52 protein-coding genes, 1 tRNA gene and 2 pseudogenes (2 of these 55 running past the window's edge) are annotated in these 55,636 nt (G+C 68.3%); 23 read left to right on the plus strand and 32 right to left on the minus strand.

The window, feature by feature from the left end; genetic code table 11:
- A protein-coding gene (trhO, locus tag ASV56_RS18110; protein ID WP_062563417.1) for an oxygen-dependent tRNA uridine(34) hydroxylase TrhO crosses the window boundary here: on the minus strand, nt 1-645 show its 5' portion. The gene continues 246 nt to the left of window position 1, outside the view; only the first 645 of its 891 coding nucleotides appear in the window; the start codon lies at nt 643-645; its stop codon lies beyond the left edge, outside the window.
- 97 nt (nt 646-742) lie between these two features.
- On the opposite strand from trhO, the gene pncA reads away from it, so the two are divergent.
- Together pncA and pncB are read left to right on the plus strand one after the other, a co-directional pair.
- The gene (gene pncA / locus ASV56_RS18115) at nt 743-1,339 is read left to right on the plus strand and encodes a bifunctional nicotinamidase/pyrazinamidase (protein ID WP_062563418.1); all 597 of its coding nucleotides are present in this window, start codon (nt 743-745) and stop codon (nt 1,337-1,339) included.
- Nucleotides 1,336-2,646: a nicotinate phosphoribosyltransferase gene (gene pncB, locus ASV56_RS18120; protein ID WP_082724924.1), complete on the plus strand. Its 1,311-nt coding sequence runs from the start codon at nt 1,336-1,338 to the stop codon at nt 2,644-2,646. Before pncA ends, pncB begins: the two co-directional genes overlap by 4 nt.
- Before the next feature lie 58 nt (nt 2,647-2,704).
- On the opposite strand, the gene ASV56_RS24605 is transcribed toward pncB, so the two are convergent.
- Both ASV56_RS24605 and ASV56_RS18130 read right to left on the minus strand, forming a co-directional pair.
- Nucleotides 2,705-3,838: a Hint domain-containing protein gene (locus tag ASV56_RS24605; RefSeq protein WP_253880160.1), complete on the minus strand. Its 1,134-nt coding sequence runs from the start codon at nt 3,836-3,838 to the stop codon at nt 2,705-2,707.
- Between the two features lie 285 nt (nt 3,839-4,123).
- Complete coding sequence (locus ASV56_RS18130) at nt 4,124-5,794, minus strand: NAD+ synthase (protein WP_062563419.1); 1,671 nt, start codon at nt 5,792-5,794, stop codon at nt 4,124-4,126.
- Between the two features lie 126 nt (nt 5,795-5,920).
- Here ASV56_RS18130 and ASV56_RS18135 point away from each other — a divergent pair, with 126 nt between their 5' ends.
- Nucleotides 5,921-7,375 (plus strand): 2-isopropylmalate synthase, encoded by a 1,455-nt coding sequence (locus ASV56_RS18135; protein WP_082724925.1) that lies wholly within the window; start codon nt 5,921-5,923, stop codon nt 7,373-7,375.
- 78 nt (nt 7,376-7,453) lie between these two features.
- Here ASV56_RS18135 and ASV56_RS23760 read toward each other — a convergent pair whose 3' ends face one another.
- From ASV56_RS23760 to ASV56_RS18150, 5 genes are all read right to left on the minus strand, one after another.
- Nucleotides 7,454-7,948, minus strand: a complete 495-nt coding sequence (locus ASV56_RS23760) for a hypothetical protein (protein ID WP_156429240.1) — start codon at nt 7,946-7,948, stop codon at nt 7,454-7,456.
- A gap of 85 nt (nt 7,949-8,033) precedes the next feature.
- Nucleotides 8,034-8,453, minus strand: coding sequence for a hypothetical protein (locus tag ASV56_RS23765; protein WP_156429241.1), 420 nt, complete (start codon nt 8,451-8,453; stop codon nt 8,034-8,036).
- Nucleotides 8,450-9,313 carry a carbon-nitrogen hydrolase family protein gene (locus ASV56_RS18140; RefSeq protein WP_062563771.1) on the minus strand — a complete coding sequence of 288 codons (864 nt, stop codon included), beginning with the start codon at nt 9,311-9,313 and terminating at the stop codon, nt 8,450-8,452. Before ASV56_RS18140 ends, ASV56_RS23765 begins: the two co-directional genes overlap by 4 nt.
- An 8-nt stretch (nt 9,314-9,321) precedes the next feature.
- Nucleotides 9,322-9,903 carry a GNAT family N-acetyltransferase gene (locus tag ASV56_RS18145; protein ID WP_062563421.1) on the minus strand — a complete coding sequence of 194 codons (582 nt, stop codon included), beginning with the start codon at nt 9,901-9,903 and terminating at the stop codon, nt 9,322-9,324.
- Complete coding sequence (locus ASV56_RS18150) at nt 9,900-10,304, minus strand: ketosteroid isomerase-related protein (protein ID WP_062563422.1); 405 nt, start codon at nt 10,302-10,304, stop codon at nt 9,900-9,902. The genes ASV56_RS18145 and ASV56_RS18150 overlap by 4 nt, the downstream gene beginning before the upstream one ends.
- 152 nt (nt 10,305-10,456) lie before the next feature.
- Here ASV56_RS18150 and ASV56_RS18155 point away from each other — a divergent pair, with 152 nt between their 5' ends.
- The gene (locus ASV56_RS18155; protein WP_062563423.1) at nt 10,457-11,833 is read left to right on the plus strand and encodes a phosphohexomutase domain-containing protein; all 1,377 of its coding nucleotides are present in this window, start codon (nt 10,457-10,459) and stop codon (nt 11,831-11,833) included.
- On the opposite strand, the gene ASV56_RS18160 is transcribed toward ASV56_RS18155, so the two are convergent.
- Nucleotides 11,830-12,507, minus strand: coding sequence for an ABC transporter ATP-binding protein (locus ASV56_RS18160; RefSeq protein WP_062563424.1), 678 nt, complete (start codon nt 12,505-12,507; stop codon nt 11,830-11,832). The genes ASV56_RS18155 and ASV56_RS18160 overlap by 4 nt on opposite strands.
- Before the next feature lie 3 nt (nt 12,508-12,510).
- Nucleotides 12,511-13,959 carry a KpsE/RkpR family capsule polysaccharide export protein gene (locus ASV56_RS18165; protein WP_062563425.1) on the minus strand — a complete coding sequence of 483 codons (1,449 nt, stop codon included), beginning with the start codon at nt 13,957-13,959 and terminating at the stop codon, nt 12,511-12,513.
- 81 nt (nt 13,960-14,040) lie between these two features.
- Between ASV56_RS18165 and ASV56_RS18170 the strand changes: the two genes are divergently transcribed.
- Complete coding sequence (locus ASV56_RS18170) at nt 14,041-14,859, plus strand: ABC transporter permease (RefSeq protein ID WP_437435927.1); 819 nt, start codon at nt 14,041-14,043, stop codon at nt 14,857-14,859.
- Here the strand turns inward: ASV56_RS18170 and ASV56_RS24840 are convergent.
- Nucleotides 14,856-17,951, minus strand: coding sequence for a calcium-binding protein (locus ASV56_RS24840; RefSeq protein ID WP_301336103.1), 3,096 nt, complete (start codon nt 17,949-17,951; stop codon nt 14,856-14,858). The two genes, ASV56_RS18170 and ASV56_RS24840, sit on opposite strands and share 4 nt — an antisense overlap.
- 252 nt (nt 17,952-18,203) lie before the next feature.
- Here ASV56_RS24840 and rfbC point away from each other — a divergent pair, with 252 nt between their 5' ends.
- The 4 genes from rfbC to rfbA are packed head-to-tail and all read left to right on the plus strand — an operon-like array spanning nt 18,204 to nt 21,560.
- Entirely contained in the window at nt 18,204-18,785 is a 582-nt protein-coding gene (gene rfbC, locus ASV56_RS18180; protein WP_062563427.1) for a dTDP-4-dehydrorhamnose 3,5-epimerase, read from the plus strand.
- The gene (gene rfbB / locus ASV56_RS18185; protein WP_062563428.1) at nt 18,782-19,819 is read left to right on the plus strand and encodes a dTDP-glucose 4,6-dehydratase; all 1,038 of its coding nucleotides are present in this window, start codon (nt 18,782-18,784) and stop codon (nt 19,817-19,819) included. Before rfbC ends, rfbB begins: the two co-directional genes overlap by 4 nt.
- Complete coding sequence (rfbD, locus tag ASV56_RS18190; protein ID WP_062563429.1) at nt 19,819-20,667, plus strand: dTDP-4-dehydrorhamnose reductase; 849 nt, start codon at nt 19,819-19,821, stop codon at nt 20,665-20,667. The genes rfbB and rfbD overlap by 1 nt, the downstream gene beginning before the upstream one ends.
- The gene (rfbA, locus tag ASV56_RS18195; RefSeq protein ID WP_062563430.1) at nt 20,664-21,560 is read left to right on the plus strand and encodes a glucose-1-phosphate thymidylyltransferase RfbA; all 897 of its coding nucleotides are present in this window, start codon (nt 20,664-20,666) and stop codon (nt 21,558-21,560) included. Before rfbD ends, rfbA begins: the two co-directional genes overlap by 4 nt.
- 168 nt (nt 21,561-21,728) lie before the next feature.
- Here rfbA and ASV56_RS18200 read toward each other — a convergent pair whose 3' ends face one another.
- Genes ASV56_RS18200 through ASV56_RS18210 form a run of 3 tightly spaced genes read right to left on the minus strand, consistent with a single transcriptional unit; the run spans nt 21,729 to nt 24,084 of the window.
- Nucleotides 21,729-22,715 (minus strand): glycosyltransferase, encoded by a 987-nt coding sequence (locus tag ASV56_RS18200; RefSeq protein ID WP_062563431.1) that lies wholly within the window; start codon nt 22,713-22,715, stop codon nt 21,729-21,731.
- 2 nt (nt 22,716-22,717) lie between these two features.
- Nucleotides 22,718-23,677, minus strand: a complete 960-nt coding sequence (locus ASV56_RS18205; protein ID WP_062563773.1) for a 1-phosphofructokinase family hexose kinase — start codon at nt 23,675-23,677, stop codon at nt 22,718-22,720.
- A complete protein-coding gene (locus ASV56_RS18210) occupies nt 23,677-24,084 on the minus strand; it encodes a metallopeptidase family protein (RefSeq protein WP_062563432.1) in 408 nt (135 codons plus the stop codon). The genes ASV56_RS18205 and ASV56_RS18210 overlap by 1 nt, the downstream gene beginning before the upstream one ends.
- 77 nt (nt 24,085-24,161) lie before the next feature.
- Here ASV56_RS18210 and gltX point away from each other — a divergent pair, with 77 nt between their 5' ends.
- Both gltX and tig read left to right on the plus strand, forming a co-directional pair.
- Complete coding sequence (gene gltX / locus ASV56_RS18215; RefSeq protein WP_062563433.1) at nt 24,162-25,487, plus strand: glutamate--tRNA ligase; 1,326 nt, start codon at nt 24,162-24,164, stop codon at nt 25,485-25,487.
- Between the two features lie 1,086 nt (nt 25,488-26,573).
- Nucleotides 26,574-27,908 carry a trigger factor gene (tig, locus tag ASV56_RS18220; protein WP_062563434.1) on the plus strand — a complete coding sequence of 445 codons (1,335 nt, stop codon included), beginning with the start codon at nt 26,574-26,576 and terminating at the stop codon, nt 27,906-27,908.
- Between the two features lie 114 nt (nt 27,909-28,022).
- Here the strand turns inward: tig and ASV56_RS18225 are convergent, their stop codons facing one another.
- The 4 genes from ASV56_RS18225 to rpsF form a co-directional block, all read right to left on the minus strand.
- The gene (locus tag ASV56_RS18225) at nt 28,023-28,841 is read right to left on the minus strand and encodes a hypothetical protein (RefSeq protein WP_062563435.1); all 819 of its coding nucleotides are present in this window, start codon (nt 28,839-28,841) and stop codon (nt 28,023-28,025) included.
- A 150-nt stretch (nt 28,842-28,991) separates the two neighbouring features.
- A complete protein-coding gene (gene rplI, locus ASV56_RS18230) occupies nt 28,992-29,576 on the minus strand; it encodes a 50S ribosomal protein L9 (RefSeq protein WP_062563436.1) in 585 nt (194 codons plus the stop codon).
- 12 nt (nt 29,577-29,588) lie between these two features.
- Nucleotides 29,589-29,816 carry a 30S ribosomal protein S18 gene (gene rpsR / locus ASV56_RS18235; RefSeq protein WP_011747229.1) on the minus strand — a complete coding sequence of 76 codons (228 nt, stop codon included), beginning with the start codon at nt 29,814-29,816 and terminating at the stop codon, nt 29,589-29,591.
- A gap of 17 nt (nt 29,817-29,833) precedes the next feature.
- Complete coding sequence (gene rpsF, locus ASV56_RS18240) at nt 29,834-30,277, minus strand: 30S ribosomal protein S6 (protein ID WP_062563437.1); 444 nt, start codon at nt 30,275-30,277, stop codon at nt 29,834-29,836.
- Nucleotides 30,278-30,554: 277 nt separating this feature from the next.
- Between rpsF and ASV56_RS18245 the strand changes: the two genes are divergently transcribed.
- A complete protein-coding gene (locus ASV56_RS18245) occupies nt 30,555-31,136 on the plus strand; it encodes a YceI family protein (protein ID WP_062563438.1) in 582 nt (193 codons plus the stop codon).
- Between the two features lie 73 nt (nt 31,137-31,209).
- On the opposite strand, the gene ASV56_RS18250 is transcribed toward ASV56_RS18245, so the two are convergent.
- Nucleotides 31,210-32,289 carry a cytochrome-c peroxidase gene (locus ASV56_RS18250; RefSeq protein WP_062563439.1) on the minus strand — a complete coding sequence of 360 codons (1,080 nt, stop codon included), beginning with the start codon at nt 32,287-32,289 and terminating at the stop codon, nt 31,210-31,212.
- A 131-nt stretch (nt 32,290-32,420) separates the two neighbouring features.
- Between ASV56_RS18250 and prfA the strand changes: the two genes are divergently transcribed.
- The 4 genes and pseudogenes from prfA to ASV56_RS23075 all read left to right on the plus strand — a co-directional run.
- The gene (prfA, locus tag ASV56_RS18255; protein ID WP_062563440.1) at nt 32,421-33,479 is read left to right on the plus strand and encodes a peptide chain release factor 1; all 1,059 of its coding nucleotides are present in this window, start codon (nt 32,421-32,423) and stop codon (nt 33,477-33,479) included.
- The gene (prmC, locus tag ASV56_RS18260) at nt 33,476-34,303 is read left to right on the plus strand and encodes a peptide chain release factor N(5)-glutamine methyltransferase (protein WP_062563441.1); all 828 of its coding nucleotides are present in this window, start codon (nt 33,476-33,478) and stop codon (nt 34,301-34,303) included. The genes prfA and prmC overlap by 4 nt, the downstream gene beginning before the upstream one ends.
- Before the next feature lie 243 nt (nt 34,304-34,546).
- Nucleotides 34,547-35,383 (plus strand): DUF4167 domain-containing protein, encoded by an 837-nt coding sequence (locus ASV56_RS18265; protein WP_062563442.1) that lies wholly within the window; start codon nt 34,547-34,549, stop codon nt 35,381-35,383.
- A 78-nt stretch (nt 35,384-35,461) separates the two neighbouring features.
- Nucleotides 35,462-36,197 (plus strand): annotated as a pseudogene (locus tag ASV56_RS23075) (IS5 family transposase); the annotation flags it as partial.
- 16 nt (nt 36,198-36,213) lie between these two features.
- Here ASV56_RS23075 and rsmA read toward each other — a convergent pair.
- The 6 genes from rsmA to lptF form a co-directional block, all read right to left on the minus strand.
- Nucleotides 36,214-37,062 (minus strand): 16S rRNA (adenine(1518)-N(6)/adenine(1519)-N(6))-dimethyltransferase RsmA, encoded by an 849-nt coding sequence (gene rsmA / locus ASV56_RS18280; protein ID WP_062563444.1) that lies wholly within the window; start codon nt 37,060-37,062, stop codon nt 36,214-36,216.
- Complete coding sequence (pdxA, locus tag ASV56_RS18285; protein ID WP_062563445.1) at nt 37,059-38,042, minus strand: 4-hydroxythreonine-4-phosphate dehydrogenase PdxA; 984 nt, start codon at nt 38,040-38,042, stop codon at nt 37,059-37,061. The genes rsmA and pdxA overlap by 4 nt, the downstream gene beginning before the upstream one ends.
- Nucleotides 38,043-38,135: 93 nt before the next feature.
- Entirely contained in the window at nt 38,136-39,407 is a 1,272-nt protein-coding gene (locus tag ASV56_RS18290; RefSeq protein WP_062563774.1) for a peptidylprolyl isomerase, read from the minus strand.
- A gap of 32 nt (nt 39,408-39,439) precedes the next feature.
- Nucleotides 39,440-41,857, minus strand: coding sequence for an LPS-assembly protein LptD (locus tag ASV56_RS18295; protein WP_062563446.1), 2,418 nt, complete (start codon nt 41,855-41,857; stop codon nt 39,440-39,442).
- Nucleotides 41,857-42,978: an LPS export ABC transporter permease LptG gene (gene lptG, locus ASV56_RS18300; protein ID WP_062563447.1), complete on the minus strand. Its 1,122-nt coding sequence runs from the start codon at nt 42,976-42,978 to the stop codon at nt 41,857-41,859. Before lptG ends, ASV56_RS18295 begins: the two co-directional genes overlap by 1 nt.
- A complete protein-coding gene (gene lptF, locus ASV56_RS18305; protein ID WP_062563448.1) occupies nt 42,975-44,108 on the minus strand; it encodes an LPS export ABC transporter permease LptF in 1,134 nt (377 codons plus the stop codon). Before lptF ends, lptG begins: the two co-directional genes overlap by 4 nt.
- A gap of 141 nt (nt 44,109-44,249) precedes the next feature.
- On the opposite strand from lptF, the gene ASV56_RS18310 reads away from it, so the two are divergent.
- The gene (locus ASV56_RS18310) at nt 44,250-45,863 is read left to right on the plus strand and encodes a leucyl aminopeptidase (RefSeq protein WP_062563449.1); all 1,614 of its coding nucleotides are present in this window, start codon (nt 44,250-44,252) and stop codon (nt 45,861-45,863) included.
- Nucleotides 45,863-46,312 carry a DNA polymerase III subunit chi gene (locus ASV56_RS18315; RefSeq protein WP_062563450.1) on the plus strand — a complete coding sequence of 150 codons (450 nt, stop codon included), beginning with the start codon at nt 45,863-45,865 and terminating at the stop codon, nt 46,310-46,312. The genes ASV56_RS18310 and ASV56_RS18315 overlap by 1 nt, the downstream gene beginning before the upstream one ends.
- A 145-nt stretch (nt 46,313-46,457) precedes the next feature.
- Here the strand turns inward: ASV56_RS18315 and ASV56_RS18320 are convergent, their stop codons facing one another.
- Together ASV56_RS18320 and ASV56_RS18325 are read right to left on the minus strand one after the other, a co-directional pair.
- Nucleotides 46,458-47,033 (minus strand): retropepsin-like aspartic protease family protein, encoded by a 576-nt coding sequence (locus ASV56_RS18320; RefSeq protein ID WP_082724926.1) that lies wholly within the window; start codon nt 47,031-47,033, stop codon nt 46,458-46,460.
- The gene (locus tag ASV56_RS18325) at nt 47,033-47,644 is read right to left on the minus strand and encodes a MarC family protein (RefSeq protein ID WP_062563451.1); all 612 of its coding nucleotides are present in this window, start codon (nt 47,642-47,644) and stop codon (nt 47,033-47,035) included. The genes ASV56_RS18320 and ASV56_RS18325 overlap by 1 nt, the downstream gene beginning before the upstream one ends.
- A gap of 161 nt (nt 47,645-47,805) precedes the next feature.
- Between ASV56_RS18325 and ASV56_RS18330 the strand changes: the two genes are divergently transcribed.
- The 5 genes from ASV56_RS18330 (at nt 47,806) to ASV56_RS18350 (ending at nt 50,640) form a co-directional block, all read left to right on the plus strand.
- Nucleotides 47,806-48,129 (plus strand): twin-arginine translocase TatA/TatE family subunit, encoded by a 324-nt coding sequence (locus ASV56_RS18330; RefSeq protein ID WP_062563452.1) that lies wholly within the window; start codon nt 47,806-47,808, stop codon nt 48,127-48,129.
- A 13-nt stretch (nt 48,130-48,142) separates the two neighbouring features.
- On the plus strand, nt 48,143-48,613 hold the full coding sequence (gene tatB, locus ASV56_RS18335) for a Sec-independent protein translocase protein TatB (RefSeq protein ID WP_062563453.1): 471 nt from the start codon (nt 48,143-48,145) through the stop codon (nt 48,611-48,613).
- Between the two features lie 18 nt (nt 48,614-48,631).
- Nucleotides 48,632-49,495 carry a twin-arginine translocase subunit TatC gene (gene tatC, locus ASV56_RS18340; protein ID WP_062563454.1) on the plus strand — a complete coding sequence of 288 codons (864 nt, stop codon included), beginning with the start codon at nt 48,632-48,634 and terminating at the stop codon, nt 49,493-49,495.
- The gene (locus tag ASV56_RS18345; protein WP_062563455.1) at nt 49,488-50,330 is read left to right on the plus strand and encodes an ATP-binding protein; all 843 of its coding nucleotides are present in this window, start codon (nt 49,488-49,490) and stop codon (nt 50,328-50,330) included. The genes tatC and ASV56_RS18345 overlap by 8 nt, the downstream gene beginning before the upstream one ends.
- Nucleotides 50,331-50,563: 233 nt before the next feature.
- Nucleotides 50,564-50,640, plus strand: a tRNA-Met gene (locus tag ASV56_RS18350).
- Nucleotides 50,641-50,712: 72 nt separating this feature from the next.
- On the opposite strand, the gene ASV56_RS18355 is transcribed toward ASV56_RS18350, so the two are convergent.
- The 5 genes and pseudogenes from ASV56_RS18355 to ASV56_RS18370 all read right to left on the minus strand — a co-directional run.
- Nucleotides 50,713-51,540, minus strand: coding sequence for a hypothetical protein (locus ASV56_RS18355; RefSeq protein WP_062563456.1), 828 nt, complete (start codon nt 51,538-51,540; stop codon nt 50,713-50,715).
- Nucleotides 51,541-51,719: 179 nt separating this feature from the next.
- A pseudogene (locus tag ASV56_RS23080) lies at nt 51,720-51,818 on the minus strand (transposase); the annotation flags it as partial.
- A 582-nt stretch (nt 51,819-52,400) separates the two neighbouring features.
- Nucleotides 52,401-54,710 carry an adenosylcobalamin-dependent ribonucleoside-diphosphate reductase gene (locus ASV56_RS18360; RefSeq protein ID WP_062563457.1) on the minus strand — a complete coding sequence of 770 codons (2,310 nt, stop codon included), beginning with the start codon at nt 54,708-54,710 and terminating at the stop codon, nt 52,401-52,403.
- A 223-nt stretch (nt 54,711-54,933) separates the two neighbouring features.
- Complete coding sequence (locus ASV56_RS18365) at nt 54,934-55,587, minus strand: DsbA family oxidoreductase (protein ID WP_062563458.1); 654 nt, start codon at nt 55,585-55,587, stop codon at nt 54,934-54,936.
- Nucleotides 55,584-55,636, minus strand: the 3' end of a protein-coding gene (locus tag ASV56_RS18370) for a class I adenylate-forming enzyme family protein (RefSeq protein WP_062563459.1). Its footprint extends 1,408 nt past the window's final position; the window shows 53 of its 1,461 coding nt (coding positions 1,409-1,461); its start codon lies off the right edge, out of view; it ends in the stop codon at nt 55,584-55,586. Before ASV56_RS18370 ends, ASV56_RS18365 begins: the two co-directional genes overlap by 4 nt.

Here is a 55,636-nt window from a genome sequence, read left to right on the forward strand (position 1 = left end):
GCTTTCGGCCTGGGGCACATCCTCGAGGTATTTCAGGATGCCGCCTTTCAGGTGAAAGACCTCGGGCACGCCTTCGCCCAGCAGGAAATTGGTCGATTTCTCGCAGCGGATGCCGCCGGTGCAGAACATGGCGATGCGCTTGCCGGCAAAGCGGTCGCGGTTCTGGCGCCACCATTCCGGGAAGTCGCGAAAGCTGCGGGTGCCGGGATCGACGGCGCCGGCAAAGCTGCCGATCTCGACCTCGTAATCGTTGCGGGTGTCGATCACCGCCACGTCCGGGGCCTGGATCAGCGCGTTCCAGTCCGATGGTGCGACATAACGCCCGACGGCGGCGGTCGGGTCCACGTCGGGCTGGCCCATGGTGACGATCTCGCGCTTCAGCCGCACCTTCATGCGGCCAAAGGGCAGGGCCTCGGCCGGGCTTTCCTTCCATTCCAGGGCGGCGCAGCCGGGCAGGGCGCGGATATGCGCCAGCACGGCGTCGATCCCTGCGCGCGTGCCGGCGATGGTGCCGTTGATGCCCTCGGGCGCCAGCAGCAGCGTGCCCTTGACGCCATGCGCGCAGGCGCATTTCGCCAGCGGCGCCTTCAGCGCGGCTGGGTCGGGGAAGCGGGTGAAATGGTAAAGCGCGGCGACGGTCAGCATGGCCTGGCCTTAGCGCCGTGCGCGGCATGGATCAAGTTGCGGCATTGACGCCCCCGGCCCACCCGCCTACGACTTTTGTCAAAGCAGGAGCAAAGCCATGCCCAAGGCCTTGATCGTCATCGACATGCAGCTGGATTTCTGCCCGGGCGGCCGGCTGGCCGTGGCGGGCGGGGATGAGATCGTGGCCGGGATCAACGACCTGATGGCGGATTACGACGCCGTGGTGCTGACCCAGGACTGGCACCCGCATGACCACGCCAGCTTTGCCGACAACCACCCCGGCGCGACCGCCTTTTCCGAGGTCGCGATGCCCTATGGCCCGCAGGTGCTGTGGCCGGCGCATTGCGTCATCGGCAGCCCGGGGGCGGGGTTCCATCCGGCGCTGGCCGTCGATTGCGCCGATCTGGTGATCCGCAAGGGATTCCGGCCGCAGATCGACAGCTATTCCGCCTTTTACGAGAACGATCACCGCACCGCGACCGGTCTGGCCGGCTATCTGCGCGAGCGCGACCTGACCGAGCTGGCCTTCGTCGGCCTGGCGCATGATTTCTGCGTCGCCTGGTCGGCCATGGACGCGGCGCGGCTGGGCTTTCGCGCCACGGTGATCGAGGAAGCCACCCGCGCCATCGACCTGGACGGCTCGCGCGAGGCAGCCCGTGAGAGGATGCGCCAGGCGGGAGTGACTTTGGCATGATGATACCGACGGTCGATATCGCGACCCGCGTCTATAACCACAAGTGGAAGATCGACCCGATCGTGCGGTCGCTGATCGACACCGACTTCTACAAGCTGTTGATGTGCCAGTCGGTTTTCCGCAATAGGCCCGACACGCATGTCGCCTTCAGCCTGATCAACCGCACCAGGTCCATCCGCCTGGCCGAATTGATCGACGAGGGCGAGCTGCGCGAACAGCTGGACCATGTCCGCGGGCTGTCGCTGACGCGCGGCGAAAGCACCTGGCTGCGCGGCAATACCTTCTATGGCAAGCGCCAGATGTTCCGCCCGGACTTCATGGAGTTCCTGGAAAACCTGCGCCTGCCCGCCTATCAGCTGGAAAAGCGCGACGGCCAGTATGAGCTGACCTTCGAAGGCCGCTGGCCCGAGGTCATGCTGTGGGAGATCCCGGCGCTGGCCATCATCATGGAGCTGCGTTCGCGCGCGGTGCTGAAGGACATGGGGCGTTTCGAATTGCAGGTGCTCTATGCCCGGGCCATGGCGCGGCTGTGGGAAAAGATCGAGCAATTGCGCGAGCTTGGCCCCGAGCTGCGCATCGCCGATTTCGGCACCCGGCGCCGGCACAGCTTCCTGTGGCAGGACTGGTGCGTGCAGGCGATGTATGAGGGGCTGGGAGATCAGCGCTTCATCGGCACCTCGAACTGCCTGATCGCCATGCGCCGCGACATCGAGGCCATCGGCACCAACGCCCACGAACTGCCGATGGTCTATGCCGCGCTGGCCGATACGGACGAGGAATTGCGCCAGGCCCCCTATCGCGTGCTGGCCGATTGGCACGAGGAGCATGATGGCATGCTGCGCATCATCCTGCCCGACACCTATGGCACCAAGGGTTTCCTGGAGCATGCGCCGGACTGGCTGGCGGGCTGGACCGGCATCCGCGTCGACAGCGGCGACCCGGCCGAGGGGGCCGAAACCGCGATCCGCTGGTGGCAGGACCGGGGCGAGGATCCGCGCGACAAGCTGATCATCTTCTCGGACGGGCTGGACGTGGACAAGATCCGCGAATTGTTCCGGCGCTTCCGCGGCCGGGTGAAGGTCAGCTTCGGCTGGGGCACCTTGCTGACCAACGATTTCCGCGGGCTGGTGCCGGGCGACGGGCTGGCGCCGTTTTCGCTGGTCTGCAAGGCAGTGGCGGCGGATGGCCGGCCGACGGTGAAACTGTCCGACAACCCCGAGAAGGCCACCGGCCCGGCCGAGGAAATCGCCCGCTACAAGCGCGTGTTCGGCGTCGGCCAGCAGCAGCGCCAGGACGTGCTGGTCTGAACGCGGCGGGCGCGGAAGGGAAAAGGCCCCGGCATGTGGTGGTCCGGGGCCTGGAGTTTCAGCGCGACCGCGCCGTTTGCAGCTCGCGTCCGTTTGCGGCATGGCGCTTCGCGAGCTGCCGCCCCTCGCGGCCAGAGCCGAGGCGGCGCGCAGGTTCATGCGCCCGGCCCTCGGCCAGCAGTTCGGGGAACAGCGCCAGAATTTCGGCCCGCGCCTCGGGCGGCACGGCCTTCAGCGCCTCGGGGCCGGTGAACAGCGACTCGGTCTGCGCGCCTTCCGAGCAGACGATCTCGTGCCGGTCGAACAGCAGGTGGAAATAGCTTAGCGCCTCGGCGCTGTCGTCGATCTCGATGCCGTCGATCCCGGTCAGGTGCTTGGCGGCGACCAGAACCTCGGCCTCGCCCAGCACACGCTCGGCGATCTTCGAGCTGACCAGGATCCGGTGCTGCTGCGAGACGTAAAGGTCGCGCGCCGGCAGGTCGGCCCCCAGCGCGCCTGCGCGGATCCGCACCGGGCGCATGTTCGGGAACAGCTGCAGCAGTTCCGGCGTCACCTGTTTCGAGCCGATCCAGCGCAGCGGCTGCGGCCCGTGGTCGCGGGTCATCACCATGTCGCCGACGCGCAGATCCTCGACCGCGACATTGCCGCGCGCGGTCAGGATCAGCGTGCCGTTGCGGAAGCAGACGAATGTCGGGTCGGTCAGCCCATAGCGCGAGGTGTCGAGCCCGTTGAAATTGCTGTTGATGACCCGGGTCAGGGTGATCGACTGGATCGCCTTGCTGGTCACGCCCTGGATTTCGGCCTGCGAGGCGTTGCTGGGCGGCGGCACCAAGGCCAGCGTGCCGTCGGTCGCCTGCAGGATACGCAGCGGCACGTTGCTGGCGGTCGTGCCGTCCATATAGGTGACGGTGCCGGAATAGATGATGCCCGAGTCGAGGTTGTAGCGCACGCCGTCATGCAGCACGTATTCGCCGCGCGGGCTGCCGTGCGGGCCGTCGAAGCCGATGGACCGGTTGCCGTTGCCGTCGTTCAGCGTCACCGGGGTAATGCTGCGGGCCAGCGGGTCATCCGCGCTGCCGAAGGTGGTGCCGACCAGCTCGCCGGCCCGTTCCGCGCCCAGGTAGCGCTCGTTGCTGTCCAAGTCGCGATGCGTGCCCAGGGAAATGACGCGAATCGTCGTCGTTGTCGGCATAAGCAGACCCTCATCATTAACAGACCCTCCGACGGGGAGGGTCGATACCAGTGAACCATTCAGTCATGCGCGTCCCGGAACATCCGGTCCTGCATCACGTCCTGCCCCAAGGATAGGCAACGCGGGGCACGGCTGGATAGCTAGGGAATGCCTGCAAGTTTAGATACCTGTCCAAATCGACAGGATTTTAATGATCGGTCAAATTTTCCATCGCGATATCAGGGTGATGTCGGAAATGACGCCATGCCGGCGCCGGCATGACGTGGCGTCACCCGGGATGCGACCCTAGAGCCGGTCGCGCCAGCGGTTGACCAGCGGATAGCGCCGGTCCAGCCAGAAGGCCTTGGTCGAGATTCGCGGGCCGGGCGCCGCCTGGTAGCGTTTCCATTCGCTGCCATAAAGCAGCGTCTCGACCTTCTTCACCGTCTCGGCGTCGAAGCCCTGGGCGACCAGGTCCTTCAGCGCCAGGTCCTTCTCGACCAGCCCCTCCAGGATCGCGTCCAGCACCTCATAGGGCGGCAGGCTGTCCTGGTCTTTCTGGTCCGGGCGCAGCTCGGCCGAGGGCGGTTTCGTGATGATCTGCGGCGGGATCACCTCGCCCGCCGGGCCCTGCATCCAGGGACGGTGGTTGCGGTTACGCCAGCGGCAGGTCTCGAACACCCGGGTCTTGTACAGATCCTTGATCGGGTTGTAGCCGCCGGCCATGTCGCCATAGATCGTGGCATAGCCTACCGCGACCTCGGACTTGTTGCCGGTGGTCAAGAGCAGCTCGCCGAACTTGTTCGAGATCGCCATCAGCATCACGCCGCGCAACCGGGACTGGATGTTCTCCTCGGTCGTGTCGGGTTTCGTCCCCTCCATCAGCTGTGCCAGCGCCGCGCCGACCGCGTCGCGGGCGCCCTCGATCTGCACCGTGTCCAGCCGCGCGCCCAGCCGGGTCGCGGCATCGGCGGCATCGTCAAGGCTGGCCCGCGAGGTGTATTCGCTGGGCAGCATCACGCAGCGCACGTTCTGCGGCCCGATGGCGTCGCAGGCGATGGTCGCGACCAGCGCCGAGTCGATGCCGCCCGACATGCCCAGCACCACCTTGCGGAAGCCGGACTTGCGCATGTAGTCGCGCAGCCCTTCGGTCATGGCGCGGTAATCCTGTTCCCATTCGTCGGGCTGGTGGTCCATCGGCCCCGGCACCGCGCGCCAGCCATCGGGCGTGCGGGTGAAGTCGACATGCACGATCTGTTCGTCAAAGGGCGCCAGCTGCACGACCTTGTCGGCGCCGCCGGTCCTGCCCGGGTTCAGCACGAAGCTGGCGCCGTCATAGAGCTGGTCGTCCTGGCCGCCGACCGAGTTCAGATAGACCAGCGGCAGGTCGGTCTCGACCACGCGCCCGACCATGTGGCCCATGCGCAGGTCCAGCTTGCCCCGGTGATAGGGGCTGCCGTTCGGCACGATAAGGATCTCGGCCCCGGTCTCGGCCAGGGTCTCGGCGACCTCGGGCCACCAGGCGTCCTCGCAGATCGGGCTGCCGATGCGGACGCCGCCCACGCTGTAGGGGCCCGAGATCGGCCCGACGTTGAACAGCCGCCATTCGTCGAACAGCTGCTTGTGCGGCAGTTCGTGCTTCAGCACGCGGGCGGCGACCCGGCCGTCCTGCAAGACCCAATAGGCATTGTAGAGCCGGTCCCCCTCGGCAAAGGGGCCGCCGATGCCGATGGTGGGGCCCTCGGCGCAGTCGCGGGCCAGCGTCTCGATCTCGGCCATGGCCTGCTGGGTGAAGGCGGCTTTCAGCACCAGGTCCTGCGTCTGGTAGCCGGTGATGAACATCTCGGGCAGCACCAGCATGTCGGACCCTGCCGCGCGCGCCTGCTGCCAGGCATCGCGGGCCTTGTCGGCATTGCCCGGCAGGTCGCCGACGGTGGGGTTCAGCTGTGCCAGCGTGATGCGGAACGTATCGGTCATGGTGCGTCCTTCGGCTTTGATCCCTGTGATAGGCGAGGGCGCGGCAAAGGAAAAGTCGGCTTTGCGCCGGCCGGCCCATGCGGTAAACCCTTGCCGAAAGAACGAACAAGAGGCGGAGGCAGGTCCATGAAGGCAGCCATTTTCGCATGCGCGATGATCCTGGCCGGCAGCGGCGTGGCCGCCGCCCAATCCGTCATCACCAAGCAATATGACGACGGCGGCGTCTACGAGGGCACCTTCCGCAACGGCAAGCAGCACGGCCGCGGCACCTATCGCCTGCCCTCGGGCTATGAATACACCGGCGACTGGGTCGAGGGCGAGATCCTGGGCCAGGGCGTGGCGAAGTTCCCCAACGGCTCGGTCTACGAAGGCGCCTTCGCCAAGGGCAAGCCCAACGGCAAGGGCAAGATCACCTATGCCGACGGCGGCACCTACGAGGGCGACTGGCTGGACGGCCAGATTACCGGCCAGGGCGAGGCGCATTACGCCAATGGCTCACTCTACAAGGGCGGCTTTGTCAACGCGCTGCATGACGGCAAGGGCGTGCTGACCCAGCCCAACGGCTATCGCTACGAGGGCGACTGGAAGGCCGGCGTCAAGGAAGGCTTCGGCAAGATCACCTATCCCGACGGCGCCGCTTATGAGGGCGGGATGAAGGCCGACCAGCGTTCCGGCCAGGGCAAGCTGACCATGCCGGACGGGCTGTCCTATGTTGGCGGCTGGTCGGCCGGGCAGATGGCGGGGCAGGGCAAGCTGGTCCAGCCCTCGGGCGACAGCTACGAGGGGCGCTTTGCCAATGGCAGGCGCGAGGGCAAGGGCATCGCCACCTTCGCCAACGGCGACCGCTACGAGGGCGATTTCCGCGCCGACAAGCGCTGGGGCGTAGGCACCTTCACCGGCACCGACGGCTATGTCTATTCCGGCGACTGGGTCGAGGGCCGGATGGAGGGGCTGGGCCGCATCACCTATCCCGACGGCTCGGTCTACGAGGGCGCGCTGAAGGCCGATATGCCGGACGGGCGCGGGCTGATCACCTATCCCGACGGCGCCACCTATGACGGCGACTGGCTGGCCGGGGTGATCGAGGGCCAGGGCGTGGCGAAATACGCCAATGGCCTGGTCTACGAAGGCGGTTTCAAGCGCGGCCGGAACGAGGGGCAGGGCCGCATGACCTATCCCGACGGCTATGTCTACAACGGCGCCTGGCGCGACGGCCAGCGCCACGGCCAGGGCCAAGCCACCTATGCCGACGGCACCACCTACGACGGCTCCTTCGTGGACGGGCTGCGGCAAGGCAAGGGCCGGCTGATCGCGCCCGACGGCTTCCGCTACGAGGGCCTGTGGAAGCAAGGCGAGATCGACGGCGAGGGCGTGGCCACCTATGCCAATGGCGACGTCTACACCGGCCATTTCGTCATGGGCAAGCGCCAGGGCGCGGGCGTGATGCGCTATGCAACGGGCGAGGTGGCCTCGGGCGAGTGGGAGGACAACCGGCTTGCGGTGCCGACCGAGGGTGCGGTGCAGGGGGAGACGCCCGAGGGCGCGGTGCCGGAGGAGCCCGAGGGGACCGTGGAGCAGTAGGTCGAGGCAGCCGCACCCGGCGTCCGCGCGCTGGCCCGCGCCGGATGCGGTCTTGAGTCGCTTCGCGGCGGACGCGGTCTATGGCCCGAGGTCGGACTGGACGGCGGTATCGCCCGCGACGGTCGGAGCGCGCATCTCCTCCCGCCCCGACCGGTCATCGCAGGGACGATCGAACCAGGCGCGGTTTTTCAGCGCCGGGTTGTTCAGGTTGCGCCATTCGCAGGGCGGCAGGAACGGGAATTTTTGGCCATCGAGCAGAAAAACAGCTCCGAGCAGGCCAGTGTAATAGCCGTTGCATCCTCCCCTCCCTGAGCGTAGCTCACGCGCAACAGTGTCATACTGCTCTTCCCGGACCTTGGCGTCGGTCTGGGCGTCGTAAATGCCGGAATCACCGAATTTGTAGGACGTGATCCTGACATAGCGATCGTTGAAGCAAAGGAATTCAAGCCTGCGGGCAAGGATCGTTCTGCCATCCGTGGCAAAAGCGCGACCGGAGCGCGGGGGAAATAATATTGCAGCTTGAGCATCATGCCATTTGGTAGGGTGACGCTTTTGGGTGCATGCCTGACCCATTGCACCCCCGCGACCGCCGCCCAGAGCAGGAAAAGAAAGACCGGCAGCAGAAGCAGATGATGGGCAAACGTGCGCAGCATCTCCATCATTTCCTTCGATCAAAGTAAATGCTATTTCTGCGGTCTCTTAGCACCTCTGCCGAAAAGCTTGCGCGCCATGTTCCGCTGATGTGATAGGGTATGCCACCGGGCTCGAAATTCATATCCAGAGGATCGGCAAATTCGTCGGTGAACTCAAAGTTGCTTTCACCAGTGATCCGCAGCATATCGTCGTGATATTCGACCGTTCCCAGGAAGGAGCCTGAGACCGTTCCCCTGCCATACGAAAAGGCAACGTCGCCGAATTGATAGGTATTATTGAAAGGCACGTAAAGCTCTCCGGCTCCATTTTCTCGAGCCGCGTCGGAAATTTGGCCCGACAGTCTGCGAAACGAACCTTGTGCGCCATCAGCATAAGCATATTGCTCGGCGATCTCGCGCAAATGCCCGATCTCTTCCAAGGTCACGGCGCGCCCGTCACCCGAACCCCCACCGTCTCTCCCCAATGCGCAAAGGGCAGCACCCGCCCGTTCCGCCGGCTTCCCGCCACCAGGTCCAGATCCACCTCGGCCTTGACCCAGCCCGGCGCGTCCATCGTCCCCTCGGCCACCACGCCGCTTTCCGGCCACAGCCCGTCCGGCGGAGCATAGATCGTCGCCGCGCCGCGGTTCTCGTCGATGGCGGGGGACCAGTCCACGCAGCCCACCGTCGGCGCCTGCACCACCACGCATTGGCTCTCCAGCGCCCGCGCCATGGCGCCGATGCGGACGCGGTTGTAGCCCGCCACCGTGTCGGTGCAGGAGGGCACCAGGATCACCTCGACCCCGGCCTCGGCCAGCGCCCGCCCCAGCAGCGGGAATTCGCTGTCATAGCAGATCAGCACGCCCAGCCGACCCACCGCCGTGTCAAAGACCCGCAGGCCCGAGGCGTCGGTCACATCCCAGTCCTCGCGCTCGAACCGGGTCATCACCTGCTTGTCCTGGTGGCCGAGGCGGCCGGTGGGGCCAAACAGCACGGCGCGGTTGACCGGGCGCGGCCCCTCGAAACGGGGGCCCGAGGCGGCCAGGATATGCAGCCCGTGCCGCGCCGCCAGTTCCGCATGCAGCGCGTCGCGCGCCGCCTCGTGGCGGGCGACCTCATGGAGCGAGGCCTCGAGGTCGCCCGCCACCGCGCGGCCGCCCAGCGAGGCCAGCTCCATGGCGCCATATTCGGGAAAGACCAGCAGGTCGCAATCACCCGCTTCGGCCACCCAGGCCGAGATCTTGGCGCGATAGGCGTCGAAGTCCGCCAGCCAGTCGAAGGGATAGGCTGCGGCGGCGATGCGGATGGTCCGGGTCACAGCGTCTTCATCCAGAATTGCAGGGGCTTGCGGGTCGGCGCGGCCTCGCCGATGTCCTTCCACTCGAATTCGGCCACCACGCCCGGCAGCGGCGCGTAACCGCGCTTGCGCCAGAAGCCGTCCAGCGGGCGATAGTCCTGCGGATGCAGCGGATGGTCCTCGGGCCGGACCACGCGGCAAAAGGCGCTGTAGCGACGCCCCAGCGCGCGGGCCTGCGCCTCGCGCCCGTCGAAGAAGGCGTGGCCTAGCCCATGGCCGCGATATTCGGGCAGAAGCACCGATTCCGCGCAATAGAAGATCTGCTCCAGCGGCTCGGGGCGCGCGGCGAAGGCGGCGGCGAAATCGCCGGCGTGATCCTCCATCGGCGCCCCGGTCGCGGCGCCGATCATGCGCGTGCCGTCATAGGCCGCGACCACCACGGCGCCGGGCGACTGATAGGCGCGCAGGTAGTCGCGCTCGTAAGCCAGGTCGCCGTCGTAGAGATAGGGCCAGTCGCGGAACACGGCGATGCGCAGCCGCGCCAGGTCGTCCAGCACCTCGGCCACGGCATCCCCGGTCAGGCTGCGCGTCTCGATCATTCCCCGACCACCTGCCGGGTCCAGTCGGCCAGGTTGTAATAGGTCGTCACGCGGGCGATCTTGTCGTCCTTGATGGTGAAGAAGGTGCCGGCGGACAGGACATAGGTCTGGCCCTTCGCCTCGGGCAGGCCCTCGTCGGTCGCCAGATAGGTGCCGTTCACCACGAATTCCGCCGCCGCGCGGTCGCCGGCCTCGTTGGCAAAGATCACGATGTCGGTCAGCCGCTCCTGGTAGCTGCGGGTCATGTGGGCGTTGAACGCGGCGAAAGCCGCCTTGCCGCGACGGATGCCGCCCTCGTTCACGTGATGCTCGACCTCGTCATGCAGATAGGCCAGCATCTCATCGGTGCGGCCGGCGTTGAAGGCGTCGTAATAGGCGGCGATCAGGGCCTTGGTATCCATGACAATCTCCTTGTTTCACCCGGTCTAGCGCGGGCGCCGCCGCACGTCACCTCCACCCTTTGGCGGAGGCGTTAACCCTTCTGCGATGCTGACGCATTATTCCCATCTCCGGGCGGCTGGTGTAGCCAAGGGGCGGCAAAAGGGGATGGCAGATGGCTGAGGCGCGACGGATCGACTGTTTCAAGGCCTATGACGTGCGCGGCCGGCTGGGGACCGAGCTTGACGCCGACGTGGCCTGGCGCATCGGCCGCGCCTTCGCGCAGGTCCTGGGCGCGCGCGAGGTGATCGTCGGCCGCGACACGCGCGAGACCTCGCCGGAACTCGCCGCCGCGCTGATCCGCGGGCTGAACGAGGGCGGCGCGAATGTGCGCGACCTGGGCCTGGCCGGCACCGAGGAAATGTATTTCGCCACCGCGCATTTCGGCGCCGATGGCGGGATCGAGGTGACGGCCTCGCACAACCCCATCGACTATAACGGCATGAAACTGGTCGGGCGCGGCGCCGCGCCGCTGGACCCCGAGGGCGATTTCGCCGCCATCGCCGCGCTGGCGCAATCGGGCGATTTCACCAAACCCGCCGCGCCGGGCGTGACCCGCGATTTCGCCGAGGCGCGCGACAGCTATGCCCGCGCCATGGCCGATTTCGTCGATATTGCCGCGCTGAAGCCGCTGACCGTTCTGGTCAACGCCGGCAATGGCACGGCCGGGCCGACCTTCGATGCCGTCGCGGCGGAATTGGCGCGGCGCGGCGCGCCGTTGCGCTTCATCCGCGTCAACCACGATGCCGATCCGAGCTTCCCGAACGGCATCCCGAACCCGCTGCTGCCGGAAAACCAGCCGATGACGGCGGATGCGGTGCGCGAACATGGCGCCGACCTGGGCGTGGCCTGGGACGGCGATTTCGACCGCTGCTTCTTCTTCGACGAAAAGGGGAATTTCATCCCCGGCGAATATATCGTCGGCTTGCTGGCCACCGCCTTCCTGGAAAAGCACCCGGGCGAGAAGATCGTGCACGATCCGCGCGTGGTGCTGAACAGCCGCGACATGATCGCGGGGGCGGGCGGGCAGGCGGTGCAGGCCCGCACCGGCCATGCCTTCGTCAAGCGCGCCATGCGCGCGTCGGGCGCGATCTATGGCGGCGAGATGTCGGCGCATCACTATTTCCGCGATTTCCACTTTGCCGACAGCGGCATGATCCCCTGGCTGCTGGTGGTCGAGCTGGTCAGCCGCAAGGGCACCAGCCTGGGCGCGCTGCTGGCCGAGCGGATGCGGGCCTTTCCCTCCTCGGGCGAGATCAATTTCCGCCTGGCCGATCCCGCTGCGGCCATCGCCCGCGTCGTCGGGCATTTCGCGCCAATGGCGCTGCAGCGCGACGACACCGACGGGGTCAGCCTGGAATTCGCCGACTGGCGCTTCAACCTGCGCAGCTCGAACACCGAGCCGGTGGTGCGGCTGAACGTCGAATCGCGCGGCGACGCGGGCCTGGTCGCCGCGAAACGGGCCGAGATCGAGGCGCTGCTGGCGGGCTAGTCCCCCGCCACCGCCGGCGGCACGCGCAGGATCGCCTCGTGCCGGGCGATGGCCTCCTCGAGATCCTCGTAGACCTCCAGCGTGCCGCGCTCCAGCACGGCACCCATGGTGCACATATTGCGGATCATCGGCATGGAATGGCTGACCACGATAGCGCCGGAATTGGCCATGCGGTCGTTGAACACCCGTTGCGACTTCACCCGGAAATCGGCGTCGCCGACGCTGGTCACCTCATCGACCAGATAGGTGTCGAAATGGATGCCCATGCTGGTGCCCATCGCCAGCCGCGACCGCATCCCCGAGGAATAGCTGGCGAAGGGTTGGTGATAATGCTGGCCCAGCTCGGCGAAATCCGCGACGTAATCGACCAGCTCGTCGCTGTCCACGCCATAGATGCGGGCGACGAAGCGCACGTTCTGCGCCCCGCTGAGTTCGCCGTGAAAGCTGCCCATGAAGCCGACCGGCCAGGAGATCGTGCCGTCCGACAGCACCCGCCCCGAGGTCGGCGAGACGGTGCCCGCGATCATGCGCAGCAGCGTCGACTTGCCGGCGCCGTTGCGGCCCAGCAGCCCCACCGAGGCGCCGGTCGGAAAGACCGCGCTGATATTGTCGGCCACCACGGTCCGGCGCCCCTTCAGACGATAGGCCTTGGTCAGGTTCTCCAGCCGGATCATGGCTCAGGCGCGGTCGCGGATGCTGTAATAGATCAGGACCAGGACCGACCAGGCGGCCAGCAGCATGCCGGCGACCATGAACAGCAGCCACAGCCGCTGCGGCTCGGTCGAGCTTTGCGGGATCTTGGGCTCGATATGGGCGGCGAGGTAGCGCGACTGGCGCTGCGCCTCGGCCATCGCCGTCTCATAGGCGATGCGGGCGGTGCGATAGGCGCCCTCGGCGAATTCGCGGTCCACGGCCAGCTTTTCGTATTCGGCCATCAGCTGGGCATAGCTTTCGCCGGCCGGGCCCTGGCCCTCGGCGCCGAACTTGCCGCGTTCCTGGTCGATCAGCCGGCGCAGCGCGTCGATCTTTTGCTGCGACTGGGTGACGCGGTGGTCGGTCGGCTGGGCGTTCTCCAGCAGCATGTCATGGGCGACCAGCGCCTCGGCCAGCTGGCCCTGCAGCCCGCTCAGCACGCCCATCTGCCCGGCGAGATCGGCCTGGGGATCGACGATCTGCGACTTCATGCGGAACGCGGTCATGGCCTGGCGGGTGGTGGTCAGCTCATCGCGCGTCTTGTCCAGTTCCGCCTTGGCCAGCCGCGTCGCATCCTGCTGGGCGACGGCGGAAAGCTGGTTGATCTTGTCCGAGCTCTGCTTGAACACCGCCGCGGCAATGGCCTGGGCGTCCTCGGCGCTGAAGGCGCTGACGTTCAGCGTGATGAGCGAGGTCGAGCTGTCATAGAGCACCTTGACCTGGCGCTGCCAGTATTCGGTCAGTTCCTCGACATGGCCATCGGGGTTGAAGGCGAAGACGAAATCATGCGGCCAGTCGCGCGAGAAGCGCGCGCGCAGGTCCAGCTGGGCGTCGATCTGCTCGACCATGTCCTGGCTGCGGATGTATTCGTACAGGATGTCGGTATCCGAGGCGCTGCCGCTGCCGCCGGTGAACGAGGTCAGCCCGCCCAGAAGGTCGATCGACGGCGTCATCTGCTCCTTGCGCACCGAAAAGCCCACGGACGAGACATATTGGTCGCTGGCCCGGGCCCAGAGATACCAGGCCCAGAGCAGGGTCGGCAGCACCACCAGCGCCAGGAACGAGGCAAGCATCAGCCAGTGCCGGCGCTTCGGCTGGGCCATGCCGACCGCGGGGCGGACCGGGATCGCCGGCCGGGCCGGAGGCTGGCCCTGCGCCGGGCGGGGCACGGGTTGGCCCATGGGCTTCACCGGGATCGGCTTGGCCTGCTGCTGCGGGCGCACCGCCGGCGCCTGGGCATTGCCCTGCGGCCGGGCCGGCACCGGCTGCGGCTGCGCTTGCGGCTGGGCGGGCGCGCCCTGGCCCTGGAACGGCCGGTTGGCCTGCGCTGACGCGGCGGGATTGGCTGCGGGCCGCGCAGGCGCGTGCTGGTCCGCCGCTGGCTGGGCCGGGGCGCCGGAGGGGCCGCTGGCCGGGTTCGAAGGGGTGCTCACCGCAGTTGCGCTTTCGCTGGTTTACCTTTTCGGCGCAGTTGTTACATATTGCGGCTCGTCAAGACCAGCTTTTGCGTTCACATGTCCGACATCACCCGCGAGATTCGACCGCCGCAGCGCCCGTCCCGGAACGGGCCGCGCTTTCGCATGATGCGCATCATCGTGGCGCTGATGCTGCGCGAGATGGCGACGACCTATGGCAAATCCGCCGGCGGCTATGTCTGGGCGGTGCTCGAGCCGGTGCTGGGCGTGGCGCTCTTGTCGCTGATCTTCAGCCTGGCGCTGAACCGGCCGGGCCTGGGCACCAACTTTCCGCTGTTCTATGCCACGGGCTTCCTGCCCTTCGCGATGTTCAACGACATCACCAACAAGGTCGCAAGCTCGATCCGCTTCTCGCGCCCCTTCCTGGCCTATCCCAGCGTGACCTTCATCGATGCGATGATCGCGCGGGTGCTGCTGAACGCGCTGACCCATACCGTGGTGATCGCCATCGTCTTCGTCGGCATCTATGTCATCTTTCAGTTGCCGGTGGTGGTGAACCTGGCGCCGGTGCTGGAATCGCTTCTGCTGGTCACGCTGCTGGCGGTCGGGGTCGGCACGCTGAACTGCTATCTGATGACCGCCTTCCCGATCTGGGAGCGGATCTGGCAGATCCTGACCCGGCCCTTGTTCCTGATGTCGGGCATCTTCTTCACCTTCGACCTGATGCCGCCCCAGGCGCAGAACCTGCTGTGGTACAATCCGCTGATCCATTGCGTCGGGCTGATGCGGCAGGGGATCTATCCGACCTATCAGGGCAGCTACATCAATCCGGAATATGTCATCGGCATCTCGGTCACGCTGCTGCTGCTGGGGCTGATGCTGCTCGAGCGCCGGCACCGCGACCTGCTGGAACGCTAGAGCAGCAGGTCCGAGGCGCCGAGGCTGGACAGGGTGCCCAGATCGACTGTCAGATCGGCGGCACCGTCGCCGTCGAGGTCGACCAGCAGTCGGGTCGCGCCGGGCTGCGACAGGTCGGTCCTGACCTGGCCCGCGCCCGAGAAGGCCTCGCTGCCGATGAAGGTCAGGTTCAGCCCGGACAGATCGATCCGGTCCAGCCCGGTCTGGAAATCGGTGATGGTGTCGCTGCCGCTGCCGAAGTTCTCGGCGCTGGTGAAGACGAAGACATCGGCCCCCGCGCCGCCGGTCAGGGTGTCATAGCCGGCGCCGCCTTCCAGCCGGTCGTCGCCATCGCCGCCGTCCAGCAGGTCGTGCCCGGCGCCACCGAGCAGCGAATCGCTGCCGCCCTCGCCGCGCAGGATGTCGTTGCCGGTCTCGCCCAGCAGCGTGTCGTTGCCTTCGCCGCCGCCGGCCTCATCATCGCCCTCGCCGCCGTTCAGCAGGTCGTCGCCCAGGCCGCCAAACAGCGTGTCGGCGCCGCGAAAGCCATAGAGCGTGTCGTTGCCGTCGTCGCCCGACAGGTAGTCGGAGCTGGCCTGCCCCCAGAGCAGATCGTTGCCCGCTCCGCCGCGAAGCGTGTTGTTGCCGCCCTCGCCGTAAAGCGTGTCGTCACCGTCTCCGCCCAGCAGCAGGTCATGGCCATTGCCGCCGTAAAGCACGTCATTATCGGCGCCACCGTCCAGCAGGTCGTGGCCCTCGCCGCCCATCAGCGTGTCGGTGCCATTGCCGCCATAAAGCGTGTCACTTCCCAGCCCGCCCGCCAGCGAGTCGCTGCCGTCCTGGCCCATCAGCGTATCGTTGCCGTCGCCGCCGAACAGGGAATCGTTGCCAATGCCGCCATAGATGGCGTCATGCCCGCCGTCGCCATAAAGCGCGTCATTGCCGGAATCGCCCCAGATCGTGTCGTGGCCTTCGCCGCCGTAGACCACGTCATTGTCTTCGCGTCCCCGCAGGATGTCGTGGCCCAGCCCTCCGAAGAGCGTGTCGTTGCCCCGGCCGGCATCCAGACTGTCATTGTCCGCCCCGCCGGCCATGTAATCATTGCCCATGCCACCGATAAGCGTGTCCATGCCTGCCCCGGCCATCATGCTGTCGTTACCGATGCCGCCGAAGAGATAGTCGTTGCCGGCTCCCGAGATCAGGGTGTCGTTGCCGTCGTCACCGTTCAGCCTGCCGGCGGCATTGCCGATCTGCAGATAGTCGTTGCCGACGCCGCCCCACAGGGTGTTGTTGCCGCCCAGGTCCACCAACCGGTCGTTGCCGGCATCGCCGAACAGGACGTCATTGCCAGCGTCCCCGCCGAGCGTGTCGTCTCCGGCCCCGCCGTAAAGCGTATCATTGCCCTTCCAGCCGTAGACCCGGTCGTTTCCGTTGCCGCCATAGACCTGGTCGTTGCCATCCATGCCGAAGAGCGTGTCGTTCCCGTCGCCGCCCCGAAGCGTGTCGTTGCCGAGGCCCCCGTTCAACTCATCGTTGCCAAGCCCGCCCAGGATCAGGTCGTTTCCGGCATAGCCCAGAATCTTGGACCCGTTGCGCGAGGCATTGAGCGAGTCGTTCCCGGTCGTGCCATGCACGACGGTGCGCATGTTGGGCGCGGCGTAATGCGTCACCGGGAACAGGGAATTGTCGAAGGCGCCGGCTTGCAGCGTGGTGTTGTCTTTTGTCATGACGAAAATGACCGAGTTTCCATAGAAGATCTTGATGCCAAAGGCTTGCGGGCGAAACACCAGCTGGTCGGTGCTGCGGATCATGCCAAGCGCCGACAGGTCCAGCCGGTCCACGCCCAGTTCGAAGTCGGTGACGGTGATGCGGCCGTTGACCTCGGTCACCGCGAAGATGTCGGCGCCGTCGCCGCCGGTCATGCTGATGGGCGCGCTGCCCGACATCAGGATGTCGTCGCCGGCGCCGCCCCGCAGATCGGTCGTGCCGGCGCTGGCCTGCATCAGGTCGCTGCCCTCGGTGCCGCCCTGCACGCCGGCGCCGACCACGCGGGTCAGGCCGATCTCGCCCGGCTCGAAGACGAACTGGCTGATGCCGCGCTCGGTCCGGGACGAGACGAAGACTGCGATCTTGCCATCGATCTCCATCGCCGAGATCGCCGAGACATCGGCCAGCGCCCGGTCGTCTGTGTCGGCCAGCGTCGCGATATGCAGGAGCTTGCCGTCGGGCAGCACGGTGAAGACGCTGATGCCGTCGTCGCCGCCGCCGACGAAGATGAAGGCGCGGCCGTCCATGTTCAGCGTCTCCATCGCCGTGGCGCCGGAAAAGCGGGTCGTGCGCTCGTCGACGATATGGTCGACCGGCAGAAGCTGGCCGTCATAGGTCAGCCGCATCATGGTCAGCGACGAACTTTGCGAGGCGGCGATGGCGGCATAGGTCACGCCGCCGACCGTCACTGTGCCCAGGTGGCTGGGCTGGTCCATGCCCAGACCGTTCCACGACCACAGCATCTGCGCGCTGCCCAGGCTGCCGTCGGCATGGACCATCTGCACCGAGACGTAATTGCCCATGCCCGAGGCGGCCAGGATGAAGCTGCGGTCGCCCAGGGTGGCGACATGCATGGCGTCGATCTCGGTCCCCTGCACGCCGGCGCCGAGCGGCAGCTGCGCGCGGGTGACATGGCTGATGCCGCCGTTGTCGGCCACGCGCCAGATGTCGAAGGCGGTCTGGCCGTCGCGGGCGCTGTAGAGGAAATTGCCCAGGGGCGTGCTGAACTGACCGAGCCGGATCATGTCCTGCGGCAACGGGTTGCCGCCCGGCGCGGCGGCGCTTTCCAGGAAATCGCCCTGGTTGCCCAGCCGGATCGCCGGGCCGGTGCCATTGCGCAAGCCGGTGCCGAACAGCACGGAATCACCCCCAAGTTGCAGGATGGCCGCCGCCGGGTTGCCGGCATAGCCCGCGGCCGCCGGATAGGCCTGGCTGCCCATGACCTGGATCGGCTGCTCGGCCGAGGTGATGCGATAGGCCGCGATGCCGCCGCCCATATGGGTGACGCTGTAGAGCGCATGGCCCTCGGGCCCGGAATGGGTCCGCAAATCCGTGATATTGCTCACGAATGGTGCATCAGCACCCGTATAGGTGGCGATCAGTCGATAGCGCATAGCGGGTTTCGCTTGTGGCAGGTGGCGGTGGTGCGGGACAGCTCCCGGTTGCCTAACAAGGCGATAATTCGCGCCTTCAAGTCACGCATTATTCCCCGTGCATTTTAACATCCGCAGGACTAGGTTGGCGCGGCGCGGCGCCTTGGGGGCCGTCTCGGGTTTCTCTGCGCGGTCTTCCGCGCAGAACTTATCTGGTAGAGACAGATGCAGATCGAAAAGACCTCGCTTCCGGGCGTCCTGGTCCTTGCTCCCCGGCGTTTCGGCGATGAACGGGGGTTTTTCTCGGAAAGCTGGAATCGGCGGACGCTGCACGAGGCCGGGCTGGACCTGCCCGAGTTCGTCCAGGATAACCATTCGTTATCATCGGCTTGCGGCACGCTGCGCGGCATGCACTTCCAGGCGCCGCCGCATGCCCAAGGCAAGCTGGTGCGCTGCGGGCGCGGCCGGCTGTTCGACGTCGCCGTCGACATCCGCAAGGGCAGCCCGACCTATGGCCGCTGGACCGGATACGAGCTGTCGTTCCAGAACGGCTTGCAGCTGTGGATCCCGCCGGGCTTTCTGCACGGCTTCGTCACGCGCGAACCGGACACGGAAATCATCTACAAATGTAGCGATCATTACGCGCCGGATTGCGACGGGGCGGTCGCCTGGGACACAATCGGCATCGACTGGGGCCTGACCGGTCGTCCGATCCTGTCCGGCAAGGACGCCGAGGCCCCGGCATTGCGCGATTTCGACAGCCCCTTCACCTATGCGGGCCCCTTTGATTACGAGGCGAGACTATGAAGATTCTGGTTACCGGCGGGGCGGGGTTCATCGGTTCGGCCGTGGTGCGGCTGGCCATCGCGCGCGGGCATGCGGTGGTGAACCTGGACGCGCTGACCTATGCCGCCAACCTGGAAAACGTCGCCTCGGTCGCGGACGACCCGCATTACGCCTTCGAACAGGTCGACATCCGCGACCGCGCGGCGCTGGACCGGGTGCTGGCCGCGCACAAGCCCGACGCCATCATGCACCTGGCCGCAGAAAGCCACGTCGACCGCTCGATCGACGGGCCGGGCGCCTTCATCGAGACCAATGTCACCGGCACCTACAACCTGCTGGAGGCCGCGCGCGCCTATTGGGTGGGGCAAGGCCGGCCCGAGGGCTTCCGCTTCCACCATATCTCGACCGACGAGGTCTTCGGCAGCCTTGGCGAGACCGGCCAGTTCACCGAGGACACGCCCTACGATCCGCGCAGCCCCTATTCGGCCTCGAAAGCCGCCTCGGACCACCTGGTCCGGGCCTGGCACGAGACCTATGGCCTGCCGGTGGTGCTGACCAATTGTTCCAACAATTACGGGCCGTTCCACTTTCCCGAGAAGCTGGTGCCGGTGGTGATCCTGAACGCGCTGCACGGCAAGCCGATCCCGGTCTATGGCGACGGCGGCAATGTCCGCGACTGGCTCTATGTCGAGGATCACGCCGACGCCCTGCTCTTGGTCCTCGAAAAGGGCGCGCTCGGGGAAAGCTACAATATCGGGGGCGAGAACGAGGCCAGGAACATCGACTTGGTGCGCACGATCTGCGCCGAGATGGACCGGCTGCGGCCGGATGCCGCGCCGCATGAGCGGCTGATCAGCTTCGTCACCGACCGGCCCGGCCACGACCGGCGCTATGCCATCGACCCGACCCGGATCCGCACCGAACTGGGCTGGCGCCCCTCGGTCACGGTCGCGGAGGGGCTCGCGCGCACCGTCGAATGGTATCTGGCGAACGAGGACTGGTGGCGCCCGCTGCTGACCCGGCAGGGCGTCGGCCAAAGGCTCGGCGCGGCGTGATGGACCTGCTGGTCTTTGGCCAAAGCGGCCAGGTCGCGCAGGAACTGGCGCGGCTGGCGCCGCAGGCGCGGTTCCTGACCCGCGCCCAGGCCGATCTCTCCGACCCCGAGGCCTGCGCGGCCGCGATCCGGGCCTCGGGCTGCGCGGCGGTGCTGAACGCCGCCGCCCATACCGCCGTCGACCGCGCGGAATCCGAACCCGAGCTCGCGCATCGCATCAATGCCGAGGCGCCCGCCGCCATGGCCCGGACCTGCGCCGATCTGGGCCTGCCCTTCCTCAGCATCTCGACCGATTATGTCTTCGACGGCTCGGGCGCGCACCCATGGGTCGAGACCGATCCGACCGGCCCGCTGGGCGTCTATGGCGCCTCGAAACTGGCCGGAGAGCGCGGCATCGCGAGCGCCGGCGGGCAATGGGCGGTGCTGCGCACCTCCTGGGTCTTTTCCGCCCATGGCGCGAATTTCGTCAAGACCATGCTGCGGCTGGGGCGCGAGCGCGACGAGTTGCGCGTCGTCGCCGACCAGCACGGTGGCCCGACCCCGGCCGAGGCTATCGCCCGCGCCTGCCTGACCATGCTGGCGGCGATGCGCGCCGACCCGGCGCAGGGCGGCCTCTACCATTTCGCCGGCAGCCCCGACACGACCTGGGCCGATTTCGCCCGCGCCATCATGGCCGGCGCCGGGCTTGGCTGCCGCATCATCGACATTCCGACCTCGGACTATCCGACACCGGCGCGACGTCCGGCGAATTCCCGCCTGGATTGCGCCGCCATTCTGCGGGACTTCGGCATCAGTCGCCCTGACTGGCAGGCCGGGCTCGCCAAGATATTGCAGGAGCTGACCGCATGACCCAGACCGTTCCGCCCGCGCGCAAGGGCATCATCCTGGCCGGGGGCTCGGGCACCCGCCTCTATCCGATCACCATGGGCGTCTCGAAGCAGCTGCTGCCGATCTATGACAAGCCGATGGTGTTCTATCCGATCACCGTGCTGATGCTGGCCGGCATCCGCGAGATCGCCATCATCACCACGCCCGAGGACCAGCTCCAGTTCCAGCGCCTGCTGGGCGACGGCAGCCAATGGGGCTTGCGCTTCGAATACCTGGTGCAGCCCTCGCCCGACGGGCTGGCGCAGGCCTATCTGCTGGCCGAGGATTTCCTGGCCGGCAGCCCTTCGGCCATGGTGCTGGGCGACAACATCTTCTTCGGCCACGGCCTGCCGGTGCTGCTGGCCGCCGCCGACAACCGCCAGAGCGGCGGCACCGTCTTCGGCTATCGCGTCGCCGACCCCGAACGCTATGGCGTCGTCGCTTTCGATCCCGACGGCAAGGCCAGCGCCATCATCGAAAAGCCTGAAGTGCCGCCGTCCGATTACGCCGTCACCGGGCTTTATTTCCTCGACGGCACCGCGCCGGCGCGCGCGCGCGCGGTCAAGCCCTCGGCCCGGGGCGAGCTCGAGATCACCACGCTTCTGGAAACCTACCTGCACGAGGGCAGCCTGACGGTCGAGCGCATGGGCCGCGGCTTTGCCTGGCTCGACACCGGCACCCACGCCAGCCTGCTCGACGCCGGCAATTTCGTGCGCACGCTGGAGCAGCGCCAGGGCCTGCAGACCGGCTGCCCCGAGGAGATCGCCTTCGAGGCCGGCTGGATCACCGCCGACGACCTGCGCGCGCGGGCGAAGCTGTTCTCGAAGAACGCCTATGGCAAATATCTGCTGCGGGTGCTGGGCGAGTCCGAATAACGCCGGGGGCCGTCTGCCCGTCGCCGGCCGGTCCTCGGACCGGTGGCGCACCGTCCGGCGACCCCCGAGGATATTTTCACAAGAAAGAATATGGGGAAGCAGCGCGGGAATGCCATTCTTCTTTGCTCCCGAAATACCCAAATGCCGACCGGGCAATCGGCGCGGGGCTCAGCCGCCTTCGGCGATCCGCGTGACCTCGGCATGGCTGCGGCTGAAATCGCCGCGCCAGGCGTCGCGAATCGCCAGGCGGATCAGCTTGCGGCAGACCTGCCTTTCGGCCTCGGGCAGCGAGCCGCCGGTCGCGAGCCATTTCGGCAGCATCAGGGCCATCAGCAGCGGGAACAGCACCGGCCCGGCGGCACGGCGATAGATCAGCCAGCGGTTGCGGGTGTTGTAATAGATCTTCCAGAACGGTCGCGGGATGGCGCCGGCGATCTGGGTGGCGCATTCATGCTCGAAGGTCAGGTCGGGGGCGAAGAGCAGCCGTCCCCCGGCCTGGGTCAGGCCCAGCGTATAAAGCACGTCGTCGCCATAGATGAACAGCCGACCGTCGGGATAGCCGGCCCGCGCCACGCCCGCGCGCGAGATGAAGAAGCCGACGAAGGAGGTGCCGTCCAGCACCCGGTCGGTGCCGGGCGCATAGGCGCTGTCGGGAATGTGAAAGGCGGCGCGGCCGCCGCCGGCCAGCACGCGCAGCAACACCGGCAGGCTGGCAAAGGGATTGACCCAGGGCCGGTTCATCTCGCAGATGCCGCCATCCGGGAAACGCACCGCCGCCGCCAGCGCCTGGGCCCCAGGCCAGCGCCCGCTGGCGAGCCCCGCGCGGAAGGCCGCGAGGGCGCCGGGCTGCGGGCGGGCGTCGTCGTCCATCAGCACCAGCCAGTCGGGATCGAAGCGTGCCTGCGCCTCGCGCATGCCGGTCTCGAACCCCAGGGCGCCGCCGCCGTTGCGATCCATCTCGATCACCGCCAGCCGCGGCTCGTCCAGCGTCGCCAGCCACGCGCGGGTGCCGTCGGTCGAGCCGTTCTCGATCACCAGCACATGGTCCAGCGGCTCGGCCAGAAGCCGCGCCAGCGTCTTCTGCAGCGCCGCCCGGCGGTTGAAGGTGACGACGACGGCCGTGACCACCGGGGCAGGGGGATCGGTGGGGTGCAAGGTTACAGCCGCATCTCGGTCACGACGCGGGCCGCGAACAGCCGCTCGACATCCTCGCCCCGGCAAAGTTCGCTGGCGGGAGTCTGCACGGTCGCGGATGCGGCGGCGGCGGCCAGCCCCAGGGCGTCGGGCACCGGCCAGCCCCGGGCATAGCCCAGCACGAAGCCGGCGAGGAAGCTGTCGCCGGCGCCGACCTTGCTGACGATGGGCACGCGCGCCGCCTCGGCATGCCAGAGGCCGTCGCGCGTGGCGATGATATTGCCGTCGCGGCCGCGCGCCACGATCACCGCATGCGCCGCGCCCGAGGCGACCAGCCCGGCCGCGAAGCGCGCCGTGTCCAGGCGATAGGGCAGGGCATGGCCGGCCAGCCCCTCGGCCTCGGCATCGTCCATGCGCAGGATCTCGACCCGGCGGTCGACCACGGCGGCGGCCATGGCCAGCGCCTCGCCCGAGGTATCGACCACCAGCCGTGCGCCCGAACCCTGCAGCCGCTCGGCCAGTTGCGCGGCAAAGCCCGCCGGCACCCCCGGAGGGTTCGAGCCCGAGAGCACCACCAGCGCATCGGGGGCAGCGGCCGCGACGGCGGCCTGCAAGGCAGCCTCGACGTTCGCGCTCGACCATTCCGGCCCGGGCATGACAAAGCGGTATTGCTGGCCCAGGGCCTGGTCGTCCACGGTCACCGACTGCCGGGTCTCGCCCGGGGCGGGCAGCGTCACCAGGGGCACGCCCGCCTCGGCCAGCAGCGCCGCCAGCCGCTCGCCGGTCGCGCCGCCAAGCGCCACCAGCGCCGTGCTCTCGCCGCCCATGGCGCGGATCGCCCGGCTGACGTTAATGCCGCCGCCGCCCGGATCGAAGCGCGGCGCGGTGCAGCGCAGCTTGCCGTCCGGCACCACGCGCGGGGCCGAGGTGGTCAGGTCCAGCGCCGGGTTCAGGGTGATGGTCAGGATCGGCGCCTGGTGCATCATTCCCACCAGCGGTCGATGGCGGCGATGTCGTCGTCGGACCAGCCGAAGTGATGGGCGAATTCGTGGACCACGACATGGGCGACCAGCTGGCCCAGGGTCACGTCGCCGCGGCTGGCCCATTCGTCCAGGATGGCGCGGCGGAACAGCCAGACGGTGTCGGGGAAATGCTGCGGCTCGCTGGCGGATTTCTCGGTCATCGGCACGCCGTCGTAAAGCCCGGTCAGCTCCAGCGGGTCGTCGATCTGCAACTCGTCCAGGAATTCCTCGCCGGCGAATTCCTCGACCCGCAGCACCACCGCGCGCGCAGGGCCGGCGAATTCCGGGGGCAGGGCGGCGATGGCCTCGCGCGCCAGTTCCTCGATCGCGCCCGCGTCGGGGGCCTCGGCGTTCTTCCAGTCAAGCATTGGCTAACCTCGTCTTTGGCCCTGATATGGACAAAAACCGCCGTTTGTGAAAGAGCGAAGCCGACAGGAGACCTCCCATGACCACCACCCGTTTCGCCCCTTCGCCCACCGGCCACATCCATGTCGGCAACCTGCGCACGGCGCTGATGAACTATCTGATCGCACGCAAGGCGGGCGGCACCTTCATCCTGCGGCTGGACGATACCGACCGCGAGCGCAGCAAGCAGGAATATGCCGACGGCATCCAGCGCGACCTGGAATGGCTGGGCCTGACCTGGGACCGGATCGAGCGGCAGTCGGACCGGCTTGACCGCTATGCCGAGGCGGCCGAGGGGCTGCGCGGCGAGGGTCGGCTCTATGAGGTGTTCGAGACTCCGACCGAGCTGGACCTGAAACGCAAGAAGCAGCTGAACATGGGCAAGCCGCCGGTCTATGACCGCGCCGGGCTGAACCTTTCGGACGCCGACAAGGACCGGCTGCGGGCCGAGGGCCGCGACGGCTATTGGCGCTTCCTGCTGGACCAGGAGCGGATCGAGTGGCCGGACGGCATCCTGGGCGATATTTCCATCGACGCGGCCTCGGTTTCGGACCCGGTGCTGATCCGCGCCGACGGGCAGGTGCTTTATACCTTTGCCAGTTCGGTCGATGACGCCGACATGGGCGTGACCCATATCGTGCGCGGCGCCGACCATGTGACGAATACCGCGACGCAGATCCAGATCATCCGCGCGCTAGGGGCCACGCCGCCGGCCTTTGCCCATCACAGCCTGCTGACCGGCGCGCAGGGCGAGGAACTGTCCAAGCGCCTGGGCGTGCTGGCGATCAAGGACCTGCGCGAGTCGGGGGTGGCGCCCGAGGCGCTGTTGTCGCTGATGGCGCGGCTGGGCTCCTCGCAGCCGGTCGAGCTGAAGATGTCGCTGGATGAGCTGGCTGCCGGCTTCGAGCTGTCGCAGTTCGGCGCCTCGCCCACCAAGTTTGACGCCGAGGATCTGTGGCCGCTGACGCGCGAGGCGAACCAGGCGCGGCCGTTCTCCGAGGTCAAGGACCGCATCGCCGCGCTGGGCGTGCCGGCCGAGCTGGCCGAGCGGTTCTGGCGCGTCGCCTCGCAGAACATCACCAGGCTGGACGATCTGGCCGGCTGGTGGGAGATCTTCTCGAAGGGTGCCGAGCCGCAGATCGACGCGGAGGACGCCGATTTCATCGCCCAGGCCATGACGCTGCTGCCGCCGCCGCCCTATACCGACGCGAGCTGGGGCGAATTCACCGCGGCCGTGAAAGAGGCCACCGGGCGCAAGGGCAAGGGCCTGTTCATGCCGCTGAGGAAGGCGCTGACCGGCCAGGCGCATGGCCCGGACATGTCGGATGTGATGCCGCTTCTGCAGGTGGTGCGGGCACGCGGCTGAACCCGGTTTACCGCCACGGCGAACAGGTCGTCCCGTCGGGGCGGCCTTTTCGCTTCGGGCTTTACGGCGAAATCCTAGCGTCTGACTGGTGACGCATGCCGACCTTACATCACACGCTCAAAGATGCGGGGATTTGCGCATTTCATCCAGAAGGAGATCTGCGACGGGTTGCGCCGAGGCTAGGCAAGGTCCGGTTTGCGGGCAAGAACTGGGACGCAGCATGGTGGCCCCTCCAACTGGACAATCGGATGGATGACTTGCGGCATCCATCCGATCATGCGGAGCACAGGTAACACGGAACCATTCAACTCTGGTAAACAAACAACCACTTACAGAGTAACGCCTGTATGCTCTGCCTCGAGTGGAATGTGAACCTGTCCATAAGTTAGTTCAGTTGTATGGGGCGCATGGCGGCCTTGCAGTGGACGCCGGGGCGGATCAGCGTCACACGCGCCGGCCGCCGCGATCACGCGGGATATGAGCAATTTTAGCGAGTTCAAGGTCTTGTCATGCAGGAACTTGCCGAACTGATCGGCGTCCGAGCGTCACGCTGTCCAAGAAGCAGGCGGCCGCACCTACCCGGCAGGTCTGGTTCAACACGAAGCCATGCGTTGAGTGTCGCGATCTAGCCGCGCTGATGGCACGGCCGGACCGGCCGATGGTTATGCCCCCCGGCCGGTATCGACTGGACCGACTTCTGTGCCGCACTCGAATATCGCGAGGCAATGCCGAACTGTGCTCAGCGCTTCGGTAGACATCGGCGATTGCGGCGCCTTGGGCCCAGCACACCGGTATCTCGCGCGACATGGGGGCATGTCCTGGACGGTGAGCTGGACGACAGCCGCCTGGCCGGCAACGGCGACGGCCGTGCCTGCGCTACCGGAACCCGAATCTTGCCGCGTCGCGGCGCGCTTTTTCGTGGCGGCGCGGCATGGCGACGGGGCGCCGATTCTGCCTTCCTCCTTGCTATGGACGGCGAAATCCCCTAGCTAGCGCGCTGAAACAGGCGGGGGCGCGGGCGCAGGCTTTGCTGCCGTCCCGGGGGCGGGGCCTCCTCCCGCGGCATGGTTGGATGAAGGAAGACAAATGCAGGTCAAGGAAACCCAGAACGAAGGGCTGAAGCGCGGCTATGAGTTCACCCTGCCGGCGGCCGATCTGGCGGCGCAGGTGGACGCGAAGCTGAAAGAGGCCCAGCCCGAAGTCGAGATGAAGGGCTTCCGCAAGGGCAAGGTGCCGATGGCGATGCTGAAGAAGCAGTTCGGCCAGCGCATCATGGGCGACGCCATGCAGGAGGCCATCGATGGCGCCCTGCGCACGCATCTGGAAAAATCCGGCGACCGCCCGGCCGTGCAGCCCAAGATCGAGATGGTGGGCGGCGAGACCTGGAAGGAAGGCGACGACGTGGTCGTGACGGTGGCCTACGAGGCCCTGCCGGCGATCCCGGAAGCCGACCTGTCCGGCATCGAGCTGGAGCGCCTGGTGGTGTCCGCCAGCGACGAGCAGGTGAACGAGGCGCTGGAGAACCTGGCCAAGAACGCCCAGTCCTTCGAGGACCGCAAGAAGGGCACCAAGGCCAAGGACGGCGACCAGGTCGTGATCGACTTCAAGGGCATGGTCGACGGCGAGGCCTTCGAGGGCGGCGCGGCCGAGGATTACCCGCTGGTTCTGGGCTCGGGCAGCTTCATCCCCGGCTTCGAAGAGCAGCTGGTCGGCGCCAAGGCCGGTGACGAGGTCAAGGTCGAGGTCAAGTTCCCCGAGGAATACGGCGCCCCGAACCTGGCCGGCAAGGACGCGGTCTTCGAAACCACGGTGAAGGCCGTCAAGGCGCCGAAAGCCGCCGAGCTGGACGACGAGTTGGCGAAGAAATTCGGCGCCGAGAGCCTCGACGCGCTGAAGGCCCAGATCCGCGAGCGGCTGGAGGCCGAATACAAGGGCGCCTCGCGCCAGGTGCTGAAGCGGGCGCTGCTGGACAAGCTGGACGCGCTGGTCAAGTTCGACCTGCCCGAATCGCTGGTCGAGGCCGAGGCGCATCAGATCGCGCATCAACTCTATCACGAGGAGCATCCGGACGATCACGGCCACAACCATGGCGAGATCGAGCCGACGGACGAGCACAAGGCGCTGGCCGAGCGCCGTGTGCGTCTGGGCCTTTTGCTGGCCGAGATCGGCCAGAAGGCCGAGATCACCGTCTCGGACCAGGAGATGACCCAGGCGGTGCTGCGCCAGGCCCGGCAATATCCGGGGCAGGAGCGCGCCTTCTTCGAGTTCATCCAGCAGAACCCGCAGGCCCAGCAGCAGCTGCGCGCGCCGATCTTCGAGGACAAGGTCATCGACCATATCGTCGAGGGCGCCAAGGTCTCGGACAAGGACGTCAGCAAGGAAGAGCTGGAAAAGGCCATCGAGGCGCTGGATCAGGTCTGATCCTCAGCCGATGCCCGCATGGGAAAGGCCGCCTCTCGGGGCGGCCTTTTGCTTTTCTCGCGCCTTCGGGGTGGCGGCGCGGTCGCCGGAGTATTTGGAAAACAGTGAAGGCGCCTAGAGCCGGTGCATGCGCGGGTCATGGTCCTGCGGCGTGTCGGCGTCGGGGCCGTCCAGCGGATCGTGGGTCAGCGGGTCGTCGCGCAGGTCGGGCATATGAACGCCGTGGCGGTCGTCGGGGCGCGGCGGATCGCGGCGCGGCCGGTCGGACCCGGCGGGGCGGCTGCGGCCCAGGATGTCCTGCACCAGCGCGGCGGCGTCGCCGAATTCGCGCATGATGTCGCTGGCCTGGGCGGCCACGGTGCGAAAGCCGGTCATGCCGGCGGTCAGCGCCTGCATGACATTGTCCACGCCCTTGGTCAGGCTGGCGGTGTTGGCCTCGATCTCCTGCATCAGCCCGACGCGCGGGGCGGGTTTGCGCGGGCGCGGGCGGGCCTGGGCCGCCGCGGCGCGCAGCTGTTCGGCGCGGGCATCCTCGGCGCGTTCGCGGCTCTCGGCGCGGCGGCGCAACGCCTCGCGCTCGGCATCCGGCATCGCGGCCATGCGCGGCGCCATGGGCGGCAAATCGCGGTGCGGCCTGGGGTCCGAGAGGGCGTGCATGACCTGGCGCGCGGCGATCACCGTGCCGGCGGTCAGGGCGGCGGCGGTCAGCGCCGTGCCGCCCCAGACCAGCCATCTGGCGCTGCGCGAGGGTTGCGGCCAGGGCCGGCTGCCGTCGGGCGAGACCCGACCATGCGGCGGGATGCGGCGCGATTCGGGTGCGTCATGCGGGCCGCGGTGTCCCGGCGGCACCGGGCGCGGCCCGAAGCGGGTGTCGGTGGGCGCATCGGCCTCGGTCCGGCGGATCGGGCGGGGGGAGTCGGGCTCGTGATGCATCGGGAATCCTTTCGCGGGTGGCGCTTTGCGGATCAAACCCGCCAGCCCGGCGAATGTTCCGTCCCGGCCTGCGCGCGGCGCGTGCGGAACGGCCATGAAAAAACGCGCCGGGTTGCGGCGCGTTTCCTGTCTTTCGGCGATGACCGGCGATCAGTTCGCGGCATCGTCCTCGTCGCGGCCGGCCGAGCCGATCTCGTCGAAGAGTTCGGCGATCTCGAAATCGGCGGCGGCATCGGCTTCCGCGGCCAGTTCCTGGATCGACTTGCCGGTGGCTTGCAGCTCGGCTTCCTCGGCCGAACGGGCGACGTTCAGCTTGATGGTCACGTCGACTTCCGGGTGCAGGTGCACGCGGACCTCGTGCAGGCCCAGCTCCTTGATCGGGGCGGTCAGGACGACCTGACGGCGCTCGACCGCGAAGCCTTCGGCATTGGCGGCATCGGCGGCGTCACGCGGGGTAACCGAGCCGTAGAGCGCGCCGGCGTCCGAAGCCGAGCGGATGATGACGAAGCTCTGGCCGTCGAGTTTCTCGGCCAGCTTCTGCGCCTCGGCGCGGGTTTCGTCGTTGCGGACGGCCAGTTCGGCCTTGCGCTCTTCGAAGGCCGCGATATTGGCTTCCGAGGCCCGCAGCGCCTTGCCCTGCGGCAGCAGGTAGTTGCGCGCGAAGCCCTCTTTGACCTTCACGACTTCGCCCATCTGGCCCAGCTTGGCCACACGTTCCAGCAGGATGACTTGCATGTTCGTCTCTCCTTACTTCACGGCATAGGGAAGCAGGGCGAGGAAGCGGGCGCGCTTGATGGCGCGCGCGAGTTCGCGCTGCTTCTTGGCCGAGACGGCGGTGATGCGCGAGGGCACGATCTTGCCGCGTTCGCTGATGTAGCGCTGCAGCAGGCGGGTGTCCTTGTAGTCGATGGCGGGGGCGTTGTCGCCCGAGAAGGGGCAGACTTTCCGGCGGCGGAAGAAGGGTTTGTTGGCCATGATATGCGTCCTTTCCCTCAGTTCCGGTCGTCGCGGTCGCGACGCTCGCGGCGCTCGCCGCGATCACCACGGTCGCCGTCGCGGTCGCGGCGCTCGCCACGGTCCCCGCGGTCGCCACGATCCCCGCGCTCGCGCTCGTCGCGCTTCTGCATCTGGATCGAGGGGCCTTCCTTGTGCTCGTCCACGCGGACGGTCAGCACGCGCATGACGTCGTCATGCAGGCGGGCCAGACGCTCCATCTCCTGCACGGCGGCCGAGGGCGCGTCCGAACGCAGGAAGGCGTAATGGCCCTTGCGGTTCTTGTTGATCTTGTAGGCCAGGGTGCGCACGCCCCAGTATTCGTTCTCGACCACCTTGCCGCCGTTGTCGGCCAGCACGGTCGAAAAATGTTCGATCAGCCCTTCGGCCTGCGTGTTCGACAGGTCCTGGCGGGCGATCAGCACATGCTCGTAAAGCGGCATGTCTGTTCCTTTTTCAGGGCGCATTTCAACGACGGGACAACCCATTCCGCGCCCCGTCACGAGAGGCTGCGCCGGTTTCGTGTCTGCGGAAGGATGCGGCCTTATACAGGCGCGGGCGGCGGATGCAAGACGAAAGGCGATCGTCGCCGCTGCGGCGATACTGTTTCCCCGGTGCGGGCCAACACGAAATTGTCAGGCAAATGCAAGGAAACCTTTGTTGTCATTGGCGCCTTCCCTGTGGGAACCATTCATGAGCAATTCAGTCGGAGCTTGACCTATGAAATCCGTTTTCGTCCCTGCCGCCGCCCTGGCCCTGTTCAGCGCGGGCGCCGCGATGGCCGCGCCGGTGCAATACGACTTTGACCCCGCGCACAGCCAGGTGGTCTTCGAATACAGCCACCTAGGCTTTTCCAACAGCACCGGCATCGTCAACGGCCTGACCGGCAAGCTGGTGCTCGATGCCGAGAACCCGGCCAATTCCAGCGTCGAGGCGACCATCCCGCTGTCGGGCCTGCACATGATCGCGCCGGAACTGGACGAGCATATCTTCGGCAAGGACTTCCTCAACACCGACAAGAGCGGCGCGGTCGCGACCTTCAAGTCGACCAAGGTCGAGCCGGACGGCGACAAGGAAGCCAAGGTCACCGGCGACTTCACCCTGAACGGCGTGACCAAGCAGATCGTGCTGGACGTGGACCTGAACAAGCTCGGCGCCCATCCGATGAGCGGCAAGGAATCCGCCGGTTTCGACGCCGAGACCGAGATCAAGCGCAGCGAGTTCAACCTGGGCCAGTTCGCCCCGGCCGTCGAGGACGAGGTCGAGATCAACATCACCGTCGAGGCGGTCAAGGCCGAGTAAGGCCGATCCGTTCCGAAACAGCGAAAAGGGGCCCGCATGGGCCCCTTTTCCGTTTCGCGCTGCGCGGCGCGCCCTACATCGGCGCCGGCAGCGGCGTCGTGTCGGTGCGCACCGGCAGCACCGGATGGGCGATCTGCGGCTGCTTGCCGGTGACCGCATGCAGGAAGGCCACGATGTCGTCCACCTGTTCGGGCGCGAGTTCCGTGCCCAGCTGCGACGAGGACATGATCTGCACCGCCTCCTTCAGGTCCCAGACCACGCCCGAATGGAAATAGGGCGCGGTCAGCGCGACATTGCGCAGCGGTGCGGCGCGGAAGACATATTCGTCATTGACCGTCTTCGTCACCTCGAACCGGCCGGTATCGCCCACCGGCAGCACCTCGGCCCCCGGCTTGGCGACCAGGCCGAACGGATAATAATCCTGTCCGCCGATGTTGCGGCCATAGTGGCAGGCGGTGCAGCCGGTATCCATGAAGGCCTGCAGCCCGCGTTTCTCCTGCTCGGTCATGGCCGAATCGTCGCCGTTCAGGAAGCGGTCGAAGGCGCTGTCCGGGGTGATCAGCGTCGCCTCGAACTGCTCGATGGCGGCGGCGAAATTGTCGAAGCTGACCGGCTCGCGCTCATCGGGGAAGGCGGCGCGGAACGCCTCGACATAGGCGGGCATCGAGTTCAGCGTGCGCACCACCTCGTCAGGGGTATTGCTCATCTCGACGCTGGCCTGCACCGGACCCTTGGCCTGCTCGGCCAGGTCGGGCGCGCGGCCGTCCCAGAACTGCGCGGCGTTGAAGATGGCGTTCAGCATGGTGGGCGCGTTCCGCGGCCCCTTCTGCCAGCCATGCCCGACCGAGGTCGGCAGCCCGTCCACGCCGCCCAGGCCGACGTTGTGGCAGGTCTGGCACGAGATCAGCCCCGAGCGCGACATGCGCGGGTCAAAGAACAGGGTCTTGCCAAGCTCGATCTTTTCCGTGGTCAGCGGGATGCCCTCGGGGGCGTCCTCGGTCTGCTTGATCGCGGTCAGCTCGGCGGGGATCGCCTCGAACACGCCCTTCGCTTCCTCGCGCAGGGCGCCGCTGTCGATGGCTGCGGTCTGGGCCAGGGCGGGCAGGGCCGCCAGGGTCAGCGCCGTTGCTGTCAGCAGGGGAACGAGTTTCACCTTTGTCTCCTTCTGTGGTCGTCGCGCGCAGCATGATGATCGCGCAAGGGCGGGCGCGGCGCCTTGATCTGGGTCACGCCCGCGCCCGCTTCCGCCTTGCCGCCCGCCGGATCACGGGATAATCCCGTGGCATGCTGCCGCAGGACCGCCTTTCCCAGATCGTCGCGCGTTTCGAATATCTCGAGGCGCGGCTCAATGCCGGCCCGGCGCCGGAGGAAATCGCCGGCATCAGCCGCGAATATGCCGAGCTGAAGCCGGTGGTGGCGCAGATCGCCGAATGGCGCGCCGCGCAGGACGGCATCACCGAGGCCCAGGCCATGCTGGCCGATCCCGAGATGCGCGAGCTGGCCACGGATGAGCTGGGCCGGCTGCGCGAGCTGCTGCCCGGGCTGGAACATGCGCTGCGCATCGCGCTTCTGCCCCGCGACGCGGCCGACGCCCGGCCGGCGATCCTGGAGATCCGCCCCGGCACCGGCGGCGAGGAGGCGGCGCTGTTCGCCGGCGACCTCCTGGCCATGTATCGCCGCTTTGCCGAATCGCAGGGCTGGCAGTTCCAGATGCTGGAGCTGGCCGAATCCGACCTGGGCGGCGTGCGCGAGGCCGTGGCCCGGATCGAGGGCGAGGGCGTCTTCGCCCGGCTGAAATACGAATCCGGCGTGCATCGCGTCCAGCGCGTGCCCGAAACCGAATCGGGCGGCCGCATCCATACCAGCGCCGCCACCGTCGCCGTGCTGCCCGAGGCCGAGGAGGTCGACATCGACATCCCCGCCGCCGAGATCCGCATCGACACCATGCGCGCCAGCGGCGCCGGCGGCCAGCACGTCAACACCACCGATTCGGCGGTGCGCATCACCCACCTGCCGACCGGCATCGTGGTGACCAGCTCCGAGAAATCCCAGCACCAGAACCGCGCCAACGCCATGGCCGTGCTGCGCGCCCGGCTCTATGACATGGAACGCTCGCGCGCCGATGCCGAGCGCGCGGCGGACCGCAAGTCGCAGGTCGGCTCGGGCGACCGCTCGGAACGCATCCGCACCTACAACTTCCCGCAGGGCCGGATGACCGATCACCGCATCGGCCTGACGCTTTACGCGCTGGACCGCATCATGCAGGGCGACCTGTCCGAGACGGTGGATGCGCTGGCCGCGCATGACCAGGCCGCCCGGCTGGCGGCGCAGGGCGACACGTGACCGGCGCCGAGGCGCTGCGGCAGGCGGCCGAGCGGTTGTCGCAGGCGGGCGTCGCGGATGCGGCGGGCGACTCGCGCCTGCTCTTGGCCCATGCGCTCGCCCTGCCGCGCCACCATCTCAGCGCCGCCTTGGCTGCGCCGCTGCCGCCCGAAGCCCTGCGACGTTTTGACGCAGCCGTCGCCGCCCGCGCCGCGCGCCAGCCGGTCAGCCAGATCCTCGGCCGCCGCGCCTTCTGGAAGCATGACTTCCGCGTCACCGCCGACACGCTGGACCCGCGCCCGGAAACCGAAACCCTGGTCGAGGCGGCGCTGGCGCAGCCCTTCGCCTCGGTCCTCGACCTGGGGACCGGGACGGGCGCCATCCTGATCTCGCTGCTGGCCGAGCGGCCGGGCGCGCGCGGCACCGGCACCGACATCTCGATGCCGGCGCTGGCGGTGGCGCGCGACAATGCCGCGCGGCTCGGCGTGCGCGCCGATTTCATACAATCTGACTGGTTTTCGGCGGTCTCGGGCGCGTTCGACCTGATCGTCTCGAACCCGCCCTATATCGCGCTGGCCGAGATGGCCGGCCTTGCCCCCGAGGTGCGCGACTGGGAGCCGCGCGGCGCCTTGACCGACGAGGGGGACGGGCTTTCGGCCTATCGCGCCATCGCCGCGGGGGCGCCCGCGCATCTGAACCCGGGCGGCCGGCTCATGGTCGAGATCGGCCCGACGCAAGGCGCGGCGGTCGCGGCGCTGATGGCGGCGGCCGGGCTGGAACAGCCGCGCATCCTGCCCGATCTCGACGGCCGCGACCGCGTGGTCATGGCCCGCAAGCCCGGCTGACCCGGCAAGGATCCGCGCGTTTTGCGCCATTCGATGCAGATTCCACTTGTAAGCGGCGATGCGGCGTGTTTATTCGCAGATGTGACGGGGGCGCTGCCCACGCATGGGTCAGCCATACTCAGATAACCCAGCACAATCCTGGCAAAGCGGGAAACGGAATTCCACCGCTCCCGTTCTGGACACTCGCTTCCGAGATGACCCCAACCTCAGCCGGACAAATCCGGACGAAACGACAACAAGCTGATGAGATCATCCAAATCCCGTTCGCGTAACAAGTCGAACCGCCAGCGCTCGCTGGGCAATATCGTCAACCGCGTCTTCGATTCCTCGGGCCCCGAGGGCAAGGTGCGCGGCACGCCCCAGCAGATCATCGAGAAATACCTGGCGCTGGCCCGCGACGCCCAGCTCTCCAATGACCGCGTGGCCGAGCAGAGCTTCCTGCAGCATGCCGAGCATTACACCCGCATGCTGGGCGAGGCGCAGCGCGAGCAGGCCGAGCGCCAGCAGCACCAGGCCCGAGACGACGATTTCCAGGACGGCAACGGCCATTCGGCCCAGTCCGAGAACGGCCAGAACGGCAACCGCCACGAGCGCCAGGATCGCCAGGACCGGAACGAGCGGCGCGACGACCGCCGCGACCAGCCGCGCGAGGAACGTCATCGCGACGACCGGCGCGAGGATCGCAACCGCGACGAGCGGCGCGACGACCGCAACCGCGACGACCGCCAGGCCGCGCGTGCCGAAGCCCCGGCGCCCGCCGGCCTGCCGCCGGTGATCGCCTCGGACGAGGACGCCGCCGGCCCGGTCGAGACCCCGGAAGCCGCCATCGCGCCCGAAGCCCCCGTCGCCGCCCCGGCCGAGCCTCAGCCGCCGGCCCCCGCAGCGGCCGAGCCCGCGCCGGAACTGGCGCTGGAGGAGCCCGCGGCCCCGGCGCCGCGTCGCCGCACGCGCCAGCCGGCCGCCGCCGCGGCTGCCTCCGCCGCAACCCCGGCGCCGCGCACCCCGCGCACCCGCCGCAAGCCGGCCGAGGGTGCCGAGAAGAAACCCGCGGCAAAGACCGACAAGGCTTCCGGCGAATAAGCCCTAGGTTCTGTGGACTCTTTGGATTTCCTATTCTGAGGAAAGATGGTTCAAGGTTTCTGTTGCAGGAGGTTTGCGATGGGAACCTTGGATCGGCTGGTGCTGTCGGACGGGCAATGGAACCGGATTTCCGGCCATATCAACGGGGACGAGCGGACACGGGGCAGCAGTGGTCGCGACAACCGGATGTTCGTGCGGACGGATTCGCCGTGGCATGACCTGCCGGACGTGTTCGGCTCGTGGAACAGCATGTTCCGCCGCTTCAGCCGATGGAGCCGGAAGGGGGTCTGGTGGCGGCTCTTCGCGGCGATGTCCGACGATCCCGATTTCGAATAGCTGATCGTGGACAGCCCGATCATCCGCGCCCACCAACACGCCGCTGGTGCAAAAGGGGGCTGAAGATCAGGCCCTTAGCCGGTGCCGCGGCGGGCTGAGCCCCAAGCTCCACCTGGCAGTGCGAGGCCTTGGCTGTCCGGTCCGCTTCACCCTGACCGCCGGGCAGAAGGGCGGCGCCCCGCAGGCCGAGGCGGATCGCCGACCTGCCTGCCGAGGTCGTCATGGCCGACACCGCCTATGACAGCGACCGCCTGCGTGAGGCGATCGCTAAGCAAGAAAGCTCTTGCCGTCATCCCTAAACAACCCGTCCCGGGCGCGCAAGCATCCCCTCGACAAGCATCTCTGTGCCCGGAGACATCCGATCGAATGCTGCTTCTCCAAGCTCAAGCAGTTCCGAAGGGTCGCCACGCGATACGAGAAAACCGCCAGAAACCACCTCGCCGCCATCACCATCGCTGCCATCGTCCTGTGGATCAAGGAAGTGTCCACAGAACCTAGCGCGGCGCGGCGGCCAGGCCCCGCGCCAGCGCGCAGAACTGCTCCAGCCCGATCTCCTCGGCGCGCGCGGTGGGCGCAATGCCCGCCGCCAGCAGCAGATCCTCGATGGCCGGATGCAACCCCTTCAGCGAGGCGCGCAGCATCTTGCGCCGCTGGTTGAAGCCCGCCGCCACCACCCGATTCAGCACCGCCGCATCGGCGGGAAAGCGCGGCTCGGGCAGGGCGGTCAGATGCACCACCGAGGAATGCACCTTGGGCGCGGGCACGAAGGCCTCGGGGGGCAGGGTCATGACGATCCGCGCATCCGAGCGCCATTGCGCCAGCACCGCCAGCCGGCCATAGGCCTTGCCGCCGGGTTTCGCCACGATGCGCTCGGCCACCTCCTTCTGGAACATCAGTGTCAGCGATTCCCAGAACGGCGGCCATTGCGGCGGCGCCAGCCAGCGGATCAGCAGCTCGGTGCCGACATTATAGGGCAGGTTGGCCACGACCCGGATCGGCGGCGTCAGATGCGCCAGCGGATCGACTTCCAGCGCATCGCCATGGATGACCTGCAACCGGCCGGGATAGGCGGCGGCGATCTCGGCCAGGGCGGGCAGCGCGCGCGCGTCCTTCTCGATGGCCAGCACATGGCGCGCGCCCTCGGCCAGGAGACCGCGGGTCAGCCCGCCCGGGCCGGGGCCGACCTCGATCACGTCGCAGCCGGTCAGGTCGCCGGCGGCGCGGGCGATCTTGGCGGTCAGGTTCAGGTCCAGCAGGAAGTTCTGGCCCAGTTGCTTCTTCGCCCGCAACTCGTGCCGGGCGATGACCTCGCGCAAGGGCGGCAGCCCGTCGATCGCGCTCATGCCCGCGCCCCGGCCCGGCGTCCCGCCATGTCCCAGGCCATGCGCAGCGCGGCGATGGTGCTTTCGGCATCGGCGACGCCCCGGCCGGCGATGTCGAAGGCGGTGCCATGGTCGGGCGAGGTGCGCACGAAGGGCAGGCCCAGCGTGACATTCACGCCGCCGGCGAAATCCAGCGTCTTGATCGGGATCAGCGCCTGGTCGTGATAGGCGCAGATCGCCGCGTCATAGCGGGCGCGCGCCGCGGGATGGAACATGGTATCGGCGGGCAGGGGGCCGGCGATGTCGAACCCCTCGGCCCGCAGCCGCGCGGCCAGCGGCGCGATCCAGCGCATCTCTTCGCTGCCCATGACGCCGTTCTCGCCGGCATGCGGGTTCATCCCGGCCAGCGCCAGCCGCGGCGCGGCCATGCCGAAATCGCGGCGCAAGCCGGTATCGGTGATGCGCACGGCCTGCTCGAGCAATTCCGGCGTCAGCGCCCGCGGCACCTCGGACAGCGCGATATGGATGGTCGCCGGCACCACCCGGCAGGGCGGCTCGACGCCGGTCGAGGCCAGCATCATGACCACCGGCACGCCGCCGGCCAGATGCGCCAGATATTCGGTATGGCCAGGAAAGGGGAAATCGGCCCCTCGCTTCAGCGCCTCTTTGTTGATCGGCAGGGTGCAGATGCCGCCGGCGGCTCCGCTCTGCGCCAGGGCGACGGCGCGGGCGATGACGTCGATCACGCCAGCGGCATTGGCCGGATCGGGGCGCCCAGGCACGGCCGGCGCCGCGAAATCATGCCGCAATACCGGCAGAACGCCCGGCGCGACTGCCTCGCCCGGCGCCGAAACCTCGGCCCAGGCGGTGCCCTCGGGCAGATGCCGCGGATCGCCCAGGAAGACGAAGGGCACCCCGGCCGCCAGCGCCTTGGGCGCCAGTTCCGACCCGACGCCGGCCGGTTCGCCGCAGGTCAGGATGATGGGTCGCGGCTCGGTCATTCTATCTTGTCCAAATATCCCGGGGGGAGCGCCTGACGCACCCCGTCGAGGGGTGCGTCAGGCGCGGGGGGCAGAGCCCCCCGGCCACCCGCGTCACGGTCGGCGAATGATCGCATTCGAGCGCAGCTCGGCCAGATAACTCTCGGCCGCCTGACCCACCTTGCGGTTGAAGATCATGTTGCGCACCTCCTCACGCCCGGGCAGCGCGTCGGGATCGGCGGCGGGCTGCGCCTCGCCCTCGGCGGTGACCGGCACCGGCGCCTTCTCGGGCGCCTCGGCCAGGGCGGCCGATTGCCGCTTGCACAGCATCAGCAGTTCCACCGCGCCGCCATAGGAAATCACGGTGCTTTCATTGTCGTCGAGCACCGCCAGCCGGATCGCCTCGCCGGTCGGGATCTGGCCCTGCGGCAGGGTCTGCCGGCTGATCTGCTCGGCCGGCAGGCCGCGGGCATGCACGAACAGATCGGCGCATGTGTCAGAGACGGCGGCGATGCGCCGCGCCTCCTCGGCGCTCGACAGCCGGAAGCGCACGAAATCCAGCACCTGCGCCGTGGCGCCGGGCCGCAGCGTGCCGCGGGTGTCGCGCAGATAGAACAGCACCACCGCGCCCTCGACCCGCAGGGGCTGGCCGACTTGGCCGGGCTTCATCCCCAGGATGATCGGCTGCAGCGAGGGCGGCAGGTTCGCCAGCGGCGTCCAGGGCAGCCGGCCGCCGTTCTCGGCCGAGGGCGTCGCGGAATATTGCCGGGCGAAAGCCGCGAAATCGCCCTCGGAGCGCGTGTCGGCGACGATGCGCCCGGCTTGGGCCATGGCGGCCTCCTCCTGCCCGGGCGGGGCGGGGATGATCAGCTCGGACAGCGCGACATGGGTCACGCGCGGCGTCTCGATCACCTTCTGCAATTCCTGGTCCACCTCGGCATCGGTGACGCGGACCTGCGGCACGACGCGCTGGCGCACCACCTCGCGCCAGACCACCCCGGCGGTGACGAAGTCGCGGAAGGTCTGCCGCTCGACCCCGGCCCGGGCCAGCTCGGCGGTGAATTCCTCGACCCCCAGGTTGGCGCGGCCGGCGAATTCCGCCAGGCCCGCATCGATCTGCTCGTCGCTGGCGGTGATGCCCAGCTGCTTGGCCGCGAACATCCGCAGCCGGTCGTCGACCAGCGCCTTTTGCGACGCGGCCGCATCGGCATCCGGCGCCCGCAGCAGCTCCATGAAGCGCATGCGCTGCGCCAGCTCATAGCGCGTGACGGCCGAATCGTTGACATAGACCAGAGGCTGGAACGGGTTGGACTGTGCGAAGACCGGGGCCACCCCGCCCGCCGCCAGCATCGCGGCCATCGCCGCCCCCAGAAGAATTCGCCGCATCAGCTCCCTCGCCGCATGGTTTTGCCGGGACATTAGCGCAGGCAGGCGCGACGCGCCACCGTTCCCGGACCGGCCTTCTGCTGTCCGAAGCCGCCCAGCCGGATGCCCAGGTCGAAGCTGGTGTCGGGCCGCAGCTCGTCCGACGAGGTGAAGCGGCGCTGCACCGACATTTCCACCGTCACGCATTCGTTGCGATATTCCAGCCCCAGCTGCGCCTTCTGCGCCCGGTCGGCGGTGAAATCATAGCGCGTCTCGGTCGTGGCCCACCAGCCGTCGCGGATCTGCCAGCCGCCGGCCATGGTCAGTTCCGACACGTCGTCGACCCGGTTCTCGCTTTCGTCCGAATCGAGCCACAGATAGCCGGCCGAGACCTGCAGCCCCGGCTTCAGCCAGCCCAGCCGCAGCTCGTTGCGGCTGATCGAGAGGCTGTCGTCGAACAGCGCCCGGTTCACCAGCGCCAGCCCGTTCGCGCCCTGATAGGTCGCCGACAGCAGCCAGTCCGAGCGTTTCTTGCCCTGCGGCCCGGTAAAGACCGGATTGCCGCCCTCGTCCAGATAGGCAAAGGCCGGGTCCGGCTCGCTGCGGAAGACGCGGCCGGCGGTCAGGCCGATGGACCAGCCGGCCGGGTCGATGCGGGTCCAGCTGACCCCCAGATTGGCACGAAAGCCCGACTCGCGCGCGTCCCAGCCCGGAAAGCGGTTCAGCGAGAACAGGTTGCCCTCGTCGAATTCGATCAGCCGGCTGTCCTCGTTCGGCACGTCGTCCTCGCGCCTGCGCTCGGGCGACCAGATCAGCTGCGCCACCGGCTCGATGACATGGGTGACGCCGCCGGCATGGCGGGCGAGCGGCCAGCGCAGCTCGGCCGCGATGGTCGGATCGGCGCGCGCCACCCAATCCTCGTAATCGCTGTCCTGGTTGATGCGATAGACGTCGGCGGCGACCTCGCCCTCGACCGTGCCCAGGACGCCGCCGGGCAGGATCTCGGTCCGCTGCCAGTCGAGGCTGACCGAGCCGCGCGCCATGTCGCGCCCGACCACGTCGAGCCCCGACGAGCGGCGATGCGCATGCAGCGACCATTCCAGGCTGGCGATGCCGCCCAGCCGCGCCGGTGACCAGCGCCGCTTCCACAGCGCATCGGCGACGACCGAGGGGGTGAACTCGTCCGGCTCGTCGTCGCGCAGCGATTCGTAATTGCCGATCCGCGCCATGACCATGCGGTCGCGGCGCACGCGGTCCAGCGTCAGCCCGCTCCACAGCCGGTCGGCGTCGGAAATGTCGTAATCCAGCAGATAGGCGCGGTTGCTGGCCATCTGGATCTGCATCCCCAGCATATAGCCGCGCGGCAGCTCGAAACGGGCGGCGCCGAACAGATAGCCGCGGGTCTCGCCTTTTTCGAGGTCGTCGCGGCTGACGGCGCCGTTCCACTCCATCGCGCCATTGGTGAAGGCCTGGCGATAGCGCAGCTCCAGCGTGCGGGTGCGCGAGGCGGCGACATAGGGTGTCAGCGTCACGTCGGCATGATCGCCCAGCGTGACGAAATAGGGCAGCTTGATGCCGAAGCCCAGGCCCGAGGTGGTGCGGAACTGCGGCCGCAGGAAGCCGGTCATGCGCTCGACCGTGGGGTCGGGGGCGGTCAGCCAGGGCAGCACCGCCACCGGCACGCCAAAGGCGCGCAGCTGCGGCTGGTCGAAGCGCAGCTGGCGCGTGCGCGCGTCATGGGTGACCCTGCGGGCGCGGATCTCCCACAGCGGCACCGGGTCCTTGGCGCAGATCTGGCAGCTCGAGGCCACCACATTGTCCAGCCGGGTGACGGCGCCGTTCTCGGTCCGCCGCAGCTCGCGGGCGGCCAGCTGCATCTCGCGCGCCAGCACCAGCCGCGCGCCCTGCAGGATGCCGTCCTGCAGGTTCGGCTCCAGCTGGGCGCTGTCGGCGATCAGGATGGTCTCCTCGGGCGTGCCGGCGCGGGCGGGCTGGGTCAGGTGGATCGGGCCCTCGATGGTGGCCGCGCCGGTGTCGCTGTCATAGACCACGCGCGAGGCGACCAGCCGGCTGCCGCGATACCAGATCACCACCCCGCCCGAGGCGACCAGCTTCTTGTCCGCGCCCAGGCTGACCTGATCGGCCAGCAGCGTGGCCGGGCTGCCCTCGGGCGCCGCGCCGCTGTCCGCGATCCGCACCGAACCCGGCGCCTGCGCGACCGCGGGCGCGCGCGAGGCCTCGGTCCCGTCGGCGAAGCGGGCGTTGTCATCCGCCCCGGCGGTCGGCGCCAGCGCCGGGCCGGCCGCTCCTTGGACGAAATCGCCGTCCTGGCCGTAAAGCGGTAGGGTCTGGCCGTCGGGCGTCAGGCTTTGCCCCAGCGCCATGCCCGGAAGCAGCGCCGCCGCCGCCAGCAGCGCCGCCCGCGCCGCGCCTGTTCCGCCTTGCCGATCAGCCCGCCGCTTGCGCGCCATCATCCGTCCTCCAGCCGCAGAAGTGCCCCGAGCGCGAAAAGCAGCGCCACCACCGGCGGCGCCCATCCGGCCAGAACCGGCGGCAGCCCGCCATTGTCGCCCAGCACCTGCGCCAGGTTGCGCAGGAAGAACAGCCCGATGCCGCAGCCGAAACCCGCCAGCACCAGAAGCCCCATCTTGCGCCCGCGCATATGGCGCATGGCGAAGACGGCCGCAATGGCCACCATCGCCGCCATCAGCAGGGGCCGCGCCAGTTCCATCTGGAACCAGACCTTGTGGCGCTGGGCGGAAAAGCCTGCGCGTTCCAGCCCCTTGATGAAGGTCGGCAGCTGCCAGATCGGGATCGCCTCGGGATTGCCGAAACTGTCGCGGATGCGGGCGGCGGTCAGGTCGGTCGGCAGCTCCATGGTCGCGGCGGTGCGGGCCATGGCCTCGGGGTTGGGCTGGCTCAGCGGCCATTCCTTGACCGCGCTCAGCTGCCAGGCGCCGTCGCCCAGCCGCGCCTCGGCCGCGTCGATGCGGCGGCTGGGGCCGGTGCCCTCGGCAAAGACGGTGAAGGTGGCGTCGTAAAGCGTGGTCGCGTCCGGGCTGGCGCGGCTGGCCTGGATCACCACCTGGCCCATGGTCTCGACCCCGTCCGGGCCGCGCATCGGCAGCGCCTGGCGCAGCCAGACCGCATTGGCGCCGACGCTGATGGTCTGGCCGCCGCCGCTCTTCATCCGCGCCACCGCGTCGTCGTAGCGTTTCGAGGTCGCGGCCACCATCGGGTTCAGCACCGCCACCGCCAGCATGCCCACCAGCGCGGCGGCGACGGCGGGCGCCGCCAGCACCCGCAGCCCCGACCGCCCCGAGGCGCGGATCGCCACCAGTTCGGAGGTGCGCGACAGGCCCAGGAACAGCGCGATCCCGGCCAGCACCGTCATCAGCGGCATGATCGAATAGAAGCTCGCGGTGATGTTCAGCAGCGACAGCACGGCGGCGCCGGACAGGCCGATGGCCTCGTCGGAAAAGCGGCGGATCTGCTCGACGATGTCGATCAGGAACAGGATGGCGCCGAAGATCAGCGCGATCATCAGGAACATGCGCAGGAAGCGCCGCGCGACATAGGCCGACAGGATCATGCGGGCGCCCCCTTTCCGGCGCCGCGCGCGCCCCGCGGTCGCGCGGCCAGCCACAGCACCGCGACGCAGATCGCCGCGCCGACCAGCGGCGAGACATAGATCAGCGGCCAGCGCGAGGCGTCGCTTGCCACCTGGTTCTCGGCCGCCGTGCCCAGGAACTGCACCACGATCAGCGCCACTACCGCCCAGAGCACCTGCTTCCAGACCCCGAAGCGGCTGAAGCCGCCCAGAAGCAGCATGGCAAAGCCCAGCATGGCCGCGACCGGCGCCTGAAAGGGCTTGGCCAGCCGCTCATGCGCCTCGGCCCGGGCCTTGTCGACGGTGGCGCCGGTCTCGGCCAGCAGGGCATCGTCGGGATCCAGCAGCCGCAGCGTCGAATAGGCGCGCAGGTCGCGCTTGCGGGCGGCGTTCGGGTCGATCAGCGTGCCGAGGTCATAGGTCAGCTCGGAAAAGCGCGTGACCGACAGGTTCTGCTTCTCGCCGGTCCGGCGCAGGTTCTGCACCATGCCCTGCATCATCACCAGCCGCGGCCCGGCCTCGGTCCGGACCACCAGCGCCTCGGCGGCGGTATAGGTCACCTGTTCGCGCGGGTTGCGGGCGTCCTCCAGGAAGAAATAGACCAGCCGGCCGTCCGCCGCGATCTCGCTGATATACAGCGTCACGCCGCGCACCGGATACTGGAAGCTGCCGGCGCGCAGGAATTGCGCGGTGACATTCTGCGCGATCTCGGCCTGGCGGTCGGTCAGCCGGGCGCGGGCCAAGGGCACGATGGCATGCACCAGCAGCGCCACCATCAGCCCGACGGTGACGCCAAAGACCAGCACCGGCCGCGCCAGCCGCCAGGGCGACATGCCCGCGCTCTGCATCGCCACCAGCTCGGATTCCGAGGACAGCCGGTTGGTGCCATAGGCGCTGGCCGCGAAGGCCGCGATCGGCAGCACGACCGAGATCACCAGCGGCAGGGTCAGCGCGGTGAACTCCAGCACCACCAGCGCGGTCTGCCCGTCCGAGATCAGCTGCTCGAACAGCGACACCGCCCGGTTGATCCAATAGACCGAGACCAGCACCAGCGCAAAGAACCCGAACAGGGTCAGGAACTGCGTCAGGATATAGCGGTCGATGCGGGGCATGGCGGCTTTCACGGGCTGCGGTCTCGGGCTCGGACCTCGTTTGATTAGCCGCTGCGCGGGATTTGGGAAAGCCCCGGCTCTGGTCAAGCGCGCGCCGGGTGACTAGTTTCCGCCCATCGGATCAACGCGAAAGGCAGGATCATGACGCACCCGGTCGAAATTTCCTTCACGGCGACGGAGGTGGCCGGGCTGGCCGCGCATCCGGGACGCATCGCCATCCTGGTGCCGCAGACCGGGCGGCTGCCGGGCGGCCTGCCGCGCGCGGCGCGCGAGGCGGCGGCCCGCGCGATCCAGTCCGACGCCTGGAAGGCGGTGAAGCCCGGCAAGTCGCTGGAGTTGGCCTTTCCCGCCGGCATGCAGGCCGAGGCGCTGCAATTGGTGTCGCTGCCCTCGGGCGCGGACGTCTTGACCGCGCGCAAGGCCGGGGCGGCCATCGGCGCCAAGCTGGGCAAGTCCGACGCGCTGGTGCTGGCCGGCAGCCATGCCCGCGCCGCCGAGGTGGCGCTGGGCCTGGCGCTGCGGGCCTATGACTTCTCGGCCTACAAGACCAGGAAGACCGAGAACGGCGACGCCGACACCGAGACGCCCGAAACCGAGACGCCGGCCGAGCCCGCCGCCTCGACCAGCCGCACCGGCGCTGCCAGCGACGCACGGCTTTCGGATGCGGCCGAGGCGACAGCGCCGGCGGCCGAATCCGCGCCCGGCGAAAGGCCGCGCGGCAAGGTCACTTTCATGCACAAGGACCCCGAGGCGCTGGCCCGCTCGGCCGCCGAGGGCGCGGCGCTGGCCGAGGGCGTGTTCTTCACCCGCGACCTGGTGAACGAGCCGGCGAACGTCCTGACCACCAGCGATTTCGCCGACCGCCTTCTGGCGATGCGCGAACTGGGCCTCGAGGTCGAGGTGCTGGACGAGGACGAGCTCGCCAAGCTCGGCATGCGGGCGCTGCTGGCCGTTGGGCAGGGCTCGGAAAGCCCGTCCAAGGTGGTGGTGATGCGCTGGAACGGCGGCGCCGAGGATGCCGCGCCGCTGGCGCTGGTCGGCAAGGGCGTGGTCTTCGACACCGGCGGCATCTCGATCAAGCCGGCCGCCGGCATGGAGGAGATGACCATGGACATGGGCGGCGCCGGCGTCGTCGCGGGCGTCATGCGCGCCCTGGCGCTGCGCCGCGCCCGCGCCAATGTCGTGGGCCTGGTCGGCCTGGTCGAGAACATGCCCGACGGCCGCGCGCAGCGTCCCGGCGACATCGTCGCCTCGATGAAGGGCGACACGATCGAGGTCATCAACACCGACGCCGAGGGGCGGTTGGTGCTGGCCGACGTGCTCTGGTATGCGCAGGACCGCTTCAAGCCAGCCGCCATCGTCGATCTCGCGACCCTGACCGGCGCCGTCATCATCGCGCTGGGCCATGAGAACGCCGGGGTCTTCTCGAACGACGACAGCTTCGCCGAGGCGGTGCTGGCCGCCGCCCGGTCTGAGGGCGAGGGCGCCTGGCGCCTGCCCTTGGGCGCGGCCTATGACAAGCTGATCGATTCCCGGCTGGCGGACATCAAGAACACCGGCGGCCGGGCGGCGGGCTCGATCACCGCGGCGCAGTTCCTGCATCGCTTCGTCGCCAAGGACGTGCCCTGGGTGCATCTCGACATCGCCGGCGTAGCGCTGCCGCCCGCGGCCACCGATCTGGCGCCGAAGGGGGCCAGCGGCTGGGGCGTGATGACGCTGGACCGGCTGGTGCGCGACCGTTTCGAGACGAAGTGATGGGCGCGGCCCTGTTCTATCACCTGACCCGCTCGGGTCCGGGGCAGCTCTTGCCGATGCTGATCGGCAAGAGCCTGCAGGCCGGCTGGCGGGTCGAGGTCCGGGGCAGGGACCGCGCCCGGCAGGCGGGCCTGGATGAGCAGCTGTGGCTGGGAGAGGGCTTCCTGCCGCATGGGCTGGCCGGCGGGCCGCATGACGCGCGCCAGCCGGTGCTCTTGACCGTCGAGGGCCAGGCGGCCGGCAATGCGCCGCGCTGCCTGATCGCGCTGGACGGCGCCGAGGTCGCGGGCGACGAATGCGCCGGGCTCGAACGGGTCTGCATCGTCTTCGACGGCAACGACCCCGAGGCGCTCGACCGCGCCCGGGCGCAATGGCGCGAACTGAAAGCTGCGGGCGTCGAGGCGGAATATTGGTCCGAGGCCGGCGGGCGCTGGGAACGCAAGCAATAGCGCCGGGCCGGGCTCGTTCTTTCTTGTCCAAATATCCCGGGGGGAGCGCGGAACGCGCGGGGGGCAGCGCCCCCTTTGTTCACCGCCGCGCCGGGGGCTTTGCGCCCCCGGACCCCGCAGGATATTTGAACAAGAAAGAAGCCGGTCAGCGTTCCAGGATCAGGCGGTTGCCCTCGATGCTGACGCGGGCGAAGCGCGCAAGATAGGACATGCCCATCAGCGACTGGTCGAGATCGCTGCGCAGCACCATGGCCGGCACCCGGCTGTCGCGGATCTCGCCCAGGGTGAGACTGTCGAGGGTGACGGGGGCGGTCTCGATGATGCCGTTGGCGGTGCGGGCCTGGCCGACATAGGCCAGCGCCTCGGGGTCGATGCCGACGCGGGCCGCGTCGCGCGGACCAAGCGCGATGCTGCTGGCGCCGGTGTCGATGACGAAGCGGACCGGGGTGCCGTTCACCTGCGCCACCAGGTGGAAATGGCCGTCACTGCCCAGCGGCACCTCGATGCGGCCGCCCTCCAGCATGCGGGCCTGCGGCGCCACCGCCTGGCGGATGTCGCCCCAAAGCCCGGCAAGTGCGATGGCGCCCAGGAAGATCAGCCCCCAAGCCGCGGCCTGGCGCAGGGTCTTGCCGGGGCGGGCGCGCAGCTCGACCAGCAGGAAGCCGCCGACCGCGATCAGCAAGAGCACCAGATAGGCCGCGCGGCCGAATTCCTCGCCCATCAGAACAGCCCCGTCCCCTTGAGCCCGTCGATCACGAACTGGATCGACAGCGCCGCCAGCAGCATGCCGAAAAGCCGCGTCACCACCATGGTCCCGGTCCGTCCCAACAGGCGCGCGATCGGCCCGGCCATGGCGAAGAAACCCGCCGCGATCCCCAGCACCGCCAGCATGACCAGGTGGATCATCAGCGTATGCGCGGGGCTTTCGTTCTGCCCGACCAGCAGGATCATGGTGGCGAGCGCCCCCGGACCCGCGACCAGCGGCGTCGCCAGCGGAAAGACCGACGGGTCGTCGTCGTCGTCCCTGGCCTGGCCCTCGCGCCGCTCGGTCCGCCGCTCGAACAGCATGTCGAGCGCGGTCAGGAACAAGAGGATCCCGCCCGAGATGCGAAAGGCGGGCAGCGAGATGCCGATGCCGCGCAGGATCGATTCGCCCGCCAGGCCGAACAGCGTCAGCAGCCCCGCCGCGATGGCCAGGGCCCGCCAGCCGACGCGGCGGCGGTGTTGCGGCGACATGCCGCGGGTCAGCGCGATGAACAGCGGCGCCAGCCCGACCGGATCGATGACCACGAACAGGGTGACGAAGGCGCTGATGATCTGGGTCGTTTCCATGGCGGGGACCAGTATCGCCCGCTTTCCTCGCCGGGGGAAGCCGGGGCGCGCTTGACGCGCCCGGATCACGGAATTGGGGGTTTCGTGGCGGCCGATCCGCCCCTATATCGGGTGGGTACGAACACGCGGGGCTCCCTGGTCCTGCCACGGAGGTTAATGACATGCACGCACCTTCTCCCATGGCGCTGCTCCTGATCGCGATCGTCGTCCTGGTCCTGTTCGGGCGCGGCAAGGTCTCGTCCCTGATGGGCGAGGTCGGCAAGGGCATCACCGCCTTCAAGAAAGGCGTCAAGGACGGCGCCGACGAGATCGACACCGCCGCGAAGGGCGAGGTCAAGGAGGTCGAGCTGAAGACCGGCGAGGACATCGATCGCGCCCGGGCCGAGCTGGCCGCCGAACGGGCGCGGCTGGACGCCGAGCGCGCCCGCCTTGCCGCCGACAGCACGCTGCGCGACGTGACGCCGACCGATCAGACCAAGCTCTGATCCCAGCACGCGCATGTTGGACATCGGCTGGAGCGAGCTGCTGCTGATCGGCGTGGTCGCGCTGATCGTCATCGGCCCCGAAGACCTGCCCAAGCTGTTCCACACGCTGGGCCGCATCACCGCGCGCGCCCGCTCGATGGCGCGCGAATTCAGCTCCGCCATGGAGGATGCCGCCAAGGCCTCGGGGCTGGATGACGCCGCCAAGACGCTGAAGGACGTGAACGCGCTGGGTTCGAAACGGGCGCTGGGGCTGGACGCGCTGGAGCGCGCCACCGAGCGGTTCGAAAAATGGGATCCGCTGAATCCCAAGGACGAGGCGCCCGGCAAGCCGCTGCCCGATCCCTCGGCCCCGGTTCCGCCCGCGCCGGCCATGGTCGAGGCCGCGCCACATGCGATGGTGGCGGCCGAGCCGCCCGGGGCGCCGGTCGAGGGGCGGCGGCAGCTTCATGCCGTGCGGCGCTCGGACCGCGACCAGCAAGACTGACAGGAAGGGCCCCGCGCCGTGGCAACGAAATCCGCCAAGCCGGACGATATCGACGACAGCTCGGCTCCGCTGATCGAGCATCTCAAGGAATTGCGCACTCGGCTGATCTGGTCGGTGCTGGCCTTCGTGCTGGCCATGGTGCTGTGCTATTTCGTCTGGAACCCGATCTTCGACTTCCTGACCCAGCCGGTCTGCACGGCGCTGGAAAAGCGCGGCCAGACCTGCGGGCTGATCCTGCTGAAGATGCAGGAGGGGTTCTTCGTCGCCATGCGCATCGCCTTCTTCGGCGGCTTCGTGCTGGCGTTTCCGGTCGTGGGCTACCAGCTGTGGCGCTTCGTGGCGCCGGGGCTCTATCGCAGCGAAAAGAACGCGCTGCTGCCCTTCCTGGTCGCCTCGCCGGTGATGTTCCTGATCGGCGCGGCTTTCGCCTATTACATCATCCTGCCCTGGGCCTTCGACTTCTTCCTGGGATTCCAGCAGGGGCCGCTGGCGCTGCCGGACGACCCGGCGGGGGCGGCCACGGCGGCGGCCGGCGCGACCGCGGCCGCCAAGGAGCCCTGGGCCGGCATCGTCTTCCAGGGCTCGGTCGAGGAATACCTGACCCTGACCACCAAGTTCATCCTAGCCTTCGGCCTGTCGTTCCAGCTGCCGGTGGCGCTGACGCTGATGGGCAAGGCCGGGCTGGTCAGTTCCGAGGGGCTGGCCAGCATGCGGCGCTATGCGATCATCGTCATCCTGGTGCTGGCCGCCATGGTGACGCCGCCCGACGTCATCAGCCAGATCGTGCTGTTCACGGTGATCTACGGGCTTTACGAGGTGTCGATCTTCCTCGTGCGCCGCATCGAACGCAAACGCGAACTGGAAGAGCAGGCCGATGTCTGAGACCCTGATGACCCGCATCGCCGAGGCGCTGGAGCGCATGGCACCGCCGCCCGCCCCGGCGCCGAGCTTCACCGAGGCCACGGCCTATGTCTGGCAGCCCGACCCCGACCGGCTGGAGCCGGTGCCCGAGGTCAGTCGCGTCGAGCTGGTGCAGCTGATCGGCATCGACCGCGCCCGCGACACGCTCTTGGCCAATACGCTGCAATTCGCCCGCGGACACGCGGCGAACAACGCGCTGCTCTGGGGCTCGCGCGGCATGGGCAAGAGCTCGCTGGTCAAGGCGGTGCATGCCGAGGCGGTGCGCCAAGGCCTGCCGCTGGTGCTGGTCGAGATCGCGCGCGAGGACCTGGGCTCGGTCGGTCGGCTGCTGTCGATCCTGGGCCGGGCGCGCGACCGGCGCTTCGTGCTGTTTTCGGACGACCTGTCGTTCAGCCATGACGACACGCAGTATAAATCGCTGAAGGCGGTGCTGGACGGCGGCATCTCGGGCCGGCCCGAGAACGTGATCCTTTACGCCACCTCGAACCGGCGCCACCTGATGCCGCGCGACATGATCGACAACGAACGCTCGACCGCGATCCATCCCGGCGAGGCGGTCGAGGAGAAGGTCTCGCTGTCGGATCGCTTCGGGCTGTGGCTGGGCTTCCACCCCTGTTCGCAGGACGAATATTTGGCCATGGTGCGCGGCTATTGCGACGCCTATGACCTGTCGATCGGCGAGGACGAGCTGCGTGCCGAGGCCATCGAATGGCAGGCGACGCGGGGTTCGCGCTCGGGCCGGGTGGCCTGGCAGTTCTTCACCGACCTGGCCGGGCGCAAGGGCATTTCCGTCTGAGTTTTCAGCGGCCTGGCCCTGGTGGGGCCGGCTGCCGGCGTGGCGCGGCTGCGACCGGCTTCCTTGGGTATTTTCAGAGCAAAGAAGCCCGGTGCCGATCGCTTGCCCGGGTTTTCTGGGTATTTGGGAAACGGTGAAGGACGGGCGCGGGGCGGGGGCGAAAAACTTTGCCGAAATGCGGGGAGAGGCCCTTGACGGCCCCGGCGGCGCGCCGTAAATCCCTCGCACTCCGTGGCGGAGTAGCTCAGCTGGTTAGAGCAGAGGAATCATAATCCTTGTGTCGGGGGTTCAAATCCCTCCTCCGCTACCAATTTCCCCCCCTCGTCGTGCAGCACCGCAAAGGGTCGGCCTTGCCGGTTTGGCCGTGGCGCCTCGGTGGCCGTCAGCCCGTCCGGGCGGCGGGCAGGGCCTGCAGCCTTTGCGCGGTGACGCGCAGCCAGGCGGGGCGGCCTTCGGCCTTTTCATGCAGCGCCTCGAGGTAATGCGGGATCTCGCGGCGGCGGCGGGCGATGGCGTGGAATTCGGTCTTCGAGAAGCTGCCGGCGCTGATCGAGGCGATCAGATAGGCGAGCAGCCCCATGCGCTGCATGTCGGCGGCCAGGGTGTGCCCCAGGAAGGGCAGGTTCAACACCTGCATATTGCCGCCCGACAGCCTGGCAAGGTGGCGCATGTCCGGGACGCAGTAACGGTCCAGCACGATCAGCACCCGCGCCGCCTTGGCGAATTTCCCCACCGCATCGCCGTAGGGACCGCTGAAATCGCAGTCCTTCGCGGGTGGAAACCGGTTGTCCCAAGGCACCTTCCGCGGATCCAGCGTGGATTGCGGCGCGATGGCGATCACCGTGGTCGCGCCGATCAGGTCGGCGAAGGTCAGGGCTGCGAAGCCCCCCATCGAGCCGCCATAGGTCACGACCTCGTCGTATTGCGAGAACAGCCCGCGCAATTGCGCCAAGATTTCCGGCAGGTCCGGACGTGTGTACCAGTCCTTTCGCTTCGGTTTCACCGCGATGTGGTCTCTGCGCTGCACCCGCAGGAAACCCGCTCCCCAGCCCGGGCGATATTTCTGCGGTCGCTCCAGCGGGCCGCCAGCGTGTTCGAAGGTGATGAAGATCGTGCCCGATTCCGTGAAAAGAAAGCCTTCCAGGAAATAATTCTCGGTCTCGATGATGAAATTGCGGGAAATCTCGGCCCGTTGCGCGAATGCGGCCAAGGGGTCGCGCCGGGATGCGCGCGGACTGACGGCTGCCGCCGCGCGGTGCAAAATTCGAAAGGCAGACATGAAATGCGTCGTTAAACCATGAGTTTCGGCGGCACCGTAATGCATTGCCGGACGCTGTTCAACTCGGCGTGATCGGAATTGTCTGTCGCACTGTGCCGTCGGACGCAGGCCTTCTGCCGGCGGCGGAGAGTGGTGTAGCCCGGCACCGGCCAGGCGAGCCCGGACAGGGCCAACAGGCTGTCCACGACCCCGGTCGCCTGCCGGAGCGGTCGCGCCCGGCGCGGGCCCAGAGGTCGAGATGCAGGTCGGCCGTGATCAGGATGTTCATCGACCTCGCGCCTCCGCAGCAAGCCCGAGATCGACCCGGTCCCCGTCGGAATTGAAGAAGCGGGCCTCGAAAAACGGGATGCTGGCCATGGGATACTCCGGGCATGCAGGGGCTATCGGCCGGGACAGGCCCGGTCGCGGAAGAGGGGGGCTGGCTCCTTTTCAGAGACAAGCCCGCCTGGGCTGTTCGGAAAAGCAGGCGCTATTCCGGTGTGGAGAGTGACGAGTGGTGATGTTCCAAGTTTGGCAGCGGGGCGGAAACGGACCGTGACCGGCTGCCGATCTTGGAGCGGATGCCCTGACGATGCGCAGCCATCCAAAACTCGTCAATGGGACCGCGTTCGAGCCGGACAAGCGTGAAGCGACCGCGGGGCAAAAAGGGGAGGTCTATCAACAATAGATTGATAAATAAAAATAAAGTGAGCCAAGAAAAATCCTGGGCTCACTTTATGCTTGCAGAAAGGCTCAAACAGTCCGGGTAAGGCTCATTTCATGCCTGGCCGCACAAACAGCGACCCCGCCCCTCAGCCGCATTTCGAATAGCCGCAATGTGGGCAGGTCATGCAGCCCTCGATCATCAGCATGCCGTATTGCCCGCAGGAGGGGCAGGCCGGGCCGCGCGGCGCGTCGCCCCCCGCCCGCGTCTGCGGGCCACCGCCCCCCGCCCGCGTCTGCGGGCCACCGCCTAGCGCCAGCGCCGTCGGGTCGGATTTCAGCCCCTTGCCCTCGGCCTCGATGAAGCCGATGGCGATCATGTGGCGCTCGATCACGCCCCCGATCGCGGCCAGGATCGAGGGCACGTAGCGCCCCTCCATCCAGGCGCCGCCGCGCGGGTCGAAGACCGCCTTCAGCTCCTCGACCACGAAACTCACGTCGCCGCCGCGCCGGAACACCGCCGAGATCATCCGGGTCAGCGCCACGGTCCAGGCGAAATGCTCCATGTTCTTCGAGTTGATGAAGACCTCGAACGGGCGGCGGTGGCCGGCCTGCACGATGTCGTTGATGGTGATGTAGATCGCGTGCTCGCTGCCGGGGAACTTCAGCTTGTAGGTCGCGCCCTCCAGCGCCGCCGGCCGGTCCAGCGGCTCGGTCAGATAGACCACTTCGGCGCCGCGGTCGGGCTGCGGCGCGGCCTCGGAGCCCTCGCTGACCGCCAGCACGCTGCCCGTCACGTCGTTCGGGCGATAGGTGGTGCAGCCCTTGCAGCCCAGCTCCCAGGCGGCCAGATAGACGTCCTTGAAGGCCTGAAAGCCGATGTCCGCGGGGCAGTTGATGGTCTTGGAGATCGAGCTGTCCACCCATTCCTGCGCCGCCGCCTGCATGGCGACATGGTCCATCGGCGCCAGCCCCTGCGCATCGACGAAAGCCGGGGGCAGGCCGTCGCCATGCGCCTCGCGCCACAGCGCGACGGCATAGTCCACCACCTCTTCCTCGGTGCGCGAGCCGTCCTTTTGCAGCACCTTGCGGGTATAGGCATGGGCAAAGACCGGCTCGATGCCCGAGCTGACATTGCCGGCGTAAAGGCTGATCGTCCCGGTCGGCGCGATGCTGGTCAGCAGCGCGTTGCGGATGCCATGGGCGGCGACGGCGTCGCGCACGTCCTCGTCCATCTGCGCCATGAAGCCCGAGGCCAGGAAGGGCTCGGCCTGGAACAGCGGGAACGGCCCCTTTTCGCGCGCCAGATCGGCCGAGGCGAGATAGGCCGCCCGGGCGATGGCATGCATCCATTCCCGGGTCTGCGCCACCGCCCCCGGTGCGCCATAGCGCAGCCCCAGCATGACCAGCGCATCGGCAAGCCCGGTGACGCCCAGGCCGATGCGGCGCTTGGCCTGCGCCTCGGCCGCCTGCTGCGGCAGGGGAAAGCGGCTCGCGTCGACGACATTGTCCATCATCCGCACGGCGGTGCGGGTCAGCTCGTCCAGGGCCGCCATGTCCAGCCGCGCCGCATCCGTGAACGGCGCCTCGACCAGCCGGGCCAGGTTGATCGAGCCCAAGAGGCAGGCGCCATAGGGCGGCAGCGGCTGTTCGCCGCAGGGGTTGGTGGCGGCGATGGTCTCGGCATAGCCGAGGTTGTTCAGCTGGTTGATGCGGTCGATGAAGATCACCCCCGGCTCGGCATAATCATAGGTCGCGCGCATGATCCGGTTCCACAGGTCGCGGGCCGCGATGGTGTGATAAACCTTGCCGTCGAATTGCAGGTCCCAGGGCGCGTCCTCGTTGACCGCCTGCATGAAGGCGTCCGTCACCAGCACCGACAGGTTGAACATGCGCAGCCGGGCGCTGTCCTGCTTGGCCTCGATGAAGGCTTCGATGTCGGGATGGTCGCAGCGCATGGTCGCCATCATTGCGCCGCGGCGCGAGCCCGCCGACATGATGGTGCGGCACATCGCGTCCCAGACATCCATGAACGAGAGCGGCCCCGAGGCGTCGGCGGCGACGCCATGCACCGCCGCGCCCCTGGGCCGGATGGTGCTGAAGTCATAGCCGATGCCGCCGCCCTGCTGCATGGTCAGCGCGGCCTCCTTCAGCGCCTGGAAGATGCCCTCCATGCTGTCGGGGATGGTGCCCATGACGAAGCAGTTGAACAGCGTCACCTCGCGCCCGGTGCCGGCGCCGGCCAGGATGCGGCCGGCGGGCAGGAAGCGGAAATCCTGAAGCGCGGCATAGAAGCGGTCCTCCCACAGCGCGGGATCGGCCTCGACGCTTGCGAGGTCGCGGGCGACGCGGCGCCAGCTGTCCTCGACCGATAGGTCGATCGGCGTGCCGTCGGCCTGTTTCAGGCGGTATTTCATGTCCCAGATCTGTTCGGCGATGGGGGCGGCAAAGCGGGTCATCGGCATCCTCTCGCGCGGCCCAAGACGCGGGCCGGAGCTTCAGGATAACAGATAAGCACGGATCCGGGGCGTGAAAGTCCCCGGGGCGGTGCACGGGCTGTGTACGCGCGGTGTACGCCCGCTGCACGGGCTGCGCAGGGCCCGGCCCAGTGTTTGCTGGGGTTTGGCGTTTTTGCCAGCGCGGTGATGCCGATGCAACGCGCGCTGCCGTTGCGTCAGGGCGTCAGGCGCGCCCGGTCAGCTCGTCGATGACGTCCTGCCACAGGCTCGCCGGCTGGGCGCCGGTGACGACATGGCTCTCGGCGACGATGAAGGTCGGGACCGAGCCGATGCCGCGCTGGCGGGCGTGGATCTCGCGCGCGGCGATCTCGTCGCGGTCCTCGGCGGTGGCGAGCAGCCGGCGGATCACCGCGCCGCTCATGCCGGCCTGTTCGCCGATCCGGGCCAGCACGTCGGGGTTGCCGATGTTCTGGCCCTCGCGCCAATGCGCCCGCATCAGCCCGGACATGACCGGGGTCTGCACCCCTTCCAGCCCCGCCCAATGCAGCAAACGATGGGCGTTCAAGGTGTTCGGCACCCGCTCGATCAGGCTGGGGTTGATCCACAGGCCCAGGCGCTCGCTGGCCTCCATCACCGGCTTCATCGCGGCCAGGATGCCCTTTTCGTCGCCGAATTTCATCTTCATATAGGCGACGTAATCCATGCCGGCCTGCGGCATCTGCGGGTCCAGCTGGAACGGCTGCCAGGTGATGGCGAAGGGGTGGTCGGGCCGGCTTTCCAGCGCCCGGTCCAGCTCGGCCTTGCCGATCAGGCACCAGGGGCAGACCGGGTCGGCAAAGATGTCGAGGCGGATCTGGCCGGGAAGGGGCTCGGTCATGGCTGGTCCTTGCGGTATTGCGCGCGCAGGGCGCGGCGGTTGATCTTGC

It is taken from the genome of Paracoccus aminovorans (genome assembly GCF_001546115.1).
Classification (GTDB): domain Bacteria; phylum Pseudomonadota; class Alphaproteobacteria; order Rhodobacterales; family Rhodobacteraceae; genus Paracoccus; species Paracoccus aminovorans_B.

Excerpts from the sequence above, each read along its gene's own strand:
- lptG (WP_062563447.1), bottom strand. The coding sequence starts at position 42,978 with ATGATCCTGTCGGCCTATGTCGCGCGGCGCTTCCTGCGCATGTTCCTG.
- ASV56_RS18245 (WP_062563438.1), top strand. The coding sequence starts at position 30,555 with ATGAAATCCGTTTTCGTCCCTGCCGCCGCCCTGGCCCTGTTCAGCGCG.
- rpsF (WP_062563437.1), bottom strand. The coding sequence starts at position 30,277 with ATGCCGCTTTACGAGCATGTGCTGATCGCCCGCCAGGACCTGTCGAAC.
- ASV56_RS18290 (WP_062563774.1), bottom strand. The coding sequence starts at position 39,407 with ATGCGGCGAATTCTTCTGGGGGCGGCGATGGCCGCGATGCTGGCGGCG.
- ASV56_RS18360 (WP_062563457.1), bottom strand. The coding sequence starts at position 54,710 with ATGACCCGCTTTGCCGCCCCCATCGCCGAACAGATCTGGGACATGAAA.
- rpsR (WP_011747229.1), bottom strand. The coding sequence starts at position 29,816 with ATGGCCAACAAACCCTTCTTCCGCCGCCGGAAAGTCTGCCCCTTCTCG.
- ASV56_RS18330 (WP_062563452.1), top strand. The coding sequence starts at position 47,806 with ATGCACGCACCTTCTCCCATGGCGCTGCTCCTGATCGCGATCGTCGTC.
- ASV56_RS18170 (WP_437435927.1), top strand. The coding sequence starts at position 14,041 with ATGTCCGACATCACCCGCGAGATTCGACCGCCGCAGCGCCCGTCCCGG.
- ASV56_RS23760 (WP_156429240.1), bottom strand. The coding sequence starts at position 7,948 with ATGGGTCAGGCATGCACCCAAAAGCGTCACCCTACCAAATGGCATGAT.
- ASV56_RS18325 (WP_062563451.1), bottom strand. The coding sequence starts at position 47,644 with ATGGAAACGACCCAGATCATCAGCGCCTTCGTCACCCTGTTCGTGGTC.
- ASV56_RS24605 (WP_253880160.1), bottom strand. The coding sequence starts at position 3,838 with ATGCCGACAACGACGACGATTCGCGTCATTTCCCTGGGCACGCATCGC.
- rplI (WP_062563436.1), bottom strand. The coding sequence starts at position 29,576 with ATGCAAGTCATCCTGCTGGAACGTGTGGCCAAGCTGGGCCAGATGGGC.
- ASV56_RS18345 (WP_062563455.1), top strand. The coding sequence starts at position 49,488 with ATGTCTGAGACCCTGATGACCCGCATCGCCGAGGCGCTGGAGCGCATG.
- ASV56_RS18310 (WP_062563449.1), top strand. The coding sequence starts at position 44,250 with ATGACGCACCCGGTCGAAATTTCCTTCACGGCGACGGAGGTGGCCGGG.
- tig (WP_062563434.1), top strand. The coding sequence starts at position 26,574 with ATGCAGGTCAAGGAAACCCAGAACGAAGGGCTGAAGCGCGGCTATGAG.
- ASV56_RS18205 (WP_062563773.1), bottom strand. The coding sequence starts at position 23,677 with ATGCACCAGGCGCCGATCCTGACCATCACCCTGAACCCGGCGCTGGAC.
- ASV56_RS18160 (WP_062563424.1), bottom strand. The coding sequence starts at position 12,507 with ATGATCCGGCTGGAGAACCTGACCAAGGCCTATCGTCTGAAGGGGCGC.
- ASV56_RS18365 (WP_062563458.1), bottom strand. The coding sequence starts at position 55,587 with ATGACCGAGCCCCTTCCCGGCCAGATCCGCCTCGACATCTTTGCCGAC.
- prfA (WP_062563440.1), top strand. The coding sequence starts at position 32,421 with ATGCTGCCGCAGGACCGCCTTTCCCAGATCGTCGCGCGTTTCGAATAT.
- ASV56_RS18265 (WP_062563442.1), top strand. The coding sequence starts at position 34,547 with ATGAGATCATCCAAATCCCGTTCGCGTAACAAGTCGAACCGCCAGCGC.
- rsmA (WP_062563444.1), bottom strand. The coding sequence starts at position 37,062 with ATGAGCGCGATCGACGGGCTGCCGCCCTTGCGCGAGGTCATCGCCCGG.
- rfbC (WP_062563427.1), top strand. The coding sequence starts at position 18,204 with ATGCAGATCGAAAAGACCTCGCTTCCGGGCGTCCTGGTCCTTGCTCCC.
- ASV56_RS18295 (WP_062563446.1), bottom strand. The coding sequence starts at position 41,857 with ATGGCGCGCAAGCGGCGGGCTGATCGGCAAGGCGGAACAGGCGCGGCG.
- pncA (WP_062563418.1), top strand. The coding sequence starts at position 743 with ATGCCCAAGGCCTTGATCGTCATCGACATGCAGCTGGATTTCTGCCCG.
- ASV56_RS18135 (WP_082724925.1), top strand. The coding sequence starts at position 5,921 with ATGAAGGCAGCCATTTTCGCATGCGCGATGATCCTGGCCGGCAGCGGC.
- rfbA (WP_062563430.1), top strand. The coding sequence starts at position 20,664 with ATGACCCAGACCGTTCCGCCCGCGCGCAAGGGCATCATCCTGGCCGGG.
- ASV56_RS18315 (WP_062563450.1), top strand. The coding sequence starts at position 45,863 with ATGGGCGCGGCCCTGTTCTATCACCTGACCCGCTCGGGTCCGGGGCAG.
- pncB (WP_082724924.1), top strand. The coding sequence starts at position 1,336 with ATGATGATACCGACGGTCGATATCGCGACCCGCGTCTATAACCACAAG.
- rfbD (WP_062563429.1), top strand. The coding sequence starts at position 19,819 with ATGGACCTGCTGGTCTTTGGCCAAAGCGGCCAGGTCGCGCAGGAACTG.
- pdxA (WP_062563445.1), bottom strand. The coding sequence starts at position 38,042 with ATGACCGAGCCGCGACCCATCATCCTGACCTGCGGCGAACCGGCCGGC.
- ASV56_RS18210 (WP_062563432.1), bottom strand. The coding sequence starts at position 24,084 with ATGCTTGACTGGAAGAACGCCGAGGCCCCCGACGCGGGCGCGATCGAG.
- gltX (WP_062563433.1), top strand. The coding sequence starts at position 24,162 with ATGACCACCACCCGTTTCGCCCCTTCGCCCACCGGCCACATCCATGTC.
- lptF (WP_062563448.1), bottom strand. The coding sequence starts at position 44,108 with ATGCCCCGCATCGACCGCTATATCCTGACGCAGTTCCTGACCCTGTTC.
- ASV56_RS18145 (WP_062563421.1), bottom strand. The coding sequence starts at position 9,903 with ATGATCGAGACGCGCAGCCTGACCGGGGATGCCGTGGCCGAGGTGCTG.
- ASV56_RS18155 (WP_062563423.1), top strand. The coding sequence starts at position 10,457 with ATGGCTGAGGCGCGACGGATCGACTGTTTCAAGGCCTATGACGTGCGC.
- ASV56_RS18225 (WP_062563435.1), bottom strand. The coding sequence starts at position 28,841 with ATGCATCACGAGCCCGACTCCCCCCGCCCGATCCGCCGGACCGAGGCC.
- ASV56_RS18150 (WP_062563422.1), bottom strand. The coding sequence starts at position 10,304 with ATGGATACCAAGGCCCTGATCGCCGCCTATTACGACGCCTTCAACGCC.
- tatB (WP_062563453.1), top strand. The coding sequence starts at position 48,143 with ATGTTGGACATCGGCTGGAGCGAGCTGCTGCTGATCGGCGTGGTCGCG.
- ASV56_RS18320 (WP_082724926.1), bottom strand. The coding sequence starts at position 47,033 with ATGGGCGAGGAATTCGGCCGCGCGGCCTATCTGGTGCTCTTGCTGATC.
- rfbB (WP_062563428.1), top strand. The coding sequence starts at position 18,782 with ATGAAGATTCTGGTTACCGGCGGGGCGGGGTTCATCGGTTCGGCCGTG.
- ASV56_RS18130 (WP_062563419.1), bottom strand. The coding sequence starts at position 5,794 with ATGACCGATACGTTCCGCATCACGCTGGCACAGCTGAACCCCACCGTC.